This window comes from Rhizobium centroccidentale (assembly GCF_030182565.1).
Lineage (GTDB): Bacteria > Pseudomonadota > Alphaproteobacteria > Rhizobiales > Rhizobiaceae > Rhizobium.
In genome coordinates this window covers 224,145-265,225 of record NZ_JAQJCG010000006.1, presented here as the reverse complement: position 1 = coordinate 265,225, position 41,081 = coordinate 224,145, and the positions used below count along the sequence as shown (strand labels likewise).

General features: G+C 60.3%; 36 protein-coding genes (1 of these 36 only partly in view). 16 read left to right on the top strand and 20 right to left on the bottom strand.

Annotated elements, in window-relative coordinates; all coding sequences use genetic code 11:
- Window positions 1-132: 132 nt before the first annotated feature.
- The 3 genes from PH562_RS11265 to PH562_RS11255 all read right to left on the bottom strand — a co-directional run bounded on the left by PH562_RS11265 (window position 133) and on the right by PH562_RS11255 (window position 2,882).
- Window positions 133-1,245: a nickel/cobalt transporter gene (locus PH562_RS11265; protein ID WP_285173037.1), complete on the bottom strand. Its 1,113-nt coding sequence runs from the start codon at window positions 1,243-1,245 to the stop codon at window positions 133-135.
- Window positions 1,239-1,898, bottom strand: coding sequence for a DUF1007 family protein (locus PH562_RS11260; RefSeq protein WP_165915217.1), 660 nt, complete (start codon window positions 1,896-1,898; stop codon window positions 1,239-1,241). The genes PH562_RS11265 and PH562_RS11260 overlap by 7 nt, the downstream gene beginning before the upstream one ends.
- 90 nt (window positions 1,899-1,988) lie before the next feature.
- Window positions 1,989-2,882, bottom strand: a complete 894-nt coding sequence (locus PH562_RS11255; RefSeq protein WP_285173036.1) for a LysR family transcriptional regulator — start codon at window positions 2,880-2,882, stop codon at window positions 1,989-1,991.
- Between the two features lie 528 nt (window positions 2,883-3,410).
- On the opposite strand from PH562_RS11255, the gene odc2 reads away from it, so the two are divergent.
- Both odc2 and PH562_RS11245 read left to right on the top strand, forming a co-directional pair.
- The gene (gene odc2 / locus PH562_RS11250; RefSeq protein ID WP_015341148.1) at window positions 3,411-4,544 is read left to right on the top strand and encodes an ornithine/lysine decarboxylase; all 1,134 of its coding nucleotides are present in this window, start codon (window positions 3,411-3,413) and stop codon (window positions 4,542-4,544) included.
- 167 nt (window positions 4,545-4,711) lie between these two features.
- Window positions 4,712-5,302: a GNAT family N-acetyltransferase gene (locus tag PH562_RS11245; protein ID WP_285173033.1), complete on the top strand. Its 591-nt coding sequence runs from the start codon at window positions 4,712-4,714 to the stop codon at window positions 5,300-5,302.
- Window positions 5,303-5,358: 56 nt separating this feature from the next.
- Here the strand turns inward: PH562_RS11245 and PH562_RS11240 are convergent, their stop codons facing one another.
- The 6 genes from PH562_RS11240 to PH562_RS11215 all read right to left on the bottom strand — a co-directional run bounded on the left by PH562_RS11240 (window position 5,359) and on the right by PH562_RS11215 (window position 12,634).
- Window positions 5,359-6,741, bottom strand: a complete 1,383-nt coding sequence (locus PH562_RS11240; RefSeq protein ID WP_285173032.1) for a cytochrome-c peroxidase — start codon at window positions 6,739-6,741, stop codon at window positions 5,359-5,361.
- A 19-nt stretch (window positions 6,742-6,760) separates the two neighbouring features.
- Entirely contained in the window at window positions 6,761-8,389 is a 1,629-nt protein-coding gene (locus PH562_RS11235; protein WP_285173030.1) for a phospholipase C, read from the bottom strand.
- A gap of 324 nt (window positions 8,390-8,713) precedes the next feature.
- Window positions 8,714-9,529, bottom strand: a complete 816-nt coding sequence (gene cysE / locus PH562_RS11230) for a serine O-acetyltransferase (RefSeq protein ID WP_285173028.1) — start codon at window positions 9,527-9,529, stop codon at window positions 8,714-8,716.
- 77 nt (window positions 9,530-9,606) lie between these two features.
- Window positions 9,607-10,596, bottom strand: coding sequence for a WD40 repeat domain-containing protein (locus PH562_RS11225; protein ID WP_285173027.1), 990 nt, complete (start codon window positions 10,594-10,596; stop codon window positions 9,607-9,609).
- Window positions 10,596-11,702: a CobW family GTP-binding protein gene (locus PH562_RS11220; RefSeq protein WP_285173026.1), complete on the bottom strand. Its 1,107-nt coding sequence runs from the start codon at window positions 11,700-11,702 to the stop codon at window positions 10,596-10,598. Before PH562_RS11220 ends, PH562_RS11225 begins: the two co-directional genes overlap by 1 nt.
- A 140-nt stretch (window positions 11,703-11,842) precedes the next feature.
- Window positions 11,843-12,634, bottom strand: a complete 792-nt coding sequence (locus PH562_RS11215) for a creatininase family protein (RefSeq protein WP_285173024.1) — start codon at window positions 12,632-12,634, stop codon at window positions 11,843-11,845.
- Window positions 12,635-12,720: 86 nt separating this feature from the next.
- Here PH562_RS11215 and PH562_RS11210 point away from each other — a divergent pair, with 86 nt between their 5' ends.
- From PH562_RS11210 to PH562_RS11200, 3 genes are all read left to right on the top strand, one after another.
- Entirely contained in the window at window positions 12,721-13,233 is a 513-nt protein-coding gene (locus PH562_RS11210; RefSeq protein WP_285173023.1) for a MarR family winged helix-turn-helix transcriptional regulator, read from the top strand.
- 117 nt (window positions 13,234-13,350) lie between these two features.
- Window positions 13,351-14,370 (top strand): LacI family DNA-binding transcriptional regulator, encoded by a 1,020-nt coding sequence (locus PH562_RS11205; protein ID WP_113230801.1) that lies wholly within the window; start codon window positions 13,351-13,353, stop codon window positions 14,368-14,370.
- Between the two features lie 41 nt (window positions 14,371-14,411).
- A complete protein-coding gene (locus PH562_RS11200; protein ID WP_285173020.1) occupies window positions 14,412-15,374 on the top strand; it encodes a 2-hydroxyacid dehydrogenase in 963 nt (320 codons plus the stop codon).
- Between the two features lie 6 nt (window positions 15,375-15,380).
- Here PH562_RS11200 and PH562_RS11195 read toward each other — a convergent pair whose 3' ends face one another.
- A complete protein-coding gene (locus tag PH562_RS11195; RefSeq protein WP_285173019.1) occupies window positions 15,381-16,169 on the bottom strand; it encodes a gamma-glutamyl-gamma-aminobutyrate hydrolase family protein in 789 nt (262 codons plus the stop codon).
- A 290-nt stretch (window positions 16,170-16,459) separates the two neighbouring features.
- Between PH562_RS11195 and PH562_RS11190 the strand changes: the two genes are divergently transcribed.
- From PH562_RS11190 to PH562_RS11165, 6 genes are all read left to right on the top strand, one after another.
- Window positions 16,460-17,566 (top strand): TRAP transporter substrate-binding protein, encoded by a 1,107-nt coding sequence (locus PH562_RS11190; RefSeq protein ID WP_285173017.1) that lies wholly within the window; start codon window positions 16,460-16,462, stop codon window positions 17,564-17,566.
- A 230-nt stretch (window positions 17,567-17,796) separates the two neighbouring features.
- Window positions 17,797-20,112: a putative bifunctional diguanylate cyclase/phosphodiesterase gene (locus PH562_RS11185; RefSeq protein ID WP_285173016.1), complete on the top strand. Its 2,316-nt coding sequence runs from the start codon at window positions 17,797-17,799 to the stop codon at window positions 20,110-20,112.
- A gap of 228 nt (window positions 20,113-20,340) precedes the next feature.
- The gene (locus tag PH562_RS11180; RefSeq protein WP_041677669.1) at window positions 20,341-20,565 is read left to right on the top strand and encodes an aa3-type cytochrome c oxidase subunit IV; all 225 of its coding nucleotides are present in this window, start codon (window positions 20,341-20,343) and stop codon (window positions 20,563-20,565) included.
- Between the two features lie 110 nt (window positions 20,566-20,675).
- Window positions 20,676-21,839: a Re/Si-specific NAD(P)(+) transhydrogenase subunit alpha gene (locus tag PH562_RS11175; protein WP_285173012.1), complete on the top strand. Its 1,164-nt coding sequence runs from the start codon at window positions 20,676-20,678 to the stop codon at window positions 21,837-21,839.
- A 1-nt stretch (window position 21,840) separates the two neighbouring features.
- Window positions 21,841-22,239, top strand: coding sequence for an NAD(P) transhydrogenase subunit alpha part 2 (locus PH562_RS11170; RefSeq protein WP_285173011.1), 399 nt, complete (start codon window positions 21,841-21,843; stop codon window positions 22,237-22,239).
- Between the two features lie 10 nt (window positions 22,240-22,249).
- Window positions 22,250-23,644, top strand: coding sequence for an NAD(P)(+) transhydrogenase (Re/Si-specific) subunit beta (locus tag PH562_RS11165; RefSeq protein WP_285173043.1), 1,395 nt, complete (start codon window positions 22,250-22,252; stop codon window positions 23,642-23,644).
- 142 nt (window positions 23,645-23,786) lie between these two features.
- Here the strand turns inward: PH562_RS11165 and PH562_RS11160 are convergent, their stop codons facing one another.
- The 5 genes from PH562_RS11160 to PH562_RS11140 form a co-directional block, all read right to left on the bottom strand.
- Window positions 23,787-25,442: a sensor histidine kinase gene (locus PH562_RS11160; RefSeq protein ID WP_113230794.1), complete on the bottom strand. Its 1,656-nt coding sequence runs from the start codon at window positions 25,440-25,442 to the stop codon at window positions 23,787-23,789.
- A gap of 254 nt (window positions 25,443-25,696) precedes the next feature.
- On the bottom strand, window positions 25,697-26,767 hold the full coding sequence (locus tag PH562_RS11155; protein ID WP_285173010.1) for an NAD(P)/FAD-dependent oxidoreductase: 1,071 nt from the start codon (window positions 26,765-26,767) through the stop codon (window positions 25,697-25,699).
- Window positions 26,768-26,984: 217 nt separating this feature from the next.
- A complete protein-coding gene (locus PH562_RS11150) occupies window positions 26,985-27,860 on the bottom strand; it encodes a tetratricopeptide repeat protein (protein WP_285173008.1) in 876 nt (291 codons plus the stop codon).
- Between the two features lie 138 nt (window positions 27,861-27,998).
- Complete coding sequence (gene rpsU, locus PH562_RS11145; RefSeq protein WP_004117638.1) at window positions 27,999-28,211, bottom strand: 30S ribosomal protein S21; 213 nt, start codon at window positions 28,209-28,211, stop codon at window positions 27,999-28,001.
- Window positions 28,212-28,391: 180 nt separating this feature from the next.
- Window positions 28,392-28,733, bottom strand: coding sequence for a hypothetical protein (locus PH562_RS11140; protein ID WP_285173006.1), 342 nt, complete (start codon window positions 28,731-28,733; stop codon window positions 28,392-28,394).
- Window positions 28,734-29,003: 270 nt separating this feature from the next.
- On the opposite strand from PH562_RS11140, the gene PH562_RS11135 reads away from it, so the two are divergent.
- From PH562_RS11135 to PH562_RS11115, 5 genes are read left to right on the top strand one after another with little or no spacing between them, the layout of a single operon-like run.
- Window positions 29,004-30,257 carry a sarcosine oxidase subunit beta family protein gene (locus PH562_RS11135; RefSeq protein WP_113230790.1) on the top strand — a complete coding sequence of 418 codons (1,254 nt, stop codon included), beginning with the start codon at window positions 29,004-29,006 and terminating at the stop codon, window positions 30,255-30,257.
- Entirely contained in the window at window positions 30,257-30,676 is a 420-nt protein-coding gene (locus tag PH562_RS11130) for a hypothetical protein (protein ID WP_285173003.1), read from the top strand. The genes PH562_RS11135 and PH562_RS11130 overlap by 1 nt, the downstream gene beginning before the upstream one ends.
- Before the next feature lie 15 nt (window positions 30,677-30,691).
- Complete coding sequence (locus PH562_RS11125) at window positions 30,692-31,057, top strand: sarcosine oxidase subunit delta (RefSeq protein ID WP_113230788.1); 366 nt, start codon at window positions 30,692-30,694, stop codon at window positions 31,055-31,057.
- A complete protein-coding gene (locus tag PH562_RS11120) occupies window positions 31,054-34,050 on the top strand; it encodes a sarcosine oxidase subunit alpha (protein WP_285173001.1) in 2,997 nt (998 codons plus the stop codon). The genes PH562_RS11125 and PH562_RS11120 overlap by 4 nt, the downstream gene beginning before the upstream one ends.
- Window positions 34,043-34,591, top strand: a complete 549-nt coding sequence (locus PH562_RS11115) for a sarcosine oxidase subunit gamma (RefSeq protein ID WP_285173000.1) — start codon at window positions 34,043-34,045, stop codon at window positions 34,589-34,591. The genes PH562_RS11120 and PH562_RS11115 overlap by 8 nt, the downstream gene beginning before the upstream one ends.
- On the opposite strand, the gene PH562_RS11110 is transcribed toward PH562_RS11115, so the two are convergent.
- The 5 genes from PH562_RS11110 to glgC all read right to left on the bottom strand — a co-directional run.
- Entirely contained in the window at window positions 34,588-35,076 is a 489-nt protein-coding gene (locus PH562_RS11110) for a MaoC family dehydratase (protein ID WP_285172999.1), read from the bottom strand. The two genes, PH562_RS11115 and PH562_RS11110, sit on opposite strands and share 4 nt — an antisense overlap.
- 67 nt (window positions 35,077-35,143) lie before the next feature.
- Window positions 35,144-37,114, bottom strand: a complete 1,971-nt coding sequence (gene glgX / locus PH562_RS11105; protein ID WP_285172998.1) for a glycogen debranching protein GlgX — start codon at window positions 37,112-37,114, stop codon at window positions 35,144-35,146.
- A gap of 211 nt (window positions 37,115-37,325) precedes the next feature.
- On the bottom strand, window positions 37,326-38,954 hold the full coding sequence (locus tag PH562_RS11100; RefSeq protein WP_113230783.1) for an alpha-D-glucose phosphate-specific phosphoglucomutase: 1,629 nt from the start codon (window positions 38,952-38,954) through the stop codon (window positions 37,326-37,328).
- Window positions 38,955-38,958: 4 nt separating this feature from the next.
- The gene (gene glgA, locus PH562_RS11095) at window positions 38,959-40,401 is read right to left on the bottom strand and encodes a glycogen synthase GlgA (RefSeq protein WP_285172996.1); all 1,443 of its coding nucleotides are present in this window, start codon (window positions 40,399-40,401) and stop codon (window positions 38,959-38,961) included.
- A 3-nt stretch (window positions 40,402-40,404) separates the two neighbouring features.
- A protein-coding gene (gene glgC, locus PH562_RS11090; protein ID WP_285172995.1) for a glucose-1-phosphate adenylyltransferase crosses the window boundary here: on the bottom strand, window positions 40,405-41,081 show its 3' portion. The gene runs 586 nt beyond the window's last position; the window shows 677 of its 1,263 coding nt (coding positions 587-1,263); the start codon falls outside the window, past its right edge; it ends in the stop codon at window positions 40,405-40,407.

The following is a 41,081-nucleotide window of genomic DNA, read 5'->3' as shown; positions in this document are numbered from 1 at the left end:
GATATCTCGGCTCACTCGTCCAGACAATCAGTCCAGACGAGTGCACCAATTATCTTGTCAATGCAGGATACGCTTCAAACAAAACATGAAACGCTCTAACGTAAGGCTCTCCCGAACTCTTCCGGAAATCGCTCAGTTCTGCAGCGAGGCGCCGAGCAGGATGACGCCTGTGCAGATGACGAGTAGCGCGCCGAGAATTTCGATGCCGTTGCTCACCCAAACCGAAAGTCTCGAGCCCTTGCCGGTGAAGCGGACGGCGGTGCCTTTCGCGAAGACGGCGATGATGGCAAGCAGCGAGACGGTGAGCGCCGTGCCGATCGACATGGCCAGCACGGACAGCAGACCGCCGAGATAGAGCCCGTTCAGCATCGAAAAGGTCATGACCAGCAGTGCGCCCGAGCAGGGGCGCAGTCCGACGGCGGCGATGGCGGACCATGCCTCGCGGGCACTGAATTTTTCGTTCGACAACATCTTCGGATCGGGAAGATGGGCGTGGCCGCAGGTCTCGCAGTAAGCGCCGTCGCCGGTCGCATGGGCGGGATCATAGCATTGATAGCCGCCGGCAGCGGGCATAGTGGTGCTGCTGCGCGCAAAACCTCTTGCTGAATCCGTGCCTGTAGCTGCTCCCTCGAACAGCGAGAGGCTGATTGGCCCGGCCGATGTCGCAAGCTGCATTTCCTGACGCTGTGCCCGGCTCTGCATCATCGCCCGCAGCTTGCGGAACAAGAGCCAGCTGCCGAAGAGGATGACCATGACGAAGCTGGTGATCTCCATGGCGTTGGTCGCCATCGTCATGGTGATGCCGGAACCGCGCAGGACGAAGTAGGCGGCGCCGACGACAAGGACGGCGACGAGCCCCTGAATGAGCGCCGAGACGAAGGAAATCCCGATCCCGCGTTTCAGCTCGATCTCATTGGCGACCATGTAGGAGGAAATCACCGCCTTGCCGTGGCCGGGGCCGGCGGCATGGAAGATGCCATAGGCGAAGGAGAGGCCGATCAGCGTCCAGAGCTGCCATGGGTCCTGGCGCATGGCTTCGATGGACTTGGTGAGCGCACGATAGAAAGCCTGCTGCTCGTAGTTCACATAGAGGAAGATCGGCGCAAGCGGCCCGCCCATCGGCTGGAAACTCGGCTCGGCCGTGCCGATGCCGAGCGGCGAGCCAGCGGCATGGCCAAAACTGGCTGCCGCCAAAAGGGCGATAGCTACGGCTGGCACAAGCTTCCCTAACCTAGAAATCAGCATTGCACATCTATCCGCGTTGCGAAGAGCTTCGACATGGTCGTTCCCGTCGGATCGTTGAAGAAGGCATCCGTCAAGGTGGACTTGTTCTCGGCGATGACCTCATCCGGATTGGGCCGGACGACCTTATGTGTGCAGCTTTTGAAGGCGTCGCCCTCTGTCACCAATTCATTGTCGCTCGGGAAATCGATCGAGGTATAGAGCGTCGGGTCGTAGATACCGAAGCTCAGCGTGTTGCCCTTGGCGAGCGGCATCGGCTCGGCCGGCTTGACGGCGAAGAACATCAGCAGCTGGCCGTCGCGGAAGTCGACATTGATGACATCGGGCTTGTTCACCTTGATCACTTTGCCGTTGAGCGTCAGGTTCGCATAATAATCGTAGTCTGCCAGAGACTCGCGCACCGTCTTGCCAACCTCTTTCAGCTCGTCGGGATCGAGTTTCAGATTGGTGTTCTTGTCGAAATCCATGAGGACGGAGGAGGAGAACACTTCGTCGAACCGCCAGACATTGCGCAGTTCGTGCACATTGCCATCCGCGCCGGCCAGCACTTCCAGACGGGCTTCCACGAAAATATGCGGATGCGCCGATGCTGCGGCCGGCGCAAGCAACAGGCCGCCGGTGAGGGCAACAGCATAGGCGGTCGTGGATTTTCTCATGCGTCCGATAGATTTCGCGAGCATTGATTCACTTCGTTTTCTGGTCAGGAAATGAGACGGAATTGGGACCGGCCAGGCAACCTTGCCCGTTCAGCCGTTCTTGCGAAACCAGTTGTGCAGGTAGTCCACAAAGATACGCACCTTTGCCGGGAGGTAGCGGCGATGTGGATAGACGGCATAGATGCCGCGATCGGTTGGCAGATAATCGTTGAACAGTGTCAGCAGCTCTCCGTTTTCGATTGCCTTGCGGCCAATGAAATCCGGGATGATGGCGACGCCGAGATCGGCGAGAGCCGCGCGCAGAGTCGCATGCGGGCTGTTGACTTCGAGCGTGCCGTTGATGGCGACGTTGAAGGTGGTGCTGTCGGCATCCACGAAGCGGATATTGCCCTGCGAGCGGGTGTTGGTATCGATGATGAAGGGCACTTGCGCCAGATCGGTCGGATGCTCCAGCGTCGGATAGCGATCGAGGAACGCTTGCGTTGCACAGAGATGGATGCGGAAGTCGGAGATCTTGCGGGCGATCATGCCGGAGTCTTCGAGCTTAGTGATGCGCACGGCGACATCGAAGCCTTCCTCGATCAGGTCGACGAAACGGTCGTCGGCGGCGATTTCCAGCGAGAGATCGGGATTCTCCTTGGCGAAGTCGATCAGCGATTGTCCGACATCGGCGTCGACGAAGGTGCGCGGTACGGAAACACGCAGCCGACCTTTGAGCTGCTGATTGTTCTCACGCACGAGGTCGGCGAGATTGTCGATCTCCTTCAGGATATCGGAGGCGGTACGATAATAGGTATGGCCGGCCTCCGTCATGGAGAACTGGCGCGTGGTGCGGTTCAGGAGCAGCGCGCCCAGCTCGTCTTCCAGTTCGCGGACATATTTCGACAGCAGCGCCTTGGAGCGGCCGGTCTTGCGGGCAGCTGCCGAAAATCCCTCGGCTTCGACCACGTCGATAAAGGCGCGAATCCGGGTCAAAGTATCCATGGCGAAGCCTCCCGTTAACTGTTTCTGGATGTTGAACAAAACGGGCCGATTTGTTCAATTATTTTTTTCGGGCATGGCTGAAAAAATTTCTTGATTATTACGGCGAATATTCCTATTTCCCGATCAGCCCAAAGTCGCACGTGCCCGTGGGTGTCCGCCGATCCTCGATGTGGTGAGAAAATCGGTAAGGTACCTGGAACTAACCCCTCCAGTCGCTATTTCGGCCAACCGAAAAATGCGAGGACATCTGAAGCAACGACGGTGCGGGCCTTTTTGTTCTCTCCCGGCTTTCCATCAGCCGGGGATACTGAAGAGGCACACCTTCATTGCCGGAAGTGCGGTTGGGATATTCCCTCCAATCCATGGCAGACAAAGCGAATTAGCGCCGCTTGCGGCACTGGTTCATCATCCGCGCTTCGCGCATTTGCACGGTACCGGGGTCTCCACCGGCTGGTTCCTGAGCGAGTGAGCGTCGCCCTTTGTCCTCTGGGTTTTCCCCGGAGCCTTTGGAATTGAAAGGGAATTGACATGACCACGCAACGTATTCGCGATTTCCTCGCTACCCGACGTCCGGACGGTCCTTGCCTGGTGGTCGATCTCGATGTCGTCCGCGACAATTTTCACGCCTTCCGTCATGCCATGCCGGACAGCGCCATCTATTATGCCGTCAAGGCCAACCCGGCTCCGGAAGTGCTGCGTCTGCTCGCAAGCCTCGGCTCCAACTTCGATTGCGCGTCCGTCGCCGAAATCGAAATGGCGCTCGATGCCGGCGCGACCGCACAGCGTATCTCCTACGGCAACACCATCAAGAAGGAGCGCGATATCGCCCGTGCGCATGCACTTGGTATCAACCTCTTCGCCGTCGACAGCCACGAGGAAGTCGAGAAGATTTCCCGTGCCGCGCCCGGCGCCCGCGTGTTTTGCCGCGTCCTGACCGATGGCGAAGGTGCGGAATGGCCGCTGTCGCGCAAGTTCGGCTGCGTCCCGCAGATGGCCGTCGACGTTCTCGTCTACGCGCATCAGCTGGGTCTGGAATCCTACGGCGTGTCTTTCCACGTCGGCTCGCAGATGACTAAGGTCGATGCCTGGGACGATGCTCTTGCCGATGCCAAGCGCGTCTTCGTCTCGCTCGCCAAGCAGGGCATCCACCTGCAGATGGTCAACATGGGCGGCGGTTTCCCGACCAAGTACCTGCGCGACGTTCCCTCGGCCGAAGCCTATGGCAAGGCGATCTTTGCATCTCTCCGCGCCCATTTCGGCAACCAGATCCCGCACACGATCATCGAGCCGGGCCGCGGCATGGTCGGCAATGCCGGCGTGATCAAGGCTGAAGTCGTCCTGATTTCGAAGAAGTCGGACAACGACGCCGCTCGCTGGGTCTTCCTCGACATCGGCAAGTTCGGCGGTCTGGCCGAAACCATGGACGAGGCGATCCGCTACCCGATCCGCACGACGCGCGACGGCGACGAGATGGAGCCATGCGTGATCGCCGGCCCGACCTGCGATTCGGCCGACGTGCTCTATGAGAAGAACCTCTATCCGCTGCCGGTGTCGCTCACCATCGGCGACGAGGTCCTGATCGAAGGCACCGGCGCCTACACCACGACCTACTCGGCTGTGGCGTTCAACGGTTTCGATCCTCTGAAGGCTTACATTATCTAAGGCATGTATCCCGAAAAGTGCGAAGCGGTTTTCGGATCAGATCATGCCAAGGAAAAATCTCAGCGCCGGCTGAGTCCGATATCGCCGCTCCCGTAGCCAGCCGGGGCGGCACCCTCACAATAGTTCGTCACCACCGCTGATAACGGTATTGGGCACGGGAGGCCAAGATGGCCGCTGTTCTTGATTCTGTCCGCGCATTCTTTGCGCCGTCCACATTTACTCTCGACCTGGAAAATGCAGGCGATGTCGTTGCGCGCGAAAACCTGCTGGATCGCGCCATGGGTCCCGACCGCCGCAAGAAGTCGTCGGAAAAGCTGCGCCAGGGCCGTGTTCCGGCCGAGGGCTTGGCACTGGTCGCGCGTGATCGCGCCGGCCATGTCATCGGCACGGTCCGCCTCTGGAACGTCGAAGCCGGTGTCGATCGCGAAACGCGTCCGGTCGACGCGCTGCTGCTCGGTCCGCTGGCGATCGATCCCGCCTATGAAGGCAAGGGCATCGGCTCGGCGCTGATGCGCGCCGCCATCCTGGAAGCCAAAAAGCGCGGTCATGGCGCGATCCTGCTCGTCGGCGATGCGCCTTACTACGAGCGTTTCGGCTTCTTTGCCGCAAAGACGCGCCACCTTGTCATGCCGGGCCCATTTCAGCGGGATCGTTTCCTGGCTCTCGAGCTTAAGGATGGCTGGCTCGACAGTGCTGCCGGCCTGATTGTCGCCAGCGGCCGCAAACTGGCCCAGCCGCCGATAGCAAAGGCTGCATAAAGCGCCCGAACATCCCAAAGTATCATAAGGCTTCCGCCCGTCCGGACGGAGGCCTTTTATTTGGCTGCCTTCACACTGTCCCTTACCGGATCGTATCCATCCGTCAGCGTTTTCAGGAAAGCGACGACATCGGCGATCTCGGTGTCGCTGAGCGCCGGGGTATCGCCGGGCTTGCGGTTCATCGGCGCGTCGATGACGTCGATGTTGGCCTGATACTGCGCCGGCAGGTCATCATATTTCAGCACCTTGCCGCTTGCATCCTTCGGATAGATTTCCGCCGGATTGGTATCGCGCTTGACGTAGAAGCGGGTGATATCCTCCAGTGTGCGGTAGACGCCATTGTGGAAGAAAACGTGACGGGTAGCGACATTGCGCAACGTCGGCGTTTTGAACAGCCCGCAATTCTGCTGCTGGGCGGAATAGGTGTCGTTGCGCAGCGGTCCGCAAATGCCGGTGTCGTAGTAATGCGCATCGGCATTGGCTGGAATGGCCGGATTGCGCGGTGCGCCGAGCGCCTCGAACTCGAAATCGGTGAAGTTCGGCATTTGCCCATCGCCGGTCATCTTGTCGAGGTGGCAGGAGGCGCAATTGCCCTTGTTCGCATCGTCGAACAGTTTCAGACCCCGCGCTTCCGCATCCGTCAGCACTGCCTTGCCGCGCAGATAGTAATCGTACTTGCTGGTATAGGGATGGAAGGAGTTTTCCTCCATCTGATAGCGGGCGAGCGCGAAGCTGATCTCGGAGATCGTCATGTCCTGATCGTTGAGGATATTGTCGCCGAAGAGCGCCGAAATCTCCTTGCCGTAACTCTCTTTTAGCTTGGCATAGATGGTGGCCGCATCGGCATTCGCCATTTCGAAGGGCGAGATCATCGGCTGCAGGGCCTGTTCCTCCAGCGAATCGACGCGCCCATCCCAGAACATGCCGCCCTGCGGCACGAGGTTTACTGCGGCTGCCGCTTCGGCCTTGACGACCGCTTGGGCGGTCAGCGGGCCGGTGACGGCGGCGGGGGCATTGGCGAGAGCCACACCCGATGCTTCGGTCATCGGCGAGGCTTCCGCCGCTTCGTCGGCAGCGCTCTCTTCTCCGATCGAGAAGGAAGGCGTCGACATTTTGTAGGCGAGGCTCGGCACCGCGCGAATGCCCGGCCGATCGAGATGCGGGCCACCGAGCTGGACGGCGAGGCCATTGGCCGGCGCATAGTGGTTGGCCGGATCATGGCAGGTGGCGCAGGATATCTCGCCGCCGCCGGAGAGCGACTGATCGAAGAACAATCGTTTGCCGAGCTGGGCCACCGCGCTCAGCGGTACCCGGTCATCATAGCCATCAGTTGTCGAAGCACTGGCGGCCGGTTCGTTTGCCATGCCGACAGCCGCACCCGCGAGCGAGAGGCCCGCGAGCGCGAGGAGCGACAGGAGACGGCGGTAGGTCAGGGGCATTTCCGTCTCCCTTATGGATTTACGATGCCTGGTTGCCGGTCTTCGGATCGAGGATGAGCTTTGGCGCGTCACCCTTGGACCAGTCGAACATGGTGTTCAGCGAGCCCGAGAGCACATCGAAGGAACCGCCGCCGAGACGGGCGCCGGCCATCCAGTTGTCTTCGATGAAACGCATGACGGAGGTCTGGTCGGTCAGCGTATGGTCGACGAAGTTGACCTTGGCATAGGGCGAGATGACGAGCAGCGGCTGGCGTGTGCCATAACCGCAACGTCCCTGCGCCGGCAGGCCGTTGACACCAGGCAGGGCAGTACCGGTGGAACAGCTGTCGCCGTTCAGGACGTCGTAGCCCTTGACCGGGAGCTTCGACGGATTGACGACAGCGTGGGCATGGTCATACCAGCCGTCGGAATCGTCGTAGAGGATAATGACGGCGGTGTCCTTCCAATCCGGCGAATTCTGAACGGTGTTGACCACCTCAGTTACGAATTCCTGTTCGTCGAGCGGGTCGGAATATCCGGCATGGCCGTCCTGATAGGCGGGCGCCTTCAGGAAGCTGATCGTCGGCATGTTGCCGTTCTTCAGTGCCGCATAGAAGTCGGTCACGTCGTACTGGTGATTTGCCGCATCGGTCGTGCCGATGGCTGCCACGGAAGACGGGCGTGCATGCGTCGGGTTGGCGGTCGAGGCATAATATTGGAACGGCTGGTGATGCGGAATGTAGTCGCTGTAGTTGACCTTGGTGACGGTCGACGTGGTCGCGCGCTTGCAGCCCGTCGTGCCGTCCGGGTTGGTTAGCGAGAGGTCGAAGCCGCCTTCGAAGAAGCCCCAGGTGATCTTGTGCTCGTTCAGCATGTCGCCAATGTTCTTGCCATACATCAGTGCCGTCTGCCCGACCGAGCAGACGTCGCCGGTCGGATCGAAGTCGCTGATCGCGGTCCAGCCGCCATTGCCGTCGGGCACGATGCGGCCCTTGGAATAGGTGCCGTCACTTTCCAGCGTATAGCCGGGCGGCAGGATGGCGCCATTGGTCTGACCGGAAATCAGGTTCAGCGCGCCGGGGGTCGAGGGGCCGAAATTGGTGGAGAAGGAATTGTCGTTCAGCGCATAGTGCTGGGCATAATTCCAAAGGGCCGTGACGGTGTTGCCGTCATAATAGCCCATGACCTGGCCCTTGGTTCCGAATGCGCCAGCGGCACCCTTGGTGCCACGGCCGGTATTGGCTGGGAAAAGGTCCATGGCGAAGTTGTTGTAGGCGGCCTGTTCGGCGGTATAGCCATGGTTCTGTGACTGGGTTGCCGCCTGCGTACGATCGAGCCGGAAGGGGGCTGCCGCATCGGCGCCGTTTGCCGTGTTGGTCTTGTTCGGATTGGTATCGAGAAGGCCGGCATTGGCGAGCGTGTTGATATCTGTCGGCGTGTTGTCGGCCGCCTTGAATGCCGGCTCGCCGTCGACATTCGCGGCTTTGGGGTAGGTCGCGAAATAATGGTCGAAGGAGACGTTTTCCTGGAAGATCACGACAAGATGCTTGATGGGGGTCGCGGTATTCGGAGCCGGGTTTAGGTCAGCGGCACCGGAGGCGGAACAGAGCAAAACAAGGCCAAGCGCGCTGCCGGCGACAAGGGCGGCGCGACGTGAAAGACGGGTCATCATCATATCCTCTTCGAGTGGGGGCATTGCTCCGGCGCATTTGCGCCACGCCGAGCTTAGAGAACCCTTTCGAGCTATCAATGGAGTATGACAGTTCCATGAAGGGCGCGGACAGGCGATTGCGTCATTGATATGGCATCTCCGGCAAGCACTTGATTCTGCTGTGCTGGATGCAGAACGGTACGAGACGCCTGTCCGGAGCGTTTACAGTGCTACCTTATGTCACGGACTGCCAGCGGGGTGTTTCCTCACCCTCCTCGTGCTTCGACACGGCCCTTGGGCTTCCTCAGCATGAGGTAGCCACAGTCCTTCATTCAGGTGAAATCAGATATTCTGGTCCATCGTCTCGGCCGGGATCTCGTCGGCCCGGTGAATACGGACGACCACAGCCGGGACGCCTGCAACGGTGCAATGCGGCGGCACGGGCTTCACCACGACGCTGCCGGCGGCAACCTTGCTGAAGGCGCCGACTTCGATATTGCCGAGGATCTTGGCGCCGGCGCCGATCATCACGCCGTGGCGGATCTTCGGGTGACGGTCGCCGCTTTCCTTGCCGGTGCCGCCGAGCGTGACGTTCTGCAGGATGGAGACCTCATCTTCGATGACGGCAGTCTCGCCGATGACGATGCCGGAGCCATGGTCGAGCATGATCGAGGTGCCGATCTTCGCCGCCGGATGGATATCCGGGCCGAAGACGAGCGAGACGAGATTGGAGAGCCAGCTCGCAATTTCCTTGCGGCCTTCCGTCCAGAGCGCATGGGCGATGCGGTGCGTCTGTAAGGCGTGGAAGCCCTTCAGATTGAGAAGCGCGTGCAGGTAGGTGGTGCAGGCGGGGTCGCGGGTTCGCACCGCGACGAGGTCCGCTTCGGTTGCCCGCAGGATGGCGGGATATCGCGCCAACACGTCGGACAGCAGCGAAAGCATGTCACCATGCTCGATCCTGACGACGCAGAGCCGGGCGGCCAGCACGTTGGCAAGGCTTTTGGCATTGGAGCTTCCGGCAAGCAATTGCGCCTGCAGCAGCGGTGCAAGCGTCGGCTCGCGCGCCGCCAGTTCGGCGGCTTCGCAGCGGGTCACGTCCCAGACGTTTTCGGCTAGGGCAGGAGAATTTTCGGCGATTGCCGTTCCTGACTGAGGCATGATCCTGTCTTTCTGCATCTCATTGTTTTCACGCAATTCCGGACGGAAAACCGCTGCGCACTTTTCCTGGAATTGCTTTAACCGGAGATATCCACAACACCGCAATCGCCGGCTTCGGAGGCGAAGGCGAGTAGCTTGCCGGACTTGCTCCAGCTCATCGATGTGATCGCACCCTTGCCCGGCCGGCGCAAGAGCGCTTCCTTGGCGTCACCGATGCGCACCGCCAGTATCATACCATCGATGAAACCGATGGCGAGAATATCCTCGACGGGGTGGAATTTCACTGAAGTTGCCATGATGTTGGCGCGGGTGCCGAGCTCCAGCGGCGCTTTGCCCATCGGGCCGTCCTTGCCCTGGAAGGGCCAGACGATCGCGGCCGGTGCGCCCGACGAGGCAAGCCATTTGCCCTTGTTGGACCAGGAGAGCGACTTCACCTTGGCGGGATAGCCGGTCATGCGCATATGGCGGGCCTCAGTGCCGGGCTTCGTATCCAGCTTCCAGCCGTGCAGCGCATTTTCCTGCATGGTCGTGACGATGAACTGACCATCCGGCGAGAAGGTGACGCTCGTGTGGGCGCCCTTCCATTCCAGATTGACCGGCTGGGCGCTCATGCCGACCCAGTGCAGGGATACGCCGTTATAGCGGGCAACCGCAATGCGCAGGCCCTTGGGAGCGAAGGCGATGCCTTCGACGGTGCGTTCTTCCGGAAACTCTTTCGTCGTCCCGTCGGAGAGCCGCACGAAAGTGCTCTTGCCATAGGAGTAGGCGACGGCGCCCTGCGGACCGGCGGCAAGCTGGCTGATCCATTTGCGTGGCGCTTCGGCCAGTACCGTCGTGCTGCCGTCGGATGCGATCCGCAGGACCTTGCCATCCTCGCCGCCCGAAATCAGGCTCTCGCTATGGGGGTCGCGGATGCAGGTCAGCATCCCATGATGAGCTTCGGTGATCTTCTCGCCGCCTTCCAGGCGGTGGATCGCGCCGGCGGCGCTGGCGAAGATTGGGGTGTCACCTAAAAATTCGACAGCCAGAACGTGGCCGTCGATATCAAGCGGAGCGACAGTCGGCATCAGGCGGACGCCTCGCACGCCTTGAAGCTGACTTCCAGCTTTTCGCGGTCGAGCTCGCGGCCGATGAACACCAGGCGGCTTTCATGCTTCTCGCCGTCCTTCCAGGGGCGCTGATGATCGCCTTCGATGATCATGTGCACGCCCTGGACGACGTAGCGTTCCGGATCATCCTTGAAAGCGATGATGCCCTTGAGACGGAGGATATTCGGGCCTTGCGTCTGCGTGACCTTCTGAACCCAGGGGAAGAAGCGCTCCGGGTTCATTTCGCCGCCGCGCAGCGAAACGGACTGCACGGTCACGTCGTGGATCGGCGACGGGGCGTGGTGGTGATGGTCGTGATCGTGGTGGTGATGATCATGATCATGGTCATGATGATGGTGGTGATCGTGATCATGGTCGTGATGGTGATGATCGCAATCCGGGCCGCAGACGTGATCCTCGTGGCCGTGCTCGAGGAAATGTGGATCGTTTTCCAGTGCGCGTTCCAGGTTGAAGGCGCCCTGGTTCAGCACGCGCGCAAGCTCGACGCCGGAGCGGGTCGTCTTATAGACGCGGGCAGCCGGGTTGATGGCGCGCACGATATCTTCGATCTGAGCCAGCTCTTCCGGAGAGACGAGATCGGACTTGTTGATGACGACGACGTCGGCAAAGGCGATCTGGTCTTCAGCCTCGCGGCTGTCCTTGAGGCGCAGCGGCAGGTGCTTGGCGTCGACGAGTGCTACGACGGCGTCGAGTTCGGTCTTGGCGCGGACATCGTCGTCCATGAAGAAGGTCTGGGCGACAGGAACCGGATCGGCAAGGCCGGTGGTTTCGACGATGATACCGTCAAAGCGGCCAGGGCGGCGCATCAGGCCTTCGACGACGCGGATCAGGTCGCCGCGCACGGTGCAGCAGACGCAGCCATTGTTCATTTCGTAGATTTCTTCGTCCGACTCGACGATGAGGTCGTTGTCGATGCCGATCTCACCGAATTCGTTGACGATGACGGCGTATTTCTTGCCGTGATTTTCGGAAAGAATGCGATTGAGCAGCGTCGTCTTGCCGGCGCCGAGATAGCCGGTGAGAACGGTGACGGGAACGGGCTTTTGCGTGGCTGTTTCGGTCATGGGAGCCTCGAAATATGGAAGGTTGCCCCGGGGAGCAGACATTGGTCGGCTTCCATATAAGGAGTTGGAGACGCCAGTTCAAAGGCTTTTATATGTTATAAGATCACATTGGATTGCGGAGAGGCGGTTTGGCGGCGTGCTCATGACAGCATCGACATGTCGAAGCTGTCTATATCTTCCAGCAGCTCGATGAGGCCCTTGACTGCATGTGCGATCAGCCGCTCGCCTTTTTGCGCCGTGGCCACGGCCGCGTTGCCGGCCACACCCTGGCTGCTCAGATCGGCCATTTTCCAGCCGAAGGCGTGAGGTCCATAGGCGCGCAGATGCTTGAAGCCCTTGATGAACTCCGATTGCCGTGACGGGAAGTTTGCCGCTTTCGGCATGTCAACCTTTTCCGGATGGAGGGCGAGCATGACCGATGTCTCGATATCGCCGCCATGAATGTCGATGGCTTTGTCATCCGGCGCAATCAGCCCGTCCGGTACGCCGAAACGTGTCCAGCTGGTTGCGACCGCCAGCATGTTGAAGCGCACGCGCGCTTCCGTCGCGACTATGGTCATCAGCGGCGAGTTGCCGCCATGGGCATTCAGCATGACGAATTTGCGGATGCCGAGATTGTTCATCTGCTCGGCAATGCCGAGCCACCGCCGAACAGCTTCGTCGAAAGCCAGCGTCCGGGTACCGGTTACATCCATATGCTCGATCGAATAGCCCACCGGCTCGACGGCGAGAAACGTGACCGGGAGGTTTGCCGGCAAGGCAACCTTGAGACGCGAGACGATTCCTTCCGCGATGAGCGCGTCGGTTTCGAACGGCAAATGCGGGCCGTGTTGCTCATAGGCGCCAAGTGGCAGTACGGCGATCCATTTTCTTCGCTCTTCGAGCGTCAATGTTTCATCATTGTCATCGAAACATGGCAAAGGATGCGCCATCTGAGGATGTACCTCTTGTTTATGTCAGTAACCTGCGCAATGTCATAGCGTGATGACTTAGCGGCGAAAAGGTCAACGGAATCACGATGGGCAAAAAGAACAAGGTCGGGAAGAAAAGTAAGTCAGGTAAGAAGAAGGATCACCGGGACTACACGCTTGCCGATCTGTCGCCGGCCTTGACGCAGGCGGCGCGGTCCATGCGCACGGTGATGACGCGCAGCCTGACGGCGAGCGGCCTCTATGCCGGACAGGACGGTGTCATTCTTGCGCTCGCGGCAAGCGATGGTCTTCCGGCCGGTACACTGGCCCAAAAGCTCGGCGTCAAGGCGCCGACGATGACGCGTACGATCGGGCGCATGGAGGCGCAAGGCTTCGTCGAACGGCGGCCGGATGCCGACGATGCCCGCCTGACCAAGGTTTATCTGACCGAAGCAGGGCGAAACAGCGTCGGCGAAATCGAAAGTTCGGCGGCAAGCTGCGATGAGCTTGCGACCCGCGGCTTCTCGGAAAAAGATATCCGCTCGCTCGTGCGCCTGCTCAAGACGATCGAGCACAATCTCCAAGCCGGAGATGACGATGAGGATGAAGACGAATTCTGAGAATCCTCAAGAATTCGTGTTGCGCAGCGTGATTAAAGCTTTTAATTAAAGATTTTAAATTCCGGAATCGTAAAACGAACGGGATATGTTACGGCTGCGTTTCACGGGAGGGCGCGCGTGGCGCAAAAGATAAAGCTTTCTACAATTGCGGAAACGCTGGGCATTTCAACGGCAACGGTATCTCTGGCCTTACGCGACAGCCCACTGGTTGCGGTTAATACACGAGAAAAGATCAAGGACCAGGCCCGTGCGCTGGGCTATATCTACAATCGCCGCGCGGCGAGCCTGAGGACATCGCGATCGGGCATCATCGGCGTCGTCGTTCATGACATCATGAACCCCTTCTACGGAGAAATCCTGAAGGCGATCGAAAGCGAGCTCGACCGCAGCCGCCATACCTTCATCCTCTCCAATCACTATGATTCGGTCGAAAAGCAGCGAACCTTCATCGAGACGCTGCTGCAGCTCGGCGGCGACGGCGTCATCATGTCGCCGGCGATCGGCACGCCGCCGGAGGATTTCGAACTGGCGGAAGAAAACGGCATGCCGGCCATCCTCGTCGCGCGACAGATCGAAGCGCTGGATCTGCCGACCTTTCGCGGCGACGACAGCTACGGCATCTCGCTTGCGACCAACCACCTGATCAGCCTCGGTCACCGCTCCATTGCCATGATCGGCGGCACCGATCAGACCTCGACAGGGCGCGACCGCTATCAGGGCTATGTGAACGCGCTGCGCAAGGCGGGCATAGAAGTCGATCCCAATCTGCGTATTCCCGGCGCCCGCTCCAAGCAGGGCGGCTTCGAGGCGGCAGTGCATTTCCTGTCGCTGCCGCAGAAGCCGACGGCGGCTGTCTGCTGGAACGATCTGGTCGCCATCGGTCTCATGAACGGCATTTCACGCGCCGGCCTCGTTCCCGGGGGGGACATTTCCGTCACCGGCTATGACGATCTGGAAGAGGCGGCGATCGCAACGCCGGCGCTGACCACCGTCTGGAACGGTCAAGCCGAGGTCGGAAGGCTTGCAGCGCGCGCGCTTTTGGATAGGCTGGCGGGAAGCCATGAGCCGGATGGTATCCATCTGATCAAGCCGGAAATGCGCATCCGCCAATCGACGGCGCCTTATAAAGCTCGCTAGCAGCGGTTCGGCGCCGAACCGTATCTCAAAAGGAAAGATCCATGTCCGATAGTCGCATCGCCGTCCTCGTTCCGGGGAAGATACACCCGCGCGTCCTCGAAAGACTCGGTAAGCAGTTCGATATCGTTTCGGTCGAACGCGACGGCGGCCCGAAGGTCGATGCGGAAACCGCAGCCCGCATTCGCGGCGTTGCCGTTGCGGGTGGCTTCGATGCCGGCTGGATCGATGCCTTTCCCAAGCTCGAAGTCATTGCCAATTTCGGCGTCGGCTATGACGGCATCGACGTCAAGCACGCTGCCTCCAAGGGCATCGTCGTCACCAATACGCCTGATGTCCTGAATGCTGAGGTTGCTGATACCGCGATCGCCCTGCTGCTGAACACGCTGCGGCAGTTTCCCAAGGCTGAAAGCTGGCTGCGCGAGGGACGCTGGGTCAAGGAAGGGGCTTTTCCGCTCTCGCCCTTTTCGATGAAGGGACGCCGCATCGGCATCAATGGTCTCGGCCGCATCGGCCTGGAGATCGCGAGGAGGCTGGAGCCGTTCAAGGTGAAGATCGGCTATCATACCCGCTCGCCCCGCGACTCCCTGCCTTACGATTACTACCCGACGCTGAAGGAGATGGCGCAGTCGGTGGATACGCTGATTTCCATCGTGCCGAAGACGCCTGAGACGCACAAGGTCATCAATGCGGACATCCTCTCGGCGCTTGGGCCGCAAGGTGTGTTTATCAATGTCGGCCGCGGCTGGTCCGTCGATGACGACGCGCTGATAACCGCCCTCGGCAACGGCACGCTGGGCGCAGCCGGTCTCGACGTCTTCTACGACGAACCGAATGTCCCCACAGGATATCTCTCGCTGCCCAATGTTTCGCTGCTGCCGCATGTGGCCTCGGCCTCGGTGCCGACGCGCGATGCCATGGCCGATCTCGTCGCCGACAACATCATCGAATGGTTCGCCAGGGGTGAGCCTGTGACGCCGGTGCCGGAAACGCCGGTCAAGCCGTGAGGCTGATCAGACGGCTTTTTGCGGATACGGAGCGACCGCAGGCCGCTCCTTGCTGGCAGCATAGTCGCGCACGGCATCGCCGAAGGCGGTGAAAAGCTTCAGCGACGGCGAATCCGTTTCCGCCCAATATTCCGGATGCCATTGTACGCCGACGGCAAAGGCCTTCGCACCGATAACGGAGACGGCCTCGATCGTGCCGTCCTCGGCCAGTGCCTCCACCTGCAGTCCCGGCGCCGTATCGGCGATCGCCTGGCGATGCAGCGAATTCACACGCACTTCACCCGGTCCGACGGCACGGGCGATACAGGAGCCTTCCTTGACGAAGACGCTCTGCCGGATGGAATACATCGTATCGCGATCGACATTCGGCGGCTTGCGGTGATCCCAGATGCCCGGCTGGTCCTGGATTTCGCTGGCGAGCGTGCCACCAAGGGCAACGTTCAGCTCCTGAATGCCGCGGCAGATGGCGAGCATCGGAATGGCGCGATCGATCGCGCGGCGAATGAGCGGCAGCGATGTCGCGTCACGCGCCGGGTCGAAGGGGCCGTCGCTGTCCCTTGCCTCTTTTCCATAGAGGGATGGATGCACATTGGTCGCCGAACCGGAAACGAGCAACCCGTCGACGCGGTCCAGAATGGCGTCCGCATCGTTGCCGTCCTCCAGCGCGGGAACGATCAGCGCCATCAATCCCGAAGCCTTCACGGCAGCGCGTACATATTGCAGCTGCACCGCATGCCAGCTGGTGCCATCGAACTCGCGGATATCGGCGGGAATGGCGATGATCGGTCTGGGCATGCAAGGCTCCGAAGGCTGCAGACGTTTGTTCATTGGACCTCTGGACGATCTTGATGTCGATCCGAGGGCGACTTGCGCCTTACGAACTTACGCGAATACGGCCTGGCCGGCAACGCGCAGAGGTTTTCCCAAGGCTTTGTTTCGGCTCGTTACGCCGATGTACAGGAATCGCCATAATGCGGTGCAAGAGCAAACTTGAAAGACCGGGTGCGGCATGGTTAGTTCCATCGCTTGCGCCGTGACGGGGAACGCGCCGTTCCCCAGCAATGCCGTCCGTATGGGAGAATTCGATGGATCGCCGTTCCTTCATCAGGCGGGCAGGAGCTGTTGGCGCAGGTGCTGCCGCTTCCGCGCTTGCGAGCCCGGCCCTTGCCCAGGAATATCCGAAGATCACCTGGAAGATGACCTCTTCCTTTCCCAAGAGCCTGGATACGATCTATGGCGGCGCGGAAGATATTGCCGCGCATGTTTCCGACGCGACCAACGGCAATTTCGTCATCCAGACCTATGAGGCCGGTGAGATCGTTCCCGGTGCACAGGCAGCCGATGCGGTCAGCGCCGGCGCCGTCGATGCCGCGCACACCTGCTCCTATTATTTCTGGCAAAAGGATCCGACCTATGCCATCGGCACGGCGCTGCCGTTCGGCCTCAATGCCCGGCTGACCAATGCCTGGTTCTACCAGGGCAATGGCAACAAGTTAATGAACGAATTCTATGCCACGCAGGGCATCTTAGGGCTTCCCGCAGGCAACACCGGTGCGCAGATGGGTGGCTGGTTTCGCAAGGAAATCAATACGCTCGACGATCTCAAGGGTCTGAAAATGCGCATCGCCGGCCTGGCCGGGAAGGTGATCGAGAAGATCGGCGTCGTGCCGCAGCAGGATATTCCGGTCAACGGTGTCTATGACGCGCTAAATAAGGGTACGGTCGACGCGGCCGAATGGGTCGGCCCCTATGACGACTTGAAACTCGGCCTGCAGAAGATCGCCAAATACTATTATTATCCCGGCTGGTGGGAAGGTGGCGCCGTGGTGCATGCCTTCTTCAATCTGGAAAAATGGAACGCCTTGCCGAAGAACTATCAGGCAATTCTCGGCGACGCCTGTGCCTTCGCCAATACCAATATGCTGGCAAAATACGACGTCAAAAATCCCCAGGCGCTGAAGGATATCGTGCAGCAGGGGGTGACGCTCAGACCTTTCAGCCAGGAGATCATGGAGGCCTGCTTCCAGGCAGCGAGCGCGCTTTATGCCGATCTCTCCAAGTCAAACGATTATTTCAAGCGCATTTATGAGGATCAGGTCGCCTATAAGAAGGATGCCTATCTTTGGATGCAGCTTTCCGAGTATACTTTCGATACTTTCATGATGATCCAGCAGCGGGCGGGCAAGCTGTAATCGTATTTCATAAGTCTTTGTCGATATATTGTTTTCTTTATTAGTGCTTTAAATATTATATCCACCTCAATGGGAGCCGGGAATCATTGGGCCAGTGCAGTTCTGATCATAATCCCGCTTCAACTTAAGCTGCCGCTTTGATTGGAAAATCTGTCCGAATGTGCTCTGTTCGGGCAAGTAAATTTTAAAGGGTTTCCACTAGGGTGTCCGCCGCATCAGGGGAAGTCTGAATGAAGCCTCCAAGCCCGGACACCGTGCCGACGGATATTTATCTGTCGTTCGTCAGTTCGCTTTTCGGAAATCGCAAAACGCTCATCACGGGCGTGTTCGTTCACATCCTGACATATACCCTCGTTTTCCTGAGCACGCATGCCGGCATCTATCTGGTCTTTTGCGTGGCGTTTGCGGTTGTCTTTGGCTTACGCATCCATTTGTTCCAGCTGTTCGACGCCGCGGACAAGAATGATCTTACGCGCGCCGATATTGCCGGGTGGGAAACGCGCTATGTAATCGGCGCGGCGGCGACGGCGGCCATCCTCGGCATCGGCAGCAGCTATGCCATCCTCATTCTGCGCGATCCGCTGGCGGAATTCATCTGCGTCGCCGTCACCATGGCGTCGATGGTGTCGATCGTCGGCCGCAACTATGGTTCGCCGCGGGCGGTGGATCTTCAGATTCTCGCCTGCTGCGTGCCGATCATCATTGCCTGCCTGCTGTTGCAGCAGCCTTACAAGGCAATAGCCTCCCTCATGCTCATTCCGTTTGGACTGACGACGCGCGCAATGGCGAATGGCATGCGCGAATTTCTTTACCGGAACATCATCGCTTCGCGCGAGATATCGCTGATGGCCGACAGGTTCGACACTGCGCTGAACAGCATGACGCACGGGCTGTTCATGCTGGATGCCCAGAACCGCATTCTGGTCGTCAATCGCAAGGCATGCGAGCTCCTCAATTTTGCCGATCCGCAGCGGCTCAAGGACTGCGAATTCGATGTCGTTCTACGCTACGGCGCCCGCCACGCTTTCATCGACGGATCGCTGCCCGGGCTCATCCAGCGGCAGCTGGCACAGCTCGTCAGCGGCACGCTGTCGCGAACGCTCATCCAATTCAACGAGGATCAGTTCCTGGAATTTTCGGCCAGCCGCCGTGCGGATGGGATCGTGATTCTGATTTTCGAAGACGTGACGGTGCGTATTCGAGCGGAGCGCAAGATCCTGCATATGGTGCGCTACGATCCTTTGACGGGGCTCCCGAATCGCGAATATTTCCTGGATCTGGTCAAGGAGAGGCTGGCTGGGCGCAAACGGGAAAGCCGCATCGGCATTCTGGTTCTCGATATCGATGACTTCAAACACGTCAACGATACCAAGGGACATGTTGCCGGGGACCGCCTGCTGGTCGCCATAGCCGAGCGCCTGAAGCAGCTTGCCGGCACCACAGCAATTGCCGCTCGTCTTGTGGGCGATCAATTCGTGCTGTTCATTCCGAATGAAGACGATGCCCCGGATATCAATGCCGGTATCCATAACTTGCATGCGGCAATGGCCGGCACCTACAACGTGGAGGACAGCAGTTTCCGGATTTCCGTCAGCGGCGGATATCTCACCATGTCCAGCCGTGAGTTTCGCCCGGAGGAGTGGCAGATCAAGGTCGATCTCGCGCTCTTCGACGCCAAATCGCGGCTGAAGGGCGGCTGCAGTGCCTTCGAGCAGGAGATGGACGCGCGCTATGTCGAGCGGCAGAAGCTGAAGGATGATTTGCGCGAGGCGGTGGAAACCGGCAGGCTTCAGGCCGTCTATCAGCCGATGTTCACGCCGGATGGCTCCCGGATCGAATGCTGCGAGGCGCTTGCACGCTGGATTCATCCGGAAAAGGGCTCGATCCCGCCCGATCTTTTCGTGCAGGTTGCCGAGGAGATGGGCATCGTTGCCGGCATCACCCGCTTCATGGTCGACCAGGCCTGCAAGGACTGCGCTTCATGGCCTGCGCCGCTCGCGGTCTCTGTCAATCTCTCGGCACAGGATCTGCGCAATGGCGAGATTGTCAAAATCGTCATGGCGGCGCTTGATACGTCAGGATTGGAGCCATCCCGCCTGCATCTCGAGGTTACTGAAAGTTGCCTGATGGATGAGGTGGCGACCGTTCGCTCCATCCTCGCCGATCTGCGCGCCAAAGGCATCACCATTGCGATCGACGATTTCGGAACGGGATTTTCCAGCCTCAGCTATCTCGATACGCTGCCTGTGGATGTCGTGAAGATCGATCGGTCTTTCGTTCGTGACATCACGACGGATAGCCGCCGTTTCAAGCTGCTATGCGGTATCGTCGATCTTTCCCGCGCGCTCAGCCTTCATATCGTGATCGAAGGTGTCGAGACGCTGGAGCAGCTGGCATTGGTCGTCGAGCGGAACCTGGCTGATATCATCCAAGGCTATGTATTTTCGCCTCCGGTGCCGCAGGAGCAGGTTGTCGAGAGGGTGGCCAGTCTTAGCCGGCGGCAGTTGGGCGCCGGCAGAATCCTGCCGTCTGATGTCGCGACCTAGCCGGCGTCGTCGTTTTGATGCGGGCGTATTCGAAATCCATCGGCGATTCCGCCAGCCTACACCCGCCTGCGACCTTCTCGTGCATTGCATTTTTCCTCGCTTTGTGTAACCCCTCGGTGGAGGAAATTGGTTGCGGTATCCGTTGCGGGCTACCACAACTTTTGAGGACGAGCTCCAGCTGGCAATTATATTGTCTGTCGGCGGAGAGGATCGAGGGGAGAATTCTGAATGGCCGAACATCATACTGGACCCGCCGAAGTGGGTGCTCCCATGGACTACAAGGAGCATGAGAAGACCTATAATCTTTTCATCTCGGGAGCCAAGGTCGGGTCTGCGATCGTTGCCGCATTGTTGATCGCCATGGCGGCCGGTTTCTTTGGTCATGCCGGTTTCCTCGGCGGCGTCCTGATATTCATCGTTCTGACCATCGCCAGCGTCGTCCTGTTGCGCTGATATTGCAGCGCTGACCGACGCCGGGCCGATCGCCCGCGCTTTCCCATGATTCTGCAGGCTACAGCGCCGCCGCATTCAGGAGCGGCGCCGTCTGATGCGAGGTGTCGTCGTTGAGCAATCTGGTTTTCGTGGCCAAGGAAAGCGTGGCGGAGGAGACGCGTGTTGCGGCTTCCGTCGAGACGGTAAAGAAGATGAAGAACCTGGGTTTCGATGTGGTGATCGAAGCCGGTGCGGGGACTTTATCGCGCATTCCGGATACCGAATACGAAGCCATCGGCGCCCGGATCGGTTCCATCAAGGATGCGAAGGCGGCGGATGTCATCCTCAAGGTCAGACGCCCGACGAGCAAGGAGATCTCCGGCTATAAGAGCGGCGCGATCGTCATCGCCATCATGGATCCCTATGGCAACGAGGCTGCTCTTGCCGAGATGGCGCGTGCAGGGCTGACAAGCTTCGCCATGGAACTGATGCCGCGCATCACCCGCGCGCAGTCGATGGACGTGCTGTCGTCGCAGGCCAATCTTGCAGGATATCAAGCCGTGATCGAGGCTGCTGCGGTCTATGACCGGGCACTGCCGATGATGATGACGGCGGCGGGCACGGTGCCGGCGGCAAAGGTCTTCGTCATGGGCGCTGGCGTTGCCGGGTTGCAGGCGATCGCGACCGCACGGCGTTTGGGGGCGCTCGTTTCGGCGACGGACGTGCGGCCGGCCGCAAAGGAGCAGGTCGCTTCGCTCGGCGCGAAATTCGTCGCGGTCGAGGACGAAGAGTTCAAGGCGGCGGAGACTGCCGGCGGCTATGCCAAGGAAATGTCGAAAGAGTATCAGGCAAAGCAGGCGGCGCTCGTCGCCGATCACATCGCCAAGCAGGATATCGTCATCACCACGGCGCTCATTCCGGGGCGACCGGCGCCGCGCCTTGTCGGGCGCGACATGCTGAAGGCGATGCGCCCCGGCGCCGTGGCCGTCGATCTCGCGGTCGAACGCGGCGGCAATATCGAGGGGGCCGAATACGGCAAGATCGCCGATGTCGAGGGTGTCAAGGTGGTCGGATATCCCAACATGGCCGGGCGGATCGCGGCCAGCGCCTCTGCTCTCTATGCCAAGAATCTCATCACCTTCCTGGAGACGATGGTCGACAAGGATACGAAGAGCCTCGCCCTCAACCGCACCGATGAGCTGATCAAGGCGACGATGCTGACCGACGGCGGCGAGGTCGTGAACCCGAATTTCGTCGATCCCGACCAGCCGACGATCAAGAAGGGAGATCTCTGAGATGGCCAGCCAAGCAATGGACCAGGCACTCCAGCAACTGAATGATGCCGTTGCCGCCGTTACGAGCGCCGCTGCACAGGCGCCCGAGGTTGCCAGTGCCGCAACCGGTGGAGCGATCGATCCTTTCGTCTTTCAGCTTGCCATCTTCGTGCTGGCGATCTTCGTCGGCTATTATGTCGTCTGGTCGGTGACGCCGGCCCTGCATACGCCGCTGATGGCGGTCACGAACGCCATCTCCTCGGTCATCGTCGTCGGTGCGCTGCTGGCCGTGGGCATTTCGGCGAGCGGCCTTGCCACGGGCTTCGGCTTCGTGGCGCTGGTTCTCGTCTCGGTCAATATCGTCGGCGGCTTCCTTGTCACCCAGCGCATGCTGGCGATGTACAAGAAGAAGGACAAGTGAGGGCGGCATGCTGAGCAATATCGCGGCTTTCCTTTATCTCGTCTCCGGTGTTCTGTTCATCCTGGCTCTGCGTGGCCTGTCGCATCCGGCCACCAGCCGACGCGGTAATCTCTACGGCATGGTCGGCATGGGCATTGCCATTGCCACAACGCTGGTGCTGGCGACGCCATCCTTCGGCGGTTTCGTGCTAATCATCCTCGGCCTTGCTATCGGCGGCGGAGCGGGTGCCTATATTGCGCGCGTCATTCCGATGACCTCGATGCCGCAGCTTGTCGCAGGCTTTCATTCGCTAGTCGGTCTGGCGGCCGTCCTCGTAGCGGCTTCGGCGCTCTATACACCGTCCTCTTTCGGCATCGGCGAAATTGGCCATATCCATACGGAAGCCCGTATCGAGATGGCGATCGGTGTCGCGATCGGCGCGCTCACCTTCACCGGTTCGATCATCGCCTTCCTGAAGCTCGACGGACGTATGTCCGGCAAGCCGATCCTGCTGCCGAACCGCCATGTCATCAATGCCGCTTTGCTTGTGCTGATCGTGGTCTCCATCATCAGCCTGGCGGCGAACGAGAGTCATCTTGCCTTCTGGGCGATCGTCGCGCTGTCGTTACTTCTCGGTGTGCTGCTGATCGTACCGATCGGCGGCGCCGACATGCCCGTCGTTGTGTCGATGCTGAATTCCTATTCCGGCTGGGCTGCTGCCGGCATCGGCTTCACGCTCGGCAATCTCGCGCTCATCATCACCGGCGCGCTTGTCGGGTCTTCGGGTGCGATCCTGTCCTACATCATGTGCAAGGGCATGAACCGCTCCTTCATCTCGGTCATTCTCGGCGGTTTCGGCGGCGAGACGGCCTCGGGCGGAGCCGACAATTCCGACAAGACCGTGAAGCTCGGTTCGGCCGAGGACGCTGCCTATCTGATGGCCAATGCCTCCAAGGTCATCATCGTGCCCGGCTATGGCATGGCGGTTGCGCAGGCCCAGCATGCGCTGCGTGAAATGGCCGACAGGCTGAAGGCGCATGGCGTCGATGTGAAATATGCCATCCACCCCGTTGCCGGCCGCATGCCCGGCCATATGAACGTGCTGCTCGCCGAGGCCAATGTACCCTATGACGAGGTGTTCGAGCTCGAGGACATCAATTCGGAATTCGCCCAGGCCGATGTTGCCTATGTCATCGGCGCCAACGATGTTTCCAATCCAGCGGCGCGCGACGACAAGACGTCGCCGATCTATGGCATGCCGATCCTCGACGTCGACAAGGCGAAAACCTGCCTCTTCGTCAAGCGTTCGCTCGGCTCCGGCTATGCCGGCATCGACAACACGCTTTTCTACAAGGACGGCACGATGATGCTGCTCGGCGATGCGAAGAAAGTGACCGAAGAAATCGTCAAGGCGATGAACGAGTAGGCTACCGCCGCCGCGCCCGCAAGAGCAGTGTTTCCGTTCTCAGAGCAATTCCGCTTTTCTTCGAATCGCGAAAACGCTCTATCTTCTTGTTTTTACGCCGTTCCGGACGCAAAACCGCTTCGCACTTTTGCTGGAACTGCTCTCAGTTCCTTTGACGTTCCATCATGCTGCGTGGTGCGGTCAGTATCCAGACGAGGCCAGCCGGACGGAAATCGACCTCGACATGGCCGCTGAAGGATGCCGCGGCATGGGTTTTCGTGACGGTGGTGCCGAAGCCGGTATCGCTCGGCGGCTTGACCGGCGGACCGCCACTTTCGGTCCAGACGAAGCGAATCTTGGTGCCGGTTTCAGCGGCTTCGTTCGTCCATTCGATGGTGATCCTGCCCTCCGGCGCGGACAGCGCGCCATATTTGACCGAATTGGTGGCAAGCTCGTGCAGGACCAGGCCGAGATTCTGCACCGCCTCTGGCTTCAGCAGGAAGTCATTGCCGAGAACGTCGAGCTGCTGAGGTGCCTGTAGGAAAGTCGCGAGATGGATGTCGATCACGCGGCGAAGCGACACGCCGGACCATTGTTCGCTGGTCAGCACCTCGATCGAACGCGCCAGGCCTTCCAGCCGGTCGGCGACCGCTCGCTGGAAGGTATCGACGCTGTCGGTCTGCCGCGCGAGCTGGCGCGTCATTGCCTGCGCGAGCGCCAGGAGATTCTTGGTGCGGTGGACGAGCTCGTGCATGACGAAATGCAACCGGTCCTCGGTAACGCTGCGGTCGAAGGATGCGTTGGATAGCGCGACAGCTACCTGATTTGCCTCGATGACGCTGGTGTCGACCGGCGCCACGATCTCGCCGCGGCCCATGCGCTCCGCCATATCGGCAATATCCTGTATGGTGGTGCGCACTTGACGGGCCAGGGCATAGACGGCAATCAGCGCAACCAACAGCAGCGTCACACCGCCATAGATCAGAAAGCGCCAGGTGCTCATCAGCGAAGCCTGCGCAGAGGCGATCGGACCCCAGACGACGGCCTTCCAGGACCAGCCTGAGATTTGCGCGTAACCGAGCACTGCGTTCGGCAGGACCTTGTCATCCTGATAGACGCCGCTGGATGCAATCAGTTTCGGCAGGATGTTCTTATTGAATGCGTCGCCCGGGGCGAGGGTCGTTGGGCCACCGGCGGCAACGACATGGCCGGATTTGTCCAGAACGGCGGCAGACCAGCCGGGTGGCAGGGCTTCCGTCGTCACGAGCTTGGCGAGCTCGTCGGCATCCTGTGTTACCGCCAAAGCGGCGCCGGCCGGCGAATGTTCGAGGGGCAGGGTGACGTTATAGACCCAGCGGCGGGCGGTCGAGCCTATGAAGACATCGGATGCCTCGATGCGGCCGGAATCCAGTGCCGATTGAAGCGCGGCGATGTTGCCGGTCTTGCCGAGTGGCTTGCCGAGCGGCCAGCGTGTATTCAGCCGGAGCTGGCCATCCTTTTCCATAAGCAGCACGAAAAGCGAATCGGTGCGCAATACCGTTTCCGTGCGGGCGAAGAAGGTGGCGATGTCGTTGCGCTCAAGTTCCGGCGAGGAGGACAGGAGGCGCAACGTCGTCGCCATGTCCTGCAATTGGCGATCGATGACGCGCGAGAGCGCCTGCGCATCCTGAACCGTGTCACCCTTCAGAGCATCGCGTTCATTATTCTCGAGTTGGACCAGAAGCAGCGCGACGAAGGCGAGAATAGGCAAGGCAATCGCCAGGGCTATGGCGATCAGATAGGCACCAATCGACGCTTTCGGGAAATGCGGCTTCCTCATGGGGCGATCAACCGATCGTGCCTCCATAAGGGTCCGACGCGCTGGCAAACGCGAAGAGAATGGTATTGGTCATCATGCCAAGCGCCCCCGTGCCCAGATCATCGAGCTACATGCTCGTGAAGCGCCATGTTAGGGCTGGGTAATTTTCCTTGCAACATCTGAAAAGTCATTATTGCGAAATCGTAAGCGATCTCGGATATTTACGACTGTGGCAATGCATCCCTGAAGTTGCGGTGACAGGCCTTGTGTCCGAGCTAGGCAAAGCGTGAGAGGCGGAAGGGTGTTAGCTCGGGAGCTTCGCCGCCATCGACGATTTCCTGCGCGGCGAGGAGGCCGACGAGCGGCGCCAGCGTGACGCCGGAGTGGAGAACTGCGAGGTAGAGGCCAGGTGCCGCGCCGACACCACCCAGAATCGGAAAGCCGTCTTTCGGTGTTGGGCGATAGCCGATGGTGTAGAAATCAAGCTCCAGCATCTCGCCGCCCTTCAATGTCTTTTTGACCCTGGCGAAAAGATCGTCGGCTGCTGCTTGCGGATTACTGCCGGGATCGGTGCCGCCGAAGTCACCGCCGGCGATGATTCTCCCCTCCGCCGTCTGGCGCAAATGCAGTTCCGGCGCCATCACCAGACCATTCAGCATTTTCTGCACGGGGCGGGAATGGACGATAAGCCCTGGAGGCCTTTCCAGCGGCACGAGAATATCCGCCGAGGCCGCAAGCGCTGGCGTGCCCGCACCGGCGGCCAGAACGACATGATCGGCGCGCATCGGCCCTTCGCTCGTTTCGATACCGATAATCCGCTCGCCTTCTCTGAGCAGGCCCCTGACCTCGACGCCAAATGATAGGCTCGCGCCCTGACGGCGGGCGTCCTCCAGAAGCAGCTTGGTGGCGACAACAGGTTCGACGGCGCCTTCCTCGGCAACATGCAGGGCATAATCCGGCGGATTGGCGAGGTTCGGTTCGATCATCGCGCTCGTCGCTTGGTTGACCGGCTGTATGCCATAGCCCCAGCCATGATGCTGAGCCGCATAGGCGTCGAGCTCTGCTTCGGGCAGATCCCAGGATAGGCCGCCGCACCAGGACAAGGGAAGATCAGGTAGGTCGTCTTGTAGCCGCGACCATTCGGCCATCGATCGGTGGCGGAGCTGGAAATAGAATTCCGGATTGCCCCAGCTCGCATTGATCCAGGCGAAGGAGTTCGGAGTTGCAACGCCGCCGGTCTGCTGAGCGACCACCGTCACGGATGCGCCCTTGCGACTGAGATGCCAGGCGATGGAGGCACCGATGATTCCGGCACCGACGACGATGACTTTTTGCGGGGAGGGCATGTCTTTGTCTCGCTTGAATGGGTGAGCCGAGACTACAGCATGTCGCGCAAAGTGCGCAGCGGTTTTGCGATAACGACATGCACAAAGTCAAAGACCTAAAGCGCCTGACGCGAATTTGAAGGATCGCGATGCGCTTTCGGCCTTTGCCGAGGCAAAGAAAAGCCGCCGGGCAGGGCTTGCCGGCGGCTGAACATCCTGTTTCGCTATGCTCCTATATTCAGGAGCCGGCGCCGACACGTGCCAGACCATCTCTGGCGGGCTGGTAGTTCGGATCGAGATTGACCGCGTGCTGATAGGAGCGACGCGCTTTCGCCTTGTCGCCCTTGCGCTCGTAGACGAAGGCCTGGTTTGCCCAGGATTCGGCGAGCTTGTTGTTCAGCTCGATCGCATGGTTGAAATCGGCAAACGCGTTGTCGTCGTCGTTCTGCGCGAGATAGGAGATGCCGCGGCTGTTGTAAGGCTCCGGCGAATTCGGCGAGAGTGAGATCGCCTTGGAGAAATCGTCGATCGCCTTATCCTGCTGATTGCGCTTCTGGTAGATCACGCCGCGGCCGTTATAGGCACGGCCGTCCGTGGTGCCGAGGCTGATAGCCTTCGAATAATCATTGAAGGCATCGTTATCGCGACCGGCCTGGCGGTAGAGATTGCCGCGGCCGATATAGGCGACATCGTAATTGCCGTTGATCTGCAGCGCCGCGTTGTAGTCCGCGACCGCTTCCGGCAGCTTGCCCATGTTGCGGTAGATGAGCGCGCGGTTGGCATAGGCCTGATAGAACTTCGGATTGAGCTGGATCGCCTGATTGAAGTCGGCAAGGGCGCGGTTGAAATCACCGCCGCGGCCATAGGCTGTGCCGCGCACATTGTAGCCTTCCGGATCCTGCGGATTGGCATTGATGACTGACGTCAGCGAAGCGATATTTTCGGACGAGCCCTGCGCCTTGTCGATCTGGATCACATTATCGGTCGTAGCCGTCTGGCAGCCGGAAAGGCTGATTGCGGCAAGTATCGCCAAAGCAGGCAGCACCGCGGCGCGCTTCGAAACGAATAAGGAGAGGTTCGAAGTGCGGAACTTTACGGAAGTCGTCATTGCCATTATCGGGTTCGCTTTCCCCATGCGTCATATCAGGCTGTTCTGATTTAATCCGATTTGCGCAGAGAATAAATCAAAAAGGCGGCGGCGAACGACTCGCCCCCGCCACACATGCATCTGAAAACGTCGAAAAAACGGCGATTACTTGGCAACAAGGCCTTCGCGCTGAGCGCGCTTGCGAGCAAGCTTGCGAACGCGACGAACAGCTTCAGCCTTTTCGCGAGCACGCTTCTGCGACGGCTTTTCATAGTAGTCGCGCATCTTCATTTCGCGGAAAATACCTTCGCGCTGCATCTTCTTCTTGAGAGCGCGGAGAGCCTGGTCGACATTGTTATCGCGGACAAGTACCTGCACGAGAATCACGTTCCTTTGGTTTGGTTGATGCCAGCGGCGACGGCAACGCCAGGAGGCAAAAAAATAACGTTCGCGCGGCCGCAGCCTTGCGATTGGTTAGGCGAGATAGCAGATCGGTTTGTCAAAGTCTAGCCAGATCGTGAGTTTGCAGAGGAAAAAGCTAGTTGTCGAGTACCGAATTCAGTCGGTGGCGCCTGCGACGCTTCGTCGAAGCTGTTGATTAAGCGATTGGCGGACGCCGATCTTTGCGACATCGACATGCTTATGTGAGTATTTCAGATCACAATCATTCGTGCGCTGCGGCGATTGCGCCATCTCAGCAATTGTTCGCGAAAGAGGGGGAATCGTTTTATGAAATCGCTCGACCTTGCTGTCGTCGGGAGGCCGCTCGCAGCGCTTATGCTGGCCATCGTTGTTCTTGCTGGGGCGCTTGGCTCCGCCACAGCCGGTGAAGTGCGGCTTGGCAAGAATGTCCGTATCGGCGGCCACGACTTTTCCAATCAGACCTTCGACAGCAAGCATCGTGCGAGGATCTATCTTTACAATGGAAAGCCACGAAAAGAGGGATGTGTCTGGCGTAAGGATGGTCATGGCGGGCGGGTGAAGGTCTGCCATCTGCAGCGCAAATAAAATTGCTAAGAGGCCTTAAGCGCGGCAGCCGGGAACGCGGCAATTTTAACCGTGTCGAAAGACGGTCCTGAATGCGTCGCAAAAGAGCCGTTGTGTCGGTTTTCGATTTGCGATTTGTATGACCCACAAGAAGGGCGTCTTGCCTGAAGGAGTTGAGGGCGAATGCGTAAATACTCGGTTTTTGCCGTGGCACGGGAAGCGATGCGGGCTCACAAGGGCTGGGAGGCTCAATGGACCTCGCCGGAGCCGCGCAAGGAGTATGACGTCATCATCGTCGGCGCCGGCGGTCACGGCCTGGGCGCAGCCTACTATCTCGCCAAAGAGCACGGCATCACCAATGTTGCCGTCATCGAAAAGGGCTGGCTCGGCGGCGGCAATACCGGCCGCAACACGACCATCATCCGCTCGAACTATCTCTATGAAGAGAGCATGCATATCTATGAGCATTCTATGAAGCTCTGGGAGGGGCTGTCTCAGGATCTTAATTATAATGTCATGTATTCGCCGCGCGGCGTGATGATGCTGTCGCACAATGTGCATGACCAGCAGTCCTTCAAGCGCCATATCCACGCCAACCGTCTCTACGGCATCGACAATGAATGGCTGACGCCGGAGCAGGCCAAGGCTTACTGTCCGCCGCTCGATATTTCGAAGACAGCGCGCTATCCGATCAACGGCGCTGCCCTGCAGCGTCGCGGCGGCACGGCGCGTCACGATGCAGTTGCCTGGGGCTTTGCCCGCGCCGCTTCCGATCGCGGCGTGCACATCATCCAGAATTGCGAAGTGACCGGCATTCGCCGCGGGCCGGATGGCCGTGTCACCGGCGTCGACACGAGTAAAGGCTTCATTGGTGCGAAGAAAGTCGGCGTGTCGGCAGCCGGCCATACCACCGTCGTCATGCAGATGGCCGGCGTGCGCGTGCCGCTGCAGTCGAGCCCGCTGCAGGCGTTGGTCTCCGAGCCGCTGAAGCCGATCTTCCCCTGCGTCGTCATGTCGAACACGGTGCACGCCTATATCTCGCAGTCCGACAAGGGTGAGCTCGTCATCGGCGCCGGCACGGACCAGTATAATTCCTACAGCCAGACCGGCGGGTTGCAGATCATCACCCATACGCTGGATGCGATCTGCGAGCTCTTCCCGATGTTTCGCCGCGTGAAGATGATGCGCTCCTGGGGCGGCATCGTCGACAACACGCCGGACCGTTCGGCAATCCAGTCGAAGACGCCGGTACCCGGGCTCTATGTCAATTGCGGCTGGGGTACGGGCGGCTTCAAGGCGACGCCGGGTTCGGCCAATCTCTTTGCCCATCTGATTGCCCGCGACGAGCCGCATAAGTTCAATGCCGGCCTGACGCTGGATCGCTTCCGCACCGGCCGTCTGATCGATGAGGCGGCGGCAGCCGCCGTGGCACACTGATGTCGGCCGCGGTCGGGATCGTTCTTGCCGCAGGGCTTTCCCTACCGGTCGGAGCGATCGCGACCGAAGTCAACGATCTCGTTCCAGGGGTCAAGGATTTTCGCATGCAGGTGATTCACAAGGCGAAGGATGAGACCGACTGGCCCTTCGTGGCCGAAAGCGGCGTGATTGCCTGCGCCAAGGTGCTGAACAAGCCGACGGTCTATTTCGTGCCGGACCAGACGCCCGAGGCGACCAGAGCGTTTGCGATCGACACCGACCTGCTGGGCATGAGCCTGGTCAATCTGGGGATGACCAACGTGCTGAAGCCATATGGATCGCTGGAGGCGCTGCTGAAGCGCATAACACCTTTCGTCACCATGGGACGGCAGCTTTGTGAGCAGCCTCCCGGCACAAGCCTTACAGGCTCCGAGCTTTAACACAGGTAGAAAACAATGCTGCTGATTTACTGCCCCTATTGCGAGGAAGAGCGTTCGGAACTCGAATTCCGCAACGCCGGTGACGCGCATATCGCGCGGCCGGCCAATATTGCCGGGATATCGGATGAAGAATTCGAGGAATATTTCTTCCTGCGCGACAATCCGAAGGGGCTGATCTTCGAGCGTTGGCGGCACATCCACGGCTGCGGCCGCTTCTTCAATGCGGCGCGCGACACGGTAAGCGATCACTTCTACCGCACTTACAAGGCGGGCGAGCCGAAGCCGGATCCGGCGACGCTCAAGCCTGGCGCGGCCGAACCGGTGGCGCAGGAACAGAACGAACAAGAACAGACGGCACAAACACAGGGATTTGCTGAATGAGCGGCGCCAATCGTATCGCGGGCAAGGGACGTCTGACGCCGGCCAGAACCGCTCGCTTCACTTTTGACGGCAAGGCCTATACCGCGCTCGAAGGCGATACCGTCGCCTCGGCGCTGCTTGCCAATGGCGTCCATCTCGTCGGCCGGTCCTTCAAGTACCACCGTCCGCGCGGCATCTTGTCGGCCGGCGCCGAAGAGCCGAACGCGCTGCTCGATATCTCGCGCGATGCAGCGCGGCGTCAGCCGAACGTCCGTGCCAGCGTGCAGGAAGTCTTCGACGGCATGAAGGCTCAGTCGCAGAACCGCTGGCCGTCGCTTGCCTTCGATATCGGTGGCGTCAACAATCTGATGTCGCCCTTCTTTGCCGCCGGCTTCTACTACAAGACCTTCATGTGGCCGAAGTCGGCCTGGAAGCATATTTACGAGCCCTTCATCCGCCGTGCCGCCGGCCTCGGCGTCGCGCCGACGGAGGAGGATCCGGATCACTATGCCAGCCGCTATGCGCATTGCGACGTGCTCGTCGTTGGTGCGGGCGTTGCCGGTCTTTCCGCGGCGCTCGCCGCTGCCGAAACCGGCGCCAAGGTCATCCTCTGTGATGAACAGCCGGATGTCGGCGGCGCGCTGCGCTTCGATACCGGCATCAAGATCGACGGCGTCGAGGGCTATGAGTGGGCGCAGGTGACCTTCGCCAAGCTCAAGGCGATGCCGAATGTGCAGGTGCTGACCCGCACGACCGCCTTCGGCTACTACAACCATAATTTCTTCGGCCTTGCCGAACGGGTGACCGATCATCTGGCGAAACCCGGCCGCGACCTGCCGCGCGAACGCTTGTGGCAGGTCCGCGCCAAGCGCGCCATCCTGGCGACGGGCGCTATCGAGCGCCACATGGTGTTTCCGAACAACGACCGCCCGGGCATCATGCTCGCCTCGGCCGCGCGTGCCTATCTCAACCACTATGGCGTCGCCGTCGGTGCGAAGATCGGCGTCTACACGGCGCATGATTCGGCCTATGAGGCCGCCTTCGATCTCAAGCGTGCCGGTGTCTCCATCGCTGCCATCGTTGACAGCCGCGCGCGGCCCGGCGAGGCGGTTCTCGCCGAAGCAAAGCGGCTCGGCATCGAGGTGCTGACCGACTATGCCGTCGTCGATACATCAGGCAAGCTGCGCGTCTCCTCCATGACCGTCTCGCGCAACGGCAGCTCCGCCACCCGCAAGATCCCGGTGGATGCCCTGCTGGTTTCGGCGGGTTGGACGCCTTCCGTTCATCTCTTTTCGCAGTCGCGCGGCAAGCTGAAATTCGACGCCGAGAAGCAGCGTTTCCTGCCGGGTACCTATGTTCAGGATTGCCTTTCCGTCGGTGCTTGCAATGGCACGGACGGGCTGCAAGCCGCGATCGAGGAATCGCTTGCCGCCGGCGAGCTGATGGCGCGCGCGACTGGCAGCACCAATGGCGGCGAGAAGATCCAGCTCCACGCCGAGCAGGCTTTCGAATGGACCGGCGGTATGATCGGTGCGGCCGAAGGCGCGGGACCGGATACGAATGCAAAAGCTTTCGTCGATTTCCAGCACGATGTCTGCGCCAAGGATATTCGTCTTGCCGTGCGCGAGGGCATGCATTCCATCGAGCATATCAAGCGCTTCACCACCAACGGCATGGCGTCCGACCAGGGCAAGCTTTCCAACATGCACGGGCTTGCGATCGCCGCCGAAATGCTCGGCAAGGATATTCCGCAGGTCGGTCTCACCACCTTCCGTGCACCCTATACGCCGGTTACCTACGGCACGCTGATCAGCCATTCGCGCGGGGCTCTCTTCGATCCCGCCCGCAAGACGCCCATGCATGCCTGGGAAGAGGCGCATGGCGCGATCTTCGAAGATGTCGGCAACTGGAAGCGCGCCTGGTTCTATCCGCGTGCCGGCGAGACCATGCACCAGGCCGTCAATCGCGAGTGCCGCACGGCGCGCGAAGTCGCCGGCGTATTCGATGCCTCGACGCTCGGCAAGATCGAAGTGGTCGGGCCGGATGCGGCGGAATTCCTGAACCTCCTCTACACCAATGCCTGGGATACGCTGAAGCCCGGCCGCTGCCGCTACGGCATCATGACCCGCGAAGACGGCTTCGTTTATGACGATGGCGTCGTGGGGCGCCTGGCCGAGGATCGGTTCCATGTGACGACGACAACCGGCGGCGCGCCGCGCGTGCTGCATCATATGGAAGACTATCTGCAGACCGAATTCCCGCACCTGAAGGTGTGGCTGACCTCGACCACCGAGCAATGGGCTGTTATCGCCGTGCAGGGGCCGAAGGCGCGCGAGATCATCGAGCCGCTCGTCGAAGGGCAGGATCTCTCAAACGAAGCCTTCCCGCATATGAGCGTTGCCGAGTGCAAGGTCTGCGGCGTGCCGGCACGGCTGTTCCGCGTTTCCTTCACCGGTGAAGTCGGCTACGAAATCAACGTGCCGGCCGATTACGGCCAGTCTGTATGGGAAGCCGTTTGGGCTCGCGCCGAGCCTCTGGGTGCCTGCGCCTACGGCACGGAGACAATGCATGTGCTGCGCGCCGAGAAGGGCTATATCATCGTCGGCCAGGATACCGATGGCACGGTGACACCCGACGATGCGGGCCTTGCCTGGGCTGTCTCCAAGAAGAAGACCGATTTTGTCGGCATTCGCGGCCTGAAGCGGCCGGATCTCGTCAAGGAAGGCCGCAAGCAGCTCGTTGGCCTCGTCACCCGCGATCCGAAGGTGGTGCTGGAGGAGGGCGCACAGATTGTCGCCGATCCGAATGAGCCGAAGCCGATGACCATGCTTGGCCATGTCACTTCGGCCTACTGGTCCGAAAATCTCGGCCGCTCCATCGCCTTCGCGCTGGTGGCCGGCGGGCGCGAGCGCATGGGCAAGACGCTCTATGTGCCGATGCCCGACAAGACGATTGCTGTCGAGGTGACGGATCTGGAGTTCTTTGACAAGGAAGGAGGCCGGATCAATGGCTGATCTCGCTACCCGCAAACTGCCGCTCGCCGGTCGCCACGGCGGTTCCTCGACCGTCCGGCTGACGCCAGCCGCTCCCGCAAACCGCATTTCGCTGCGCGCACCTGCCGATTCCGTCCATAGTCTTTCACAGGCGCTTGGCCTTCAGCTGCCGACTCGACCGAAAACCTCGGCCAGCGCCAATGGACGTCATGCCCTGTGGCTCGGCCCGGACGAATGGCTCGTCATCGATGAAAACGGTGCCGAGCTGGTCGGCGTGGCTGCATCGTCCGGTGTGCTGCATTCGGCGACCGATGTCTCACATCGCAATACCGCGGTCATCGTCTCCGGTCCCGGCGCGGAAGCAACGCTTGCCGCCGGCTGCCCGCAGGATGTTTCGCTGAGCGCATTCCCCGTCGGCGCTTGCTCGCGCACGCTGCTCGGCAAGGCGGAAGTGGTGATCTTGCGGCTCGACGAGGAGACATTCCGCGTCGAGGTCTGGCGCTCCTTCTCCGATTATGCTTTCGGCCTGTTGGCCGAGGGTGCGGAGGATGCGGGTCTTTAACCCTCTTCCGGCCGATCCTTCGGGTCGAACTGCGATATGGTCGTCCATGTCGCAGTTAGTGCTGGTTTGCGCTCGTTTTCGATCTCGACGGTCACGTCGTAGGTCAGCATCAGCATATTGGCGCCGCGCAGCCGCGTTTCGGCGAGTGTGAAACGTCCTCGCACCCGCGCTCCGCACTTGACCGGCGACATGAAGCGGATCTTCTCGAAGCCGTAGTTGATGCCCAAGATCTGTTCGCGGATCTTCGGCAGAGCGCTGTAGTTCATTGCCGAGAGCAGCGAGAGTGTCAAGAAGCCGTGGGCAATCGTGCCGCCATAGGGCGTTTCCGCCTTGGCGCGTTCGGGGTCGACGTGAATGAATTGGTGATCAAGCGTCGCATCGGCAAAGGTGTCGATCATCGTCTGGTCGACGGCAATCCAATCGGAGACGCCGATCTCCGTTCCCACCAATTTCATGATCTCAACAAGCGAAATTTCGCCAGGCATGCCATCCTCGTCAGTCTGTGTCGTCAAAACCCTTTCTGGCGAATCGAGACTGAAAGTGCAACCGCGATCAAGTTTCCAGAAAGAACGCGACGGACCGGGCGGAAATGGTGATCTGCCCTCCGGCTAGGGTTTCGCCTGCCGTCGTCAGCAGAGACCAGGTGCCGTTCTCGGAAGCCGGCAATGTGACGGCGTGTTCCTCTGCGGCGCGATTGAAGACCATAGCGAGCCGCGTCGAGCGGTTCGTCGTCCGGTCCTCTGTTTGCAGCGCCATGCCAAGCACGGCCGCTCCGGGTGCTTCCCAATCCGGCACGGTCATCGGCGCGCCTGCGGCTGAGAACCAAAGCACGTCGCCATCGCCGCGAAAAAAGTCCATCTGGCCAAAGGCGGTGAAGCGGCGACGCAGGCCGGCGAGCCATGCGGTATGGCCGATCAGTTCCTCGTCCAGCAGTTTCCAGTCTACCCAGGTGATAGTGTTGTCCTGGCAGTAGGCATTGTTGTTGCCCTGCTGGCTACGCCCGCCTTCATCGCCTGCTGTCAGCATGATCGTGCCGCGCGCCGCAAAGAGCGTCGACAGCATGGCTTCGATATCGGCGCGGCGCTTGGACTGGATCGCCTGATCGTCAGTTTTTCCCTCGATGCCGTTGTTCCAGGAGAAGTTTTCGTTGTGGCCGTCGCGATTGTTCTCGCCATTGGCCTCATTGTGCTTGTTCTCGTAGGAAACGAGGTCCATCAGCGTGAAGCCGTCATGGGCGGCGAGGAAGTTGACGCTGCGTGTCTGCGTCCGCCCGTCACGGCCAAAGATGGAGGAGGAGCCAGCGAGGATCGTTGCCAGATCGCCGATGCCGGCATCGCCGCGCCAGAAGCGGCGCAGGTCGTCGCGGGCACGGTCGTTCCATTCGAGGAAAGGTGCCGGGAAGTTCCCGAGCTGATAGCCGCCGGGACCGATGTCCCAGGGTTCGGCGATCATGATGCGATCCTGCAGCACTTCGTCCGCCAGCATGGTGCGAAGCGTCATGCTTTCCGGATCGAAGCCCTTGCCGTTGCGTCCCAGCACGGTGGCGAGATCGAAGCGGAAGCCGTCGATACCGGCATTGCGGACAAAATGGCTGAGGCTGTCGATGATGAGCTTTCGCGTTGCCGGCTGGTCGCAGGCGACGGTATTTCCCGTGCCGGTATCGTTGACCAGTGTGCCGGGCTGGTCCGGCAGGTTGCGGAAATAGGTGGGGTTGTCGAGGCCGCGCAGGGATAGCGTAGGGCCTTGGCGGTCGCTTTCGCCGGTATGGTTGAAGACGAGATCGAGGATGATGGCGATGCCATCGGCATGAAGAGCGGCGACCGTCTCGCGCAGCTCCTTCATGCCGCCGGGTACGAGACGCGGGTCGAGCGCCATGAAGGCGACGGGGTTGTAGCCCCAGCCATTGGCGAGGCCAAGCGGCGGCAGGTGCCGTTCATCGATCCATGCGGTGATTGGCATCAGTTCGACGGCGTTCACCTGCAAGCGCTTGAGATGCGCGATGATGGAGGGATGGGCGAGGGCGCCGAGCGTGCCGCGCTTCTCAGCCGGCACATCCGGATGCAGCATGGTGAAGGGTTTGACAGCGATTTCATAGATCAGGCCGCCGGGCTGAAACAGAGGCTTGGCCAGCTTGACGGCAACGTCGCGCGAGACGATCGCTTTTGGCATCAAGTCCTGCGTGTTCGCGCCGAAGATCCCCAGGCGCGGATCGTAGCGAAACGGCCGGTCTATTTCCCTTGCATAAGGATCAACCAGCAGTTTGGAAGGATCGAACCACAGGCCTTGGTCGGGATCGTATGAACCATAGGCGCGCAAGCCGTAGCGCGTGCCTTCCCCGGCATCTCTAACAAAGAGTCGATGCTCATCGCCGTCGCGGGCGAGCGGAAGACGCGCGATTTCCTTGTGGCCCTCGGCGTCGAACAGACAGAGGTCTATCCGCTCGGCATGTCTGGAATAGACAGCAAATTCAACACCCGAGTCGGTGAGGGTCGCGCCAAGGCTGCGGGTTGTCGGTTCTGACATGTCTCGCGGGCTTTCCGGATCGCTGGAGATTGTTCCCTCTCCCCGCCTGCGGGGAGAGGGCTAGGGTGAGGGGCAGAGCGTTCGGCAATTATGCAGTCGCGGCGAATTTCGAGAAGGCCCTTCATCCGACCAGTCGCTGCTTCACTTCGTTTAGCTGCTCCTGGCCACCTTCTCCCCGCATTGTGAGGAGAAGGAGCTTAAAACCTAAAACTCAGGTAATAACCGTCGGTGCGTCACGGCCGGTGCGGCCCTTGATGTCGGCGATATCCTGAGCGGCGGTGATAAGATCGGCCAGCGCTTCCTGGGTCTCGATATTGTGACGGGTCGAATCGGGCTCATAACGCTCGATGTAAACGCGCAGCGTCGCGCCCGTCGTGCCGGTGCCGGAGAGGCGGAAGACCACGCGCGAGCCGCCTTCGAAGAGGATGCGGATGCCCTGATGCTGGCTGACCGACTTGTCGACAGGGTCGTGATAGGCGAAATCGTCGGCGGCGGAAACGGTGAGATCGCCGATTTTCGTGCCCGGCAGCGTCGGCAGCTTTTCGCGCAATGCTGCAATAAGACCGTTGGCAGCATCGGTATCGACGCCTTCATAGTCGTGGCGGGAATAATAGTTGCGGCCATAGGCGGCCCAATGCTGCGTCACGATATCGATGACGCTCTCGCCGCGCACGGCAAGGATGTTCAGCCAGAGCAGCACGGCCCAAAGACCGTCCTTTTCGCGGACATGGTTCGAGCCGGTGCCGGAGCTTTCCTCGCCACAGATCGTCGCCATGCCGGCGTCGAGCAGATTGCCGAAGAATTTCCAGCCGGTCGGCGTTTCGTAGATGCCGACGCCGCGCTTTTCTGCAACACGATCGGCGGCGCCGCTTGTTGGCATGGAGCGGGCAATGCCGGCGATGCCATGCGAATAGCCGGGAGCGAGGTTGGCGTTGGCCGCCAGGATCGCCAGGCTGTCGGACGGTGTGACGTAGATGCCCTTACCGATGATGAGATTGCGATCGCCGTCGCCGTCCGATGCTGCGCCGAAATCGGGCGCATCGTCGCTCATCATGTCGTCGTAGAGCTCCTTGCAGTAAACGAGGTTCGGGTCCGGATGATGGCCGCCGAAATCCGGCAGCGGCAGGAAGTTGCGCACCGATCCATCCGGAGCGCCGAGGCGGATCTCGAAGATTTCCTTCGCATAGGGGCCGGTGACGGCACTCATCGCGTCGAAGCAGATACGGAAGCCGAGGCTGATCAGGTTGCGGATGGCACCGAAATCAAACAGCTCCTCCATGAGGGCCGCATAGTCTTCGACCGGATCGATGACCGAGACGATCATGCCGCCCACGTCCTCGCGGGCAATGCGGTCGAGGTTGATATCCGGGAAATCTGATATCTTGTAGCTGTCGATCACCTTGGAGCGCTCATAGATGGCGTCGGTGATCTTTTCGGGCGCGGGGCCGCCATTGCCAATGTTATACTTGATACCAAAGTCTTCCGTCGGGCCGCCGGGATTATGGCTGGCCGACAGGATGATGCCGCCGAAGGCCTTGTACTTGCGGATGATGTTGGAGGCTGCGGGCGTCGAGAGGATGCCGCCCTTGCCGACCATCACCTTGCCGAAGCCGTTTGCGGCCGCCATCTTGATGGCCTTCTGGATGACTTCGCGATTGTAGTAGCGGCCATCGCCACCGATGACCAGGCACTTGCCCTGATAGCCTTCCAGCGAATCAAAAATCGACTGGATGAAGTTTTCCGCGTAGTTCGGCTGCTGGAATACGGGAACCTTCTTTCGCAGGCCCGAAGTGCCGGGTTTCTGATCCGCGTAGGGGGTAGTCGGTACAGTTTTAATCATCGGGTTAAGCGCCTCTCGAGACTAGACTGGAGTAGAGAGCGGCGTAGCGTTCTGCGCTCCTGCCCCAGGATACGTCGGATTTCATGCCCTGCTTTTGCATCTGCGTCCAGACCTTTCGATCCGGGAAAAGATGCATGGCACGGCGTACGGCCTGCAAAAGCCCCTCCGCGGTGATGGGCGAAAATTGAATGCCGGTCGCGACCTTTGCCTGCAGCGCGGCATGGTTGGCGTCGATAATCGTATCGTTCAGCCCACCCGTTCGCGCAACAATCGGCAGGCAGCCGTAGCGTAAGCCATAAAGCTGCGTGAGGCCACAGGGTTCGAAGCGCGAGGGAATGATTATCGCGTCGCAGCCGGCCTGCATCAGATGCGACATAGGCTCGTTGTAGCCGGCCGAAACGCCGACACGGCCGCGATGACGGCCGGCTGCGGCAAACAGCGCGCCTTCCAGCGCCGCATCACCTGCGCCGAGAATGGCAAGCTTGCCGCCCATGTGGACGATCTCGCTGGCAGCTTCAGCCAGAAGGTCCATGCCTTTCTGCCAGGTGAGCCGGCTGACGACGCAGAATATCGGACCGTCATCCTCGTCCAGGCCGAAATGCTCGACGACCCGATGGCGATTGATGGCGCGATCCTTCAGCGTCGCCGCGCTATAGGTCTGGGCGATCATAGGATCGGTCGCAGGATTCCAGATGCCGTCGTCGATGCCGTTGACGATGCCGTAGAGATTGTAGGCCTTGCTGGCGATGACGCCTTCGAGGCCCATGCCGAATTCCGGCGTCAGAATTTCCGCGGCATAGGAAGGGCTGACGGTGGTCAGGGCATGTGCCGTCTGCAGCCCACCTTTCAGGAAGCCGACATCGCCGTAATATTCGATGCCTTCCATGGAAAAAGCGTGGGCTGGCAGACGCAGGCCCGGGAAGATATCGGCGCCGAACTGGCCCTGGAATGCGATGTTGTGGATGGTCAGTACGCTCGGCAGCTCCGGCGTGGGATAGTAGCGCATGTAGACCGGCACCATGGCTGACTGCCAGTCATGCGCATGCACGAGATCCGGCCGCCAGCCGGGCAGGAGGCCGGTGGCAATTTCCGCGCCGGCCAGCGAGAGCGCGGCGAAACGCCGCCAGTTGTCGGGATAGTCCTTGCCCGTCGCATCGACATAGGGGCCGCCGGTGCGGCTGTAATAGGCCGGTGCGTCGAGCACGAGGAAGGAAATGCCTGCGTGCTCGACTTCGAGAATGGTGGCTGCCTCGCCAAGAAGATCCGGAAGCTCCAGACGGGCAACTGGATCGCGAATGGCTTTCATGACCGCAGGATAGCCTGGGATCAGGGTCTTGGTTTCGACGCCATAGGGCTTCAGTGCAACAGGCAGGGCGCCGACCACATCGGCCAGCCCCCCTGTCTTGATCAAGGGGAAGACTTCGGACGAAACCGAGAGAACCTTCATAGGTTACAAATCCAGCTTGTCGATCATCGATTGGGTGATCAGGCAGATACCGCTGTCCGTGCGGCGCCAGCGTTTGGCATCCAGTTCCGGATCCTCACCAACCACCAGGCCCTCAGGAATGGTCACGCCATGGTCGATGACGACATTCTTCAGCTGTGCGCGGCGGCCGATCTTGACGCTCGGCAGCACGACAGCACCTTCCAGCTTTGAGTAGGAATTGGCGCGTACGCCGGTAAAGAGCAGGCTGTTGTAGAGGCTGGCACCGGAAATGATGCAATCGCCGGCGACGACGGAGGAAACTGCCGAACCGCGGCGGTCTTCGTCGTCATGGACGAACTTGGCCGGCGGGCTGATTTCCGCATAGGTCCAGATCGGCCAGGACTTGTCGTAGATGTCGAGCTCCGGCACCACGGCGGTCAAATCGATATTGGCCTGCCAGTAAGCATCGATCGTGCCGACGTCGCGCCAGTATGCTTCGCGCTCGAAATCGGAGCGGACGCAGGACTGCGCGAAGCGGTGGGCGACGGCTTTGCCGTTCTTGACGATATAGGGGATGATGTCTTTGCCGAAGTCGCGGCTGGAATTAGGGTCGGCCGCATCGCGCTTCAGGCATTCGATCAGGAATTTCGTGTGGAAGACATAGATGCCCATCGAGGCGAGCGCGAAATCGGGATTGCCGG

Bases quoted from the DNA above. Each gene is read 5' to 3' on its own strand.
- PH562_RS11265 (WP_285173037.1), bottom strand. From the start codon at position 1,245: ATGCTGATTTCTAGGTTAGGGAAGCTTGTGCCAGCCGTAGCTATCGCC.
- PH562_RS11260 (WP_165915217.1), bottom strand. From the start codon at position 1,898: ATGAGAAAATCCACGACCGCCTATGCTGTTGCCCTCACCGGCGGCCTG.
- PH562_RS11255 (WP_285173036.1), bottom strand. From the start codon at position 2,882: ATGGATACTTTGACCCGGATTCGCGCCTTTATCGACGTGGTCGAAGCC.
- odc2 (WP_015341148.1), top strand. From the start codon at position 3,411: ATGACCACGCAACGTATTCGCGATTTCCTCGCTACCCGACGTCCGGAC.
- PH562_RS11245 (WP_285173033.1), top strand. From the start codon at position 4,712: ATGGCCGCTGTTCTTGATTCTGTCCGCGCATTCTTTGCGCCGTCCACA.
- PH562_RS11240 (WP_285173032.1), bottom strand. From the start codon at position 6,741: ATGCCCCTGACCTACCGCCGTCTCCTGTCGCTCCTCGCGCTCGCGGGC.
- PH562_RS11235 (WP_285173030.1), bottom strand. From the start codon at position 8,389: ATGACCCGTCTTTCACGTCGCGCCGCCCTTGTCGCCGGCAGCGCGCTT.
- cysE (WP_285173028.1), bottom strand. From the start codon at position 9,529: ATGCCTCAGTCAGGAACGGCAATCGCCGAAAATTCTCCTGCCCTAGCC.
- PH562_RS11225 (WP_285173027.1), bottom strand. From the start codon at position 10,596: ATGCCGACTGTCGCTCCGCTTGATATCGACGGCCACGTTCTGGCTGTC.
- PH562_RS11220 (WP_285173026.1), bottom strand. From the start codon at position 11,702: ATGACCGAAACAGCCACGCAAAAGCCCGTTCCCGTCACCGTTCTCACC.
- PH562_RS11215 (WP_285173024.1), bottom strand. From the start codon at position 12,634: ATGGCGCATCCTTTGCCATGTTTCGATGACAATGATGAAACATTGACG.
- PH562_RS11210 (WP_285173023.1), top strand. From the start codon at position 12,721: ATGGGCAAAAAGAACAAGGTCGGGAAGAAAAGTAAGTCAGGTAAGAAG.
- PH562_RS11200 (WP_285173020.1), top strand. From the start codon at position 14,412: ATGTCCGATAGTCGCATCGCCGTCCTCGTTCCGGGGAAGATACACCCG.
- PH562_RS11195 (WP_285173019.1), bottom strand. From the start codon at position 16,169: ATGCCCAGACCGATCATCGCCATTCCCGCCGATATCCGCGAGTTCGAT.
- PH562_RS11190 (WP_285173017.1), top strand. From the start codon at position 16,460: ATGGATCGCCGTTCCTTCATCAGGCGGGCAGGAGCTGTTGGCGCAGGT.
- PH562_RS11185 (WP_285173016.1), top strand. From the start codon at position 17,797: ATGAAGCCTCCAAGCCCGGACACCGTGCCGACGGATATTTATCTGTCG.
- PH562_RS11180 (WP_041677669.1), top strand. From the start codon at position 20,341: ATGGCCGAACATCATACTGGACCCGCCGAAGTGGGTGCTCCCATGGAC.
- PH562_RS11170 (WP_285173011.1), top strand. From the start codon at position 21,841: ATGGCCAGCCAAGCAATGGACCAGGCACTCCAGCAACTGAATGATGCC.
- PH562_RS11160 (WP_113230794.1), bottom strand. From the start codon at position 25,442: ATGAGGAAGCCGCATTTCCCGAAAGCGTCGATTGGTGCCTATCTGATC.
- PH562_RS11155 (WP_285173010.1), bottom strand. From the start codon at position 26,767: ATGCCCTCCCCGCAAAAAGTCATCGTCGTCGGTGCCGGAATCATCGGT.
- PH562_RS11150 (WP_285173008.1), bottom strand. From the start codon at position 27,860: ATGGCAATGACGACTTCCGTAAAGTTCCGCACTTCGAACCTCTCCTTA.
- PH562_RS11140 (WP_285173006.1), bottom strand. From the start codon at position 28,733: ATGCTTGCTGTCGAAGGTCTGATTGGAAAAGTCGTGGCCGCCGATACG.
- PH562_RS11135 (WP_113230790.1), top strand. From the start codon at position 29,004: ATGCGTAAATACTCGGTTTTTGCCGTGGCACGGGAAGCGATGCGGGCT.
- PH562_RS11130 (WP_285173003.1), top strand. From the start codon at position 30,257: ATGTCGGCCGCGGTCGGGATCGTTCTTGCCGCAGGGCTTTCCCTACCG.
- PH562_RS11125 (WP_113230788.1), top strand. From the start codon at position 30,692: ATGCTGCTGATTTACTGCCCCTATTGCGAGGAAGAGCGTTCGGAACTC.
- PH562_RS11120 (WP_285173001.1), top strand. From the start codon at position 31,054: ATGAGCGGCGCCAATCGTATCGCGGGCAAGGGACGTCTGACGCCGGCC.
- PH562_RS11115 (WP_285173000.1), top strand. From the start codon at position 34,043: ATGGCTGATCTCGCTACCCGCAAACTGCCGCTCGCCGGTCGCCACGGC.
- PH562_RS11110 (WP_285172999.1), bottom strand. From the start codon at position 35,076: ATGCCTGGCGAAATTTCGCTTGTTGAGATCATGAAATTGGTGGGAACG.
- glgX (WP_285172998.1), bottom strand. From the start codon at position 37,114: ATGTCAGAACCGACAACCCGCAGCCTTGGCGCGACCCTCACCGACTCG.
- PH562_RS11100 (WP_113230783.1), bottom strand. From the start codon at position 38,954: ATGATTAAAACTGTACCGACTACCCCCTACGCGGATCAGAAACCCGGC.
- glgA (WP_285172996.1), bottom strand. From the start codon at position 40,401: ATGAAGGTTCTCTCGGTTTCGTCCGAAGTCTTCCCCTTGATCAAGACA.